We start from the raw sequence: 56824 nt of genomic DNA, 5'->3' as shown, positions 1-56824 counted from the left end.
GTAGAAGCCGACGGATCCGGGCGAGGTCCCGGGCAGCGGCAGGACGTCGATGTGCAGGTCGCCGACGTCGAGGGCACCGCCGCCCTCCACCTCGATCTCCGGGCGGTGTTCCGCGCCGTGGACGCGGCGCCAGGAGCGCATCTCGCGGGGGTGCAGGGCGATGTCCGCCTCGGTCTCCTCGGCGATGGCCAGGGCCGCCGTGATGTGCGGGCTGTAGCCGTTGGTGCAGGCCACGAGGTAGACCTCGCGGTCACCGATGGCCTCCAGGATCGCCTCCGCGTCGTAGGCGGGGTCGATGACGATGACGCCGTCCTTGTCGGCCTCGATGATCCAGGTGTTGCCGACGACGTCGAACTTGTCCTCGCCGAACTCGAAGACGCCGGCCGAGCGCACCCGGGTGATGCCTTCGGAGTCGGGGCCGGTGACGCCGACCTCTTCTTCTTCACCCGCGAAGACGTCGGATTCCTTGGATCCGTCGGATTCGGACTCTTCGGAGTCCGCGTCGGCGTCATCCTTCTCCGCGTCGTCCTCCGCAGTGTCCGCGTCGGTGTCGGTGTCCTCGGAGTCGGACTTCTCGGCTTCGGCCTCGTCGGTCTTGGTGTCGGTGTCCTCCGACTCCTCGTCCTCGACCGCCTCGGTCTTCTCCGCCTTCTCCGTCTTCTCGGAGTCGGACTTCTCGGTCGCGGTCTCCTTCTCCGCGCCCTCGACCTCGGACTCGACCGCGTCGTCGGTCTCCTCCTCGGTACCCTCCGCGACCTCCGTAGCGGAATCGGTGGCCTCCTGGCCTTCCTGCTTCTTCGACTTCCGCTTCCAGAACACGGTGTCAAACCCTTCGTCCAGATATGTGCTGATTCAACGCTGTGACCATTGTCGCGCTCTCGCGCAGTGGTCCGTACCGTACCGAACCCTGCGCATGCGGTGACCGCTCCGCCCGGTGATGGCTCAGCCTTTCAGGAGCGGTGTCCCGGTCGCGGGCGCGATGAGCTCCTCGAACGCCTCCGGAGCCGTGGTCCGGGCACCGAGCCGGTGACCCGTCAGGGAACCGTGGTCGTCACTGGATCCGGTGACCACGGCGCCCAGGTCCCCGGCGATCCCCCGCCACAGCTTGGTCTGCGGCCGGTTGTGCGAGGGATGGTCGGCCTCGATGCCACCGAGCCCGGCCGCCACCATGCGCTCGGCCAGTTCGACCGGGACCGACCCGTTCGTGGCGCCCTCCGAACGGGCCGGGTGAGCCAGGGAACACACCCCGCCCGCCTCCCGGACCAGACGCACCGCGCGAACCGGGTCGATCGCGTACCGGGAGACGTAGGCGGGGCCGCCGGAGCCGATCCACCGGTCGAAGGCGTCCTGCACGTTCTTGGCGGCGCCCGCCTCCACCACGGCACGGGCCAGGTGGGGGCGACCGATCGTGTTGGCGTCGGCGTGTTCGGGGTGCCCGGCGCCGGCGATCTCCAACACCCGTTCCCAGGTCAGGTCCACACCGTTCTCCTGGAGCTTCTCCACCATCTCCTCGGCCCGGGTGGCCCGGTCGTGCCGCACCCGGCGAAGTTCCCCCGCGAGCCCCGGGGACTCGGGATCGAACAGGTAGCAGACCAGGTGGACGCTGGAACCTTGGTAGGCGCAGGACAGCTCCATCCCGGGAACCAGGGTGAACCCGGCGGGCAGATGTCGTGCGGCCTCAGCCCAACCGCCGACCGTGTCGTGATCGGTCAGGGCGAGTACGTCCAGGCCGGCGTCGACCGCGTACGCGATGACCTCGGCGGGGGTATCGGTGCCGTCGGACACCGAGCTGTGTGAATGCAGGTCGATACGTGTCACCGGGCGATTGTACGTAAGTCGCGTGGTCGCCGCGTCGATCGCGGGCTCTCGGTCAGGCCGACGTGTCCCGGCGGGCGAGCATCCGCTCCAGGAACGGGCTCGGCGCTCCGAACGGAAGTTCGAAGGCGCTACCGCCGTCCCGCATATCCCTGAGGTCGCGCAGGGCGTTGATCTCGCCCATGAGGATGCCGGTGTCGGCGGAGGCGAACACCACCCACAACCAGTGGGCGAGCGCCTCACCGGCGTAGACGGCGCGGTCGCGTCCCACATCCAGGTTCCACAACGCCATCTCGTGGCCGTCGAAGCGCACCTTGGCGTCGGGCGGCCCCTTGTCGAACCCGAGGCCCGGGTCGGATCCCTCCAGACCCGCCAGGCGGGCTCCCAACCCGATACCGGGGTCCTCGGCGACGACGACGAGCTCTCCGACCCCGCCGAGCGGGTTCGGCCCGGACAGGGCCACAGCGGTGGCGAGCGCACCGGTGCGTTCGTCCCCGACTTCCGCGAAACCGGTGACCACCCAGCCTCCGGGCAGCGGCCACGGGATCCACACGGGAACCTGGGCGTGCGGGAGGACCGCTTCGAGCGTGGCGATGCCCGGGGTGCGTATCCCTTGGAGCGGCGCCACCGGACCGTGGGCGTCACACTGCCAGGCGCTGGTCCACAACCCCGGGGGTTGTACGACGCGCCCGCATCGTGGACACGAAGGCTCGGGTTTCATGTTCAGGTCATCTACCCGAGTGGGACGCATGGAAAACGCGGGGCGGACGGGACACCGGTGTGTCCCGCCCGCCCCATGCGTGCTCATCGAAGGCGCTCGGCCCCGATCAGCCGTCTCGACGCTTCTTGTTCGCGGTGAGCCGGCCGCGCTCCTTCTGGTCCAGGATGACCTTGCGGATGCGCACGTTCTCGGGGGTCACCTCGACGCACTCGTCCTCGCGGCAGAACTCCAGCGCCTGCTCCAGGGAGAGCATGCGCGGCGGCACCAGACGCACCAGCTCGTCGCCGGTGGCCGAGCGCATGTTGGTGAGCTTCTTCTCCTTGGTGATGTTGACGTCCATGTCGTCGGCGCGCGAGTTCTCGCCGACGATCATGCCCTCGTACACCTCGGTGGTCGGCTCCACGAACAGGACACCGCGCTCCTGCAGGTTGAACATCGCGAAGGGGACGGCCACGCCGGCCCGGTCGGCGACCAGGGAACCGTTGGGACGGGTACGCAGGTCACCGAACCACGGCTCGAACTTCTCGAACACGTGGTGGGCGATGCCGGTGCCTCGGGTCTCGGTGAGGAACTCGGTACGGAAGCCGATGAGGCCGCGGGAAGGCACCAGCCAGTCCATGCGCACCCAGCCGGTGCCGTGGTTGACCATGTTCTCCATGCGGCCCTTACGGACGCTGAGCAGCTGGGTGATCGCACCCATGTAGTCCTCGGGCGCGTCCACGGTCAGGCGCTCGACGGGCTCGTGCAGCTTGCCGTCGACGGTCCTGGTGACCACCTGCGGCTTGCCGACGGTGAGCTCGTAGCCCTCGCGACGCATCTGCTCGACCAGGATGGCCAGCGCCAGCTCGCCACGGCCCTGCACCTCCCAGGTGTCGGGACGCTCGGTGGGCAGGACCCGCAGGGAGACGTTGCCGACGAGCTCCTTCTCCAGGCGGTCCTTGACCAGGCGCGCGGTGACCTTGGCGCCCTTGACCCTGCCGACCAGCGGCGAGGTGTTGGTGCCGATGGTCATGGAGATGGCGGGCTCGTCCACCTTGATCAGCGGCAACGCCACCGGGTTCTCCAGGTCGGCGAGGGTCTCGCCGATCATGATGTCCTCGATACCGGCGATGGCGGCGATGTCACCGGGACCGGCCTTCTCCGCGGGCTTGCGCTCCAGCCCCTCGGTCATGAGCAGCTCGGTGATCTTCACCTGCCGAACGCTGCCATCGGTGCGGATCCACGCGACCTGCTGGCCCTTGCGGAGCTCTCCCTGCTGGACGCGGACCAGGGCCAGCCGGCCGAGGAACGGGGAAGCGTCGAGGTTGGTGACGTGGGCCTGCAGCGGCGCGCCCGGAACGTACTCGGGCGCCGGGATGGTGTCCAGGATGGTGCTGAACAGCGGCACCATGGTGTCGTTGTCGGGCATCTCGCCGTTGCCCGGACGCGCCTGCGAGGCCTTGCCGTCACGCGCGCAGGTGTAGACGATCGGGAACTCGATCTGCGACTCGTCGGCGTCGAGGTCCATGAACAGCTCGTAGGCGTCGTCCACGACCTCGGCGATCCGGCTGTCGGGCCGGTCCACCTTGTTGATCACGAGGATGACGGGGAGTTTGGCCTGGAGGGCCTTGCGGAGCACGAAGCGGGTCTGCGGGAGGGGGCCCTCACTCGCGTCGACCAGCAGGACGACACCGTCGACCATCGACAGACCGCGCTCGACCTCACCACCGAAGTCGGCGTGACCGGGGGTGTCGATGATGTTGATGACCACGTCCTCGCCCTCGGGCGTGGTGTAGTGCACCGCGGTGTTCTTCGCGAGAATGGTGATGCCCTTCTCGCGCTCCAGGTCATCGGAGTCCATGACCCGTTCGTCGACGGCCTGGTTCTCGCGGAAGACACCCGCCTGCCAGAGCATCGAGTCGACGAGGGTCGTCTTCCCGTGGTCGACGTGGGCCACGATGGCCACGTTGCGCAGGTCGGTACGGCGGGCGGAGCCCTCCAAGGGCGTGGCACTGGACATGCTTGAGACTCGTTTTCCTGTACTGGGTAGAGACCGCAGGGTGCCACGGCCCATCGCCAGTTTATGTGGTCATAGTGGTCTGAGCGGGAAACGTACAGGTCGCACCGGTTATCTTCGTCACCGCGAAAGGCCCGGGAGCAGAGGACACATAGCCCTTCACACCTGCGTTCGCGGCCTCGACGGGCGACGATTCCTGTACTTCGTACGCGGAGGTCAAGCGGGTTGTGCGTCCGCTTTCAGGAGCCTCCCGAGGGACTCCAGGAAAGGGCGGTCGGCGGGTAGCCAATCGAGTTCGCGCAACCGCGTCGGATCGACCCAATCCAGGGCGAGGTGTTCCAGGGGGCGGGGTTCGCCGGCCAGGAGTTCGGCCCTGAGCAATCGCAGCACCGTGGGGCGGCCCAGGCGTTCGGAGATCGCCGGGAGAGGGACGTCGGGGCCGATCGGGTCGCCGGCCCTGATGATGACGTCGAGTTCCTCCCGGCACTCGCGAACGACGGCCTCGGAGGGGGTCTCCCCCGGTTCGGTCTTGCCGCCGGGGAACTCCCAGCGGCCACGGGTGGCGGCGGGTGCGGCCCGTTGGGCGGCCAGGACCCTGCCGTCACGGATGACGGCGGCGCCCACCACGATCAGTTCGTTTCGCACAGCTCCCCAGCCTAGGGGAACGCGGCGAGCGCGCCATCCCCTTTTCGGGGGCCCGGGTGTTCAGGCGGCCGAGTCGAAGTCGGTGGTGCGACGTAGCCGGTGTGCCAGTGAGGTGTACCGACGGCCCGAGGAGGCGTTGCGGACCGCCTGGGCCAGGGCACGGCGGGAACCCACCAGCACCACCAGCCTCTTGGCACGGGTGATTCCGGTGTAGAGCAGGTTGCGCTGGAGCATCATCCACGCGCTGGTGGTGACGGGGACGACCACGGCCGGGTACTCGCTGCCCTGGGAGCGGTGCACGGTGATGGCGTAGGCGTGCGCGAGCTCGTCGAGTTCGGCGAAGTCGTAGGTGATCTCCTCATCCTCGTCGGTGCGCACCGTCATCTCCTGGGCGACGGAGTCCAGACCGGAGACCACGCCGAGGGTGCCGTTGAAGACGCCGTTGCGTCCCTTCTCGTAGTTGTTGCGAATCTGGGTGACCTTGTCGCCGACCCGGAAGATCCGGCCACCGAAGCGACGTTCCGGCACCCGGTCCCCGGAAGGGGTGAGCGCCTGTTGAAGGGCGGTGTTGAGGTTGGTGGCCCCGGCCGGGCCACCCTTCATGGGGGCGAGGACCTGGACGTCGCGGAGCGGGTCCAGCCCGAACCGGCGAGGGATGCGGCGTGCCACCACGTCGACGGTCATCTCCGCGGCGGAATCGGCGTCCTCGCAGGGAAAGAGGAAGAAGTCGTCCATCCCCTGGAAGTGCGGTGGTTCACCTTGGTTGACCCGGTGCGCGTTGGTGACCACGCCGGACTGCTGGGCCTGGCGGAACACGTGGGTCAGGCGCACGTTGGGGATCGGTGACCCCTCCTCCAGCAGGTCCCGCAGGACCTGGCCGGCTCCGACCGAGGGCAGCTGGTCCACATCACCGACGAACAGCAGGTGCGCCCCGGGTGGGACCGCCTTGACCAGCTTGTTCGCCAGGATCAGGTCCAGCATCGAGGCCTCGTCCACCACGAGCATGTCGCAGTCGAGGGGGTTGTCGCGGTCGTGCGCCGCCTCTCCGCCGGGGCGCAGCTCCAGCAGACGGTGCACGGTGGCGGCCTCGTGGCCGGTGAGTTCGGTGAGGCGCTTGGCGGCGCGCCCAGTGGGGGCCGCCAGGATGACCTTGGCGTGCTTGGCCATCGCCATGGTGACGATGGAGGAGACGGTGAAGGACTTGCCGCAACCGGGGCCGCCGGTGAGCACGCACACCTTTCGGGAGAGCGCCTCCTTGACCGCTTCGCGCTGGGCTTCGGCGAGGGAGGCGCCGGTGCGCCGGTCGAGCCAGTCCAGCGCCACCGGCCAGTCCACGTCGGTGAAGGCGGGCATGCGCTCCTCCGGGCCCTCCAACAGGACGCGCAGCCCGGAGGCCAGACCCATCTCGGCACGGTGGAAGGGCAGCAGGTAGACGGCTCGGACGGGTTCGCCCTCCGGCCCCGGCACGGTCTCGCGGGCCACCCCCTCCTCGGCGACCAGCTGGGCCACACACTCGATGACCAGGCCGGACTCCACCTGGAGGATCTTCACCGCGGCGGAGATGAGCCGTTCCTCGGGCAGGAAGCAGTGCCCGTCGTTGCTCGACTCGGAGAGGGTGAACTGGATGCCGGCCATGACCCGTTCGGGGCTGTCGTGCGGGATGCCGACGGCCTGGGCGATGGTGTCGGCGGTCTTGAAGCCGATCCCCCACACGTCGGAGGCGAGCCGGTAGGGCTCTTTCTGCACCACGTCGATGGAGGAGTCGCCGTACTTCTTGTAGATGCGCACGGCCAGGGAGGTGGTGACTTCCACACCCTGCAGGAAGACCATGACCTCCTTGATGGCCTTCTGTTCCTCCCAGGCGTCGGCGATGAGCCCGGTGCGTTTGGGGCCCAGCCCCGGCACCTCGATGAGCCGTTTCGGTTCCTCCTCGATGACGTCGAGGGCGTCGGTGCCGAAGTGCTCGACGATGCGTTCGGCCATCTTCGGGCCGATGCCCTTGATCAACCCGGAACCCAGGTAGCGGCGGATGCCCTGCACGGTGGCGGGCAGCACGGTGGTGTAGTCGTCGACGTGGAACTGGCGGCCGTACTGCGGGTGGGAGCCCCAACGGCCACGGAGCCGCAGCGCCTCGCCCGGTTGGACCCCGAGCAGGGAGCCGACCACGGTGAGCAGGTCATTGCCGCCCCGACCGGTGTCGACCTTGGCGACGGTGTAGCCGTTCTCCTCGTTGGCGTAGGTGACGCGTTCCAGGACCCCCTGGACCACCGCCTGACCGCCGGAGGAGGACCGGGATGGTTCCGACACCGGGCGCTCCCTCCTTCCTCAGTGTTGGGCGTCGATCGTCGGGGATTCCTCACCCAGGACCGCGAGCACCCGGTCCCGGTCGGCCCGCCGCAGGCCTCGGGCGACCGACCGGTAGGAGTGTTCGAGCATCTCCAGGAGCTCGTCGCCCGGGACGGTGCCGTCCAGCCGCACCGAGTTCCAGTGTCGTTTGCTCATGTGCCAACCGGGGGTGACGGCCGGGAACTCGGCACGCAGTTCCAGAGCGAGTTCCGGGTCGCACTTGAGGTTGACCACCGCCGGGTCCGTGGGGTTCAGCAGCGCGAACATCCTCTGCCGGGAGACCTTGTAGACGAGGAGTCCCGAGCCGAAGGGTTCGCTCTCGTCGGACTCGGGGAACCACAGGGCCGCGTCGATGAACTGCTCCGGTGTCATGCGTCCCCCCTTTCACCTTGTCGACTTCGAGCCTGCCAGATGTCGACGACGGTCGGGAGTGCCGTCTGGGAATCTGTGGACGACGCGCGCCGTTCCCGGGCAAGCCGACGTACGGCGTCAGTCGCGGTCGAGGTCGGCGAGCTCGGCCACGCGCAGGGCCATCTCCTGAGCACGTACCAGTGCGTCGAGTTCGGGGTCCCCCGCCTCCGCCCCGACGGCCTCCACCGCGATGCCGTCCAGTTCCCTGGCAGCGCGAAGATCGCGTTCCTCCGCCTCGGCGGCACGGATCAGGTCGGCGTACCGTTCCAGCAGCCGGATCCGCTCCTCGACCCGAGCGACGTCCCTGGCGAGTGTGTTCGCGGCACGTTCGGCGGCCTCTCTGCCGCGTCCACCATCAGTGGGGGCCACCTCCATGCGCCCTCTCAGCCCGGACTGGCGTCGGAGGGCGGTGGCCAGAGCCCACTCGGTCCCGCCGAGCACCACGCGGTCCCGGATCGGGTCGCGCAGCACCTCGTCGCGCAGTCGGGAACCCAGCACCGTGTCCACCGCCCGCTGGGCGCGGACCAGGAGCAGGGCCGACGGTTCGTCGAGCACCCCGGGGACGACGTACCGGCCTCGGGCCTCGTCGACGATCCGTCCCGGGCCCCCTTCCACCGCCTCCTCGCTCCGGCGTCGCGTGTACAGGGCGGAGCCGCCTACGGAGAGGACGGCGAAGACACCGACCGACACGGCGAGCAGTGTGGACATGCCGGGCAGCGCCACTCTCAAGAGCACACACCAGAGCAGTGCGTACAGCACCAGCAGGAGGGGGCGGTAGCGGCCCCGGTGCGAAACATCAGGGGCGGCGTCGCCGTCGGTACGGACGCCCTCCAAGGCCAGGGCCAGACGGCGCGCGCCCTCCGCGCCGAGTTCGGGGTCGATCGAGGCGCGACCGGAGGGGCGCGTTCCGGGCGTCTCCTCCGCCACGCGGTCCCGAACCTCCATGGCGCGCACGGTGAGGACCGGCGTTCCCCGGGAGTCCTCGGCGATCATCCCCCAACGGATCAGGTCGGCCTCGGTGCTGGGAGCGCCCGGTCCGGGACGCCAGGCGTCCATGGTGCCCGGGACGAGCGTGGCCTCGCGCAGCGAACGGATCATCGCGGGGGTCAGGTGGACGGTGGAACCGTCGAAGAGCACGAGCTTCAAGGTGGGGGATCCTCACGGCCCTCAAGGAACGACGGTGGGCCGAGGTGGCGGTGCGCCCACCCCTCCCGCCACTGGTGGCCGACCTCAGAGCAGCCCGAAGAAGGCGCGTCCCTCCTTGGAGAACATGTTGGTCAGCATCCAGACGGTGAAGCCCAGCGGCACCAGCATGAGGAATTCACCGTGGAGGAGTCCCCACCCGAGGATGAGCCCGGCCAGCCCCTGGAAGACCACGGTGCCCCAGTAGACGCCGACGGTGCGGCGGCGCAGGCGGAGGCCCAGCAGCAGCGAGAGACCACCGTAGAGCCCGGTGATCACCGCCATCACGGCCATCATCGAACGCATCATGGCCGCGTCGATGTTCATCTCGACGCCCTCGGCGGCCATGTACGCGGCCTGCTGGTCGAGGGCCTCGGTCATCGCCTCCTCCGGCGCGGCCAGCCCCATGAGGAAGAGCAGGGCCAGCAGCAGACCGGGCACACCCCCGATGAACATCAGCGTGCGGGTGGTGATGACCTTCCGGGGCATCGGGGCATCGGGCCGCAGCGCCTCGAAGTGGGCGTTGAAGTCCGGCATCCCGGGCTGCGGCGGGACCCCGCCCTGCTTCGGGTCGTACGGGTCCTGGCCAGAGGAAAACACGGACGCCCTCCGAGGGAAGTGATCGAGACCGACTTTCCCTCCATGGTAGAGGGGCGACGTCCCTGGAACCACGAGCACGGTGGCGATACACGACCATCGGGACCGAAAAGTGTCACCCACGGCGACCGGAAGCCGTCCACGGTGACCCAGGGCGAGCCGCCGGCGTCGAGAACCTTCAGACGCACAGGAGATTCTGCAAATCGTAACCCTGGCGTCCGTGCCTCCACACCCTGTCCCCTTTATGGTGAACGAACTCCGACCCCTGCCCTCGCACGACGGCACCCCCGCCCCCGAAGGAGTCACACAAGCCATGTCCAGACTCGTGCGCGCATCCGGCGCACTGCTCCTGACCGGCGCACTGGTGGTGCCCTTCGCACCCGCCGCCGGCGCCTCCGTGCCCATGGACACCCCCGATGGCGCGGACTTCACCCTCACCCTCCTGCACGGCAACGACCCCGAGTCGGCCCTGCTGAACGCCCCCGCCGACCCCGAATACGGCGGGGCCGCGCGTTTCACCACGCTCCTGCGGGACCTGCGGGCGAGTGAGAGCGCGGGTGAGGCGGCCGAGGACGGCGAGGCCGAGAACCGCGGCGTGGTCACCGTCAACTCCGGTGACATGTACCTGCCCGGCCCGGAGTTCGCGGCCTCACAAGAGGACGGCGCGCCCTTCTACGACGCGATCGCCGCCTCCCACGCCGAGTACGACGCGGTCTCCATGGGCAACCACGAGTTCGACTTCGGCCCGGACCTGTACGCCGACTTCATCGGCGGGCTCCCCGAGTCGACCCCCGTGGTCGCCGCGAACGTGGACGTGTCCGCCGAACCCGCCCTCGCCGCGCACGAGGAAACGGGCCGGATCGCGCCGAGCACCGTGGTCGACGTCGAGGGCGAGCAGGTCGGTATCGTCGGCGCCCTCTACCCGGACCTGGCCACCATCACCAGCTCGCGCGACGTGGTGGTCGACGAGGTCGTCGCCCCGGTCCAGGCCGAGGTCGACCGGCTCTCCGGCGACGACATCGACAAGATCATCATGATCTCCCACCTGCAGAACATCACCTTCGAGGAACAGGTCGCACAGGAGCTGACCGGCATCGACGCCATCGTCGCCGGTGGCGGCCACGAGGTGATGGCCAACGAGGGCGACGCCCTGGTCCCGGACGACGAGGTCACCGTCCACCCCGGTACCGGTGAGCCGCTCTCCTACCCGCTGATGGCGGAGAACCCCGAGGGCGCCGAGGTCCCGATCGTCACCGCGGGTTCCAACTACAAGTACGTGGGGCGCCTGGTCATCAACTTCGACGCCGACGGCGACGTGGTCTCCCTCGGCGACCGTTCCGGCCCGGTGGTGGTCGACGGTTCCGTGGAACCACACGCCGAGGTCGACGCCCAGGTCACCAAGCCGGTGTCCGAGTACGTCGACGAGCTCGCCGAGACCGAGGTCGCCCAGAGCGAGGTCGCTCTCGAAGGCCGCCAGGACCCGGGCGTGCGCACTCAGGAGACCAACCTCGGCAACCTGATGGCGGACTCCCTCATCGACACCGGCGCCCGCAACGCCGACGAGTACGGGGTCCCCGAGCCGCAGATCGGTATCCAGAACGGCGGCGGCATCCGCAACGCCTCACTGATCCCCGCCGGGACGATCAGCGCGTTGGACACCTACTCCATCGCCCCGTTCGCCAACCAGGTCGCGGTGGTGCCGGACGTGCCTCGCTCCCAGGTCAAGGAGCTGCTGGAGCACGGTGTATCCGCCGCACCCGCCGCCAACGGCGGGTTCACGCAGGTCGGCGGGGTCAACTTCGCCTACGACCCCGAACTGACCGCGCAGGAGGTGAACGAGGACGGAGAGGTGCTCACCGAGGGCGATCGGGTGCGCAACGCGATCCTGCACGACGGCACCGTGCTCGTCGAGGACGGCGAGGTCGTCGACGGCGACCCCATCACCATCGCCACCAACGACTTCTCCGCCCGCGGTGGCGACATGTACCCGTTCCGCGGCGCCGAGTTCGCCGTGGTCGGCTCCACGTACCAGGGCGCCCTGGAGCTGTTCGTGGCCGACACCCTGGCGGGCGAGATCACCGAAGAGGACTATCCCGAGGGCGGCTCCGGTCGGATCCTGGTCGGCGACGAGGCCACCGTTCCGCCGGGCGGCGGCGATGACGACGGTGACGAGGACGAGGATGAGAGGGAGGAAGGCGACAACGATGGTCCGTCCCCCTCTCCGAGCCCGTCCGACGACCCGAGCGAAGGCGCCGGTGACGGTGGTGGCGGCGCCGACGGTGACAGGAAGGACGACAAGGGTTCCCTGCCGCTCACCGGTGGCGCCCTGACCGGCCTGATCATCGCGGCGTTGGTGGCGGTGGGCGCCGGTGGCGGTGCGCTCTACCTCAGCCGGAATCGCGCTTCGGGCCCAGGCACCGGGGAGATCGACACCTGACCCCTCCCGGCATGACACGGCGCGGCCCGCTCGGAACATGTTCCGGGCGGGCCGCACCGCTTCGTGGTCGTCCGTCTCTCACCGGCGGATTCAGCGGCGGGGCAGGACTTCGACGGGTCGCCGGGGCTCGGTGACCCGGAAGACGGTGTCGGTGACGGTGGCGTTGACGTGGACGTCCTGGTCGCCGGTCTCGTCGTCAGCAGCCGACGATGCCCTCGACGTCGTCGGCCATCGCACTGCGGTCGGACTCCTCCATACCGCCGTGCTCGAACCAGATGAGCACGATGTGGCAGGCATCGCGGAAGTCCACCGCGGTGTCGGAGCCTTCCGACTCCTCTTGGCCCTGCAAACCCAGGACCACGGTGGTGGCGATGAGGGAGTTCTCGTAGGAGATGACCCGTACGAGGTTGGTCTCCACCGCCATGGTGCAGAGGAAGAGATCGTCCTCCTCCTCGGAGACGCACAGATCGTCGCTGACGTCCAGCCCGGCGGTGAGGTCGTCGTGGTCTTCGCGCAGTTCCGTCACCACCTCCTCGGCCGTCATGTCCCAGAGTGCGGAGTCGGTGGTGTCGCCGGGCTCCTCCGTCGGTTCCTCGGTGGGCTCCGGGGTGGGACTCGGTTCGGGGGTGGGCGTGACCGACGGCTCCGGGTCGCTCTCCTCCGCGGTCGGGGCGGGTTCGGGTGCCTCGTCGGCGACGACCCGGTCGGTGAGCATCCCGGCGAGCGCGAGCGTGCCACCCAGGGTCGAGGCCCCGGCCAGGACCGCGATGACGGTGAGCACCGAGAGCAGGCCGGCTCCATAGCGTCCGCGAGGCCCGTGCGGCCCTTGATAGCCGAATTGTCCCTGGTGTGGGAAATTCCCCCCGCCTCGGGGGGATTCGGGGTCGGGGTTCACTGCCGGACTCCTCTGTGTTCGCGAAAGCACGGAGGGGCCGCGTCGCACCCTCCTGGGCAATCTTCCCAGTTTCACCAAGAACGCGCAAAGAAAAGACCAGTGATGGACACTTGCACCATTTGACCGTTATGTGATTAGCGTATTTTCAACCAACCTTGGGGCATCCGGCGCGCATAATAGGGAAATGCTCCACCCTGGTCCTACGATCGGCACCATGACCTGCGTTTTGCTGGCCGAAGACGATGTCTCGATCTCCGAGCCTCTCGCCCGCGCACTACGTCGCGAGGGCTACACGGTGGACGTGACCGTCAACGGCGTCGAGACACTCGACCGCGCCCGTGCCGGAGACATCGACCTCATGGTCCTGGATCTCGGTCTGCCCGAAATGGACGGCCTAGAGGTGGCACGTCGGCTCCGCGCCGAAGGCCACGGAACGCCCATCCTGATCCTGACCGCCCGAGCCGACGAAGTCGACACCGTCGTCGGACTCGACGCCGGGGCCGACGACTACGTCACCAAGCCCTTCCGACTCGCCGAACTCCTCGCACGCGTGCGGGCCCTACTGCGTCGCGGCGGCGCCGAGGTGCCCGTCGTGCACGGAGTCCGCATCGACAACGACTCCCGCCGCGCTTGGCTCGGCGACCGTGAACTCCAGCTCACCACCAAGGAATTCGACCTGCTTCGCGTCCTGGTTCGTGATGCCGGCAAGGTGGTGACCAGAGAACAGATAATGCGTGAGGTGTGGGACACCAACTGGTGGGGGTCGACCAAAACCCTCGACATGCACATATCGTGGCTGCGTCGTAAACTCGGCGACGACGCCAACCAACCGTCCTACATCACGACCGTGAGGGGCGTCGGCTTCCGATTCGAACGAGACTGACAGGGTCTTGGGTTCGACACGCTCCTCGGTCGGCCTCGCCTGGGTCGGACGGACGTGAGGTGACATGCGCAGGCGGATGGTTTTCTCCACCCTGGTGGTGACCGTCATCGCCGTCATGCTGCTCGGACTGCCCTTGGGCGCGCTCACCTACAAGCTGGTGCACGATGAGAGCGCCCGCCAGCTTGAGGGCGAGGCGGAGCTGATCGGCTTCGAGAGCGACGCCATGCTCGAACGCGACGATGAGATCGACCTCGCCGAGTTGGACCGGGAGCATCCCGGCCGCTACATCCGGATCACCGACGAGACCGGTGACACGGTGCTGACCGCGGGCAATCCGGAGCTCGACCCGACGTCCGTCGATTCTCCCGGCCTGATCCGGGCGGCGGCGACCACCGAGTTCGGCACCACCGTCGAGGTGTGGTCCGATTCGGAAGCTCTACAGGAGAGCGTGATCCGGGCCTGGCTCGGGATCGCGTCGCTGTCCCTGTTGGCCATCGGGGTCGCCGTCGGGCTGTCCATGTTCCAGGCGCGCAGACTCACGCTGCCCCTGGTCGACCTGGCCGCCACCGCCGAACGGCTCGGCTCGGGGGTCACCACTCCGTGGGGCCACCGCTACGGCATCCCGGAGGCGGACCGCGTCGCCGAGGTACTGGACCGCAGCGCCGAACGCATCGCGGGGCTCATCGCCACCGAACGCCACTTCGCGACCGACGCCTCGCACCAGCTGCGCACGCCGTTGACGGCGCTCACCATGCGGTTGGAGGAGATCATCGCCGAGGCGAACAACGCGGGCGTGGTGCGAGAAGAGGGCGAGGCGGCCCTCGCCCAGGCCGAACGGCTCACCGAGACCGTCGAGAGCCTGCTCGGCCGGGCCCGCAAGAGCCAGAATCCGGAGGTCGAGGCGGTCGGGCTCGATCCGGTACTCGACCGCCTCCAGGGCGAGTGGTCGCCGGTGTTCCAGCGGGAGAACCGCAGGCTCCTGGTGACCGGCGACTCCGGGCTGACGACCATGACCGTTCCCAGTGACCTCGCGCAGATCCTCGCGACCCTGGTGGAGAACGCCTACAAGCACGGTGCGGGGACGGTGACCATTCGCCGCCTCGACACCGGACAGTCGGTCCGGATAGAGGTCAGCGACGAGGGTGAGGGCGTCCCCGAGCACCTGTCCGGGCGCATCTTCGAACGCGAGGTCAGCGGAGGCGGCGGTACCGGTCTGGGACTGGCCCTGGCCCGGCACATCGCCGAGTCCGAGGGCGCCCGCATCGAACTGGTGCAGACCAAGCCGACCACCTTCGCGCTGTTCCTGCCCGCCGGCGCCGGCGGCCTGTCGAAGATGACCGGCCCGGTCTAGCCGGCCACTGCTTCCTTCAACCTCCCGCGACGGCGGCGTCGGTGGGGGCGGGGTCGGGGACCCGGCCGCCGACCACCAGGTCGCTCCACAGGGAACGCACCCGTCCCAGGCCGTAGACCGAGGTGATCTCGGCCCGGGCCCGCTCGCTCTCCGCGGCGAACCCGCCCTGGGAAACAGTGCCGTGGATGGCCTCGGCCATCGCGACCGCGTCGTCGTGGATCCAGTGCGGGTCGTAGATGGTGTCCGCTCCCGGCCATGGAAGCAGCGCGGGGACTCCCCCGGAGGCCGCGCACTCGGCGGGCGCCAGGTGGAACGACTCGTCGTCGCTGGTGGAGAGCACGAACCCGATCCGACGCAGCCAGGTGGCCACGTCCGGGCCGAACCCGTCGAAGATCACGCCACTGGCGAGTCGTTCGTCGCGCTGGATCCGCCGGTACACCTTCTCGAAGTAGGCGCGCTCCTCCGGGCGGTTCCAGATCCACCAGTAGTCCCACGGCTGCTTGGTCTTGACCGACAGCGTGTAGCGGGGATCCATGCGGCGCAGCTCCGACAGCACGTCCAGACCACGGTCCAGTCGCTTACGGGAGGGTGCGATACCGATCATGCCCAGTGAGTACTCGGCGCCGGCCAGCTTGGGCCGGTCGAGCTGACGGTCGTCCACCCAGTTGGGCAGGACCACCACCTTGTCGTGGGGCCACCCGGTGATCTCGCGGGTCAGGTCGGCGTAGTGGGGGCTGACGCACACCACCGCGTCGACCTTGGACACGTCCAGTCGGCGCGGCCACTCCGCGTACAACTCGAAGCGGTGCAGGCGGACGATGAGGCGCTGGTCGGGGCGCTTCCACTTGGCGTAGAACAGCGCGTTGGGTCCGCACCATTCACAGATGACCACGTCCGCCCAGGCGGCGAGCTCCCGGGATCGATACTGGTCGTGGGTGCTCAGCCCCTCCCACTCGTCGATGCGCACGTCCAGACCCGGCAGGGAGTCCAGATACTCGGCGAGGCGGGTGAAGAACTTGAGGTCGTGCCCGGCGATGACCACCTTGAGCGGCCGTTCGGGGTCGGTGCCCTCCGGGGACGCCGGCAGCGCCTCGGCCAGGTAGCCGCGCAGGCGTTCGGAGGCCCGCTCCAGGGAATGGTCGGCCGCCGCCGAACGGCAGCGCTCCGCGGCGTCGGCGTACACGGCCCGATCGTGGTAGGCGCGGGCGATGGCCGTGACCACCGAAGCGGAGTCCTCGCCGGCGAAGAGCGGGTAGTCGACGCCGAGCAACGCCTCGTGCATGGGTGTGCGGTTGAGGACCACCGGCAGGCCGAGCGCCCCCAGTTCCAGGACCTTGGTGGACAGCTCCAGGCTGGCGTCCATGTCGGGGTCGCGCCAGGACAAGCCGAAGTCGCACTCCGCGGACTGACGCAGCGCGTCGGCGCGGGCCATACCGCCGCGCCAGTCGACGTTCGGGGTGCTCTCCAGGGCCTTGCGCATGCGTTTGGCCCACTCGGCGGGTTCGGCGTGGATCTTGTCGCCGATCATCACCAGTTCCGCGTCCACGCCCAGGCGGTTGAGCTCCTCGGGCAGGCCGGTCATCTCCAGCGTGTTCCAGCGCGGGGCGAACTTGCCGGTGTAGGCGAGTCGGGCGCGGGCGTGCACCTGGCCGGCCGCGGCGACGTCCGCGGGCACCACGACCACGGGCGGGAAGAGTACCGAGCGTCCGCAGGCGGCGGGCACGGTCGACTCCAGGAACGCGCGCAGTTCCTCGGTCTGGCAGAGCACGAACCGGGAGGCCAACGCGATCTCGGTGAGCTCGGCGGTGGCGGTGGCGGTGATCTCGTCGACGCTGTGCGGGAAGTCGGTGAGGTAGGTCCACAGGCGTCCGGTCAGGGACTCCTCCTGGGCGGCCAGTCCCGCCAGGCGGCGGCCCCGCACGACCACCAGGTCGAAGGGCTTGCGCCCGTGCAGGCGGCCCATGAGCTCCACGGCCTGCTCCGGGGTGAGCCCGCGGGGGCCCAGGTCGGAGAGCATGCGGTCCTCGTAGGGGCGGACCAGCCTGATCCCGTCGGCCTTCTCTAGGGGCGCGGTGAGCCGGTCGGTGCGCACCGGCGCCTTCAACAGCACGGTGACCTCACAGCCTGCGGCGGCCAGGGCCTGGGCCATCGACTGCGCCCAGATCGCCGAACCGTCGATGATGTTCAGGTCCACGTCGCCGTACAAGAGTGCGCGCGGAGGAGCTGTGCTCACGTTCTTCCCTTCGGATGCTGATGTGGCTAACGCTGTGCGGGTGTCACCCGAGGGCGCCGGTGGACGCGTCGGCGTGGGTCGGGTCCTCGCCACCGCTGTCGGTCCCGGTGCCGTGGTCGGGCCCCAAGGCCAGGAGTCGGGCGCCGCGCCGGTTCCACTCCCGAGGGCCCCAAGCGCGCCGTAGCAGCTCGGTCCGTGCCAGTTCGGGGTCGATGCCGGTGACGTACACGTACTGCCCGGTGCCGGTGGCGCGATCGAAGAACCCGAGTTCACCGGTTCCGGTGACCGTGGGGTCGGCTTCCGCGGCGCTCTCGTACGGGGTCCCGACCGCGTCGGCGCCGGAGCATTCGGCGGCGCAGGCGAGGTCGACCAGGCGGTTGCGTCCGGTCGGCCCGGTCCACATGAACGCCCAGGGCGTGGTGGCGCGTTCGGCCAGGTCCGCCCACTGCCGGAGGGTGAGCCCACCGGGGGCGGTGTCATTTTCGTCTCGGGTGAGATCGGCCGGGGTGTCCGGGGCGCCGAAGTGCACCGTGCGGACGGTGACGCCCTCCGAGCGCAGACGCCGCAGGCCGGGCAGCCGGGCGGCGGTGTCGGGGACGACGACCTCGGTCGGGCGCAGGCGGGAGGTGAGCAGGTCCTCGGCGAGCCGGTCGGCCTGCTCCTCGCCGTCCGGGTCGGCGAGGACGGCCACGCCGCGCCCGCTGAGCGGTAGGTCGACGCCCGGGACGGCCGTCGTGAGGTCGAGACCGTCCAAGAGCGCGGCCAGGCGGACCGGGGTGGCGTCGTCGAGGAACACCTGGCGGAGCATGGTGCGGACCTCGCGTTGGGTGGGACCCAGGGCGCGCAGTCGGGGGACGCTGACGGTGAGGTCCTCACCTCCCGGTACGGGTACGGCCGGGTGGGCGACCACACGGGTGCCGCAGGCCCAGGCCCGACGGCGAAGTCCCGCCTCGCCGGGGGTGTTCTCCGGGATCACGGCGACGTTGGCGGCGCGGAAGGCGTCCGCCAGGTCGGGCGAGTCCACGTCGATCACGCCCACCCCGAGTTCGAGTAGGACGTCGGGGACGGCGGTGCCGGCACCGGTGCGGACGTAGACGGCCTCCGGGCCGAGGGCGAGCTCGGCGGCGACCGGGTTGAACAAGTGCAGGGGTACACCGGCGTCGCCCTTGTGGACGCGGTCGAACCCGAGGCGGCGCAGGGCCGGCGGCGCGGGTGCGTCGTCGAGCAGGACCGTGGGGATGCCACGGGAGGCCGCGGACTCCATGACCCAGTGCAGGGCGCGGGTGCGGTCGACCGCGGCGGGGTCGCCCACGTGCGCCCAGGGCGACCCGGGGGCGGCGGCCGAGGCCGACACCAGGAGCAGGTCCACGTCCACGGCGTCCATCACGATCTGGGCGTCGTGCGGGCGCAGGGTGACCGAACGCAGGTAGGGGTCGATCGCGGTCTGGACGGCGGGACCCACGACGGTGGCGGCGACCAGTTGATCGGCGGTGCCGCCGCTCAGACCGGTGAGGAGTCGGGCCTCTTGGCGGTCGGCGTCGAAGGAGCGGACGGGTTCGGTCCGACGACGTTGGGCGTGGTTGGTGCTGCCGCTGTGCCGCCAGAGCCGGTAGAGGTCCCGGGGCAACCGCACCAGGGAGCGCGCGGGTCGCTTGGCCGCGGCGGTGAGCGCCCGGCCCACCTGGAGCGAGGTCGATCCCTCCAAGGCGGCGAGGCGGACCTGCGCCTCCTGGAGCTGGGCCTCACGTTCGGCCAGGGCTTGCCGAAGCTGTTCGGTCTGGCTCTGTTCACGCCGTTTCACGGTCTGCCACCTTGTACTCGGGTCTGGCGGTTCCACGGTCCCCCGTGCCTGCGGCGTCCGGGGTCGGCGGGTGTGCGGTCCGACGTGTGCCGGGGCGGGTACGAAGGCCCAGGGTCAGCCGGGCGGCCGGTCCCCCGGGGCGCCGGGTGGCGCCTCCGCACGGCGGGCTCATCGGTGTCGTCACCTCGACCACCTGGTCAGGACGGAGGCGATGCGTTCACCGGAACGACCATCCCACAGCGGCGGGGTGTCACCGAGCCGTTCGTCGATTCGACCGTCGAGGGCCTTGTCCAGGGTGGCGACCAGGTCGGCCTCGGTGACGAGCTGGTTGGTCCCGTGCGTGATGGTGACCGGCCGCTCGGTGTTGGGGCGCAGCGTCAGGCAGGGGACACCGAGGATCGTGGTCTCCTCCTGGACCCCGCCGGAGTCGGTGACCACGGCCGCGGCGCCGCGAGTGAGTGCGACGAAGTCGAGGTAGCCGAGCGGTTCGAGCAGACGCACGCGCGGGTGGTCGCCGAGGCCGGCTCGGTCGAAGGCCGCCTTGCCTCGCGGGTGCACGGGCATGACGACGTCGGCGAGTTCGGCGACCTCGTGCAGCCGCTCGGTGAGACGGGCGACGTTGTCGGGGTCGTCGACGTTGGCGGGCCGGTGCAGGGTGGCCGCCACGTAGCGCTCGGGAAGGTCGAGACGGGCGCGCAGAGCGTCGGCGTCGAACCGGTCGAGGTTGCCGAGGAGGGTGTCGATCATCGGGTTGCCGACGAGGTGGACCCGGTCCGGGGACACGCCCTCGGCGGCGAGATGGCCGATGGCCTCCGGGCTGGTCGCGAAGCACAGGTCGCTGAGCTGGTCGGTGACCCGGCGGTTGATCTCCTCGGGCATGGTGTTGTCGAAGGAGCGCAGGCCCGCTTCGACGTGTGCGACCGGGACACCGAGCTTGGCGGCGACCAGGGCGGCGGCGACGGTGGAGTTGACGTCGCCGTAGACCACCACCATGCCGGGGGTGTTCTCGGTGAACTCGCGTTCCAGTCCGACCATGAGGGCGGCGGTCTGGGCGGCGTGCGACCCCGAACCGACCCCGAGGTCGACGTCGGGGGTGGGCAGGCCGAGGTCACGGAAGAAGACCGCGGACATGCGGTCGTCGTAGTGCTGGCCGGTGTGCACGACCCGCTGGTGCGCGCCTCTGGCGCGCAGGGCGGAGACCACGGGTGCGGCCTTGACGAAGTTGGGGCGGGCGCCGACCACGTGCGCGATCGCGGTGTCCTGACTACCTGGGGGGGCGCTCGTTGCCACTGATGCTTCCTTCGCTTCTCGCGTTGATGGGGCCGGGGTTCGTTCCCCGGGCCCCGGGTGTGTGCGGGGTGGTTCGGTCGGGTCGACGGGCTTCCTTGTCCGGCCCGTCCCGTCGGCTTCGCCGTGGTGTCACCACTTGGTCACGTCCACGTGGTTGTGTGACTGACCGTGCAAGACACCCGGACTCCCGAACCCCGACCGCCGCGTCCACGTACCTTGTGGCCGCGTGCGGTGACCTTCACCGCGACCTTGGCCTGGCGTCACCTGCGGTCCGAACCCGCCCGGTTGCCGTTGTTGGCCGCCAGACTGATGCCCGGTCCGCTGCGCGGGTCGGCACGTGCCGTGGCCGCCCGTTCCGGCGCCCTTCCGCGCGCCTACGCCCTGTGGGATCAGGGCCGGCGCGAGGAGGCCCGTGAGGTGCTGCTGACCGCGTCCCGGCGCACATCCCCTGGTGGGGTGGGGCGCCTGGTGTCGGCGGCGCTGGCCGCCGGGGACGCGGACACCGCTCGTACGCTGGTCGAACGAATGCCGCCGGGGCGGCATCGCGACGCCGCCGAGTACCGGACGGCCCTGGCCACGGGACGCGCTGTTCCCGAGTCGTTGTCCGTTGCCCCTGACCGTCACGGGATCACGTTAACCCGCGGTGCGCCAACGCGGCCTGACGACACGGTGAACGCTCGGCGACCGGCGGCGACGGAATCGGGACCGCGTGTTCTGCACCTGGTCACCAACGCGCTTCCGCACACCAACGCCGGGTACACCCAGCGCACGCACCGCATCGCGGTGGCCCAGCGTGAGGCGGGCATGGACGTGCACGTGGTCTCCCGTGCCGGCTACCCGCTCACCAAGGGGGTACCGGACCCGCGCACCCTGGTGGAGGTCGACGGAATCTCCTACCACCGGCTCCTGCCGTGGAAGGCCCCCGCCGACCACGACCAGGAATTCCAGGTGGGCCTGCGGATGGCGTCCACGTTGGTGGAGGCGTTGCGCCCGGACGTGCTGCACGCGGCGAGCAACCACCACAACGCCCGGTTGGCCCTGGAACTGGGACGCCGGTACGGCCTGCCCGTCGTCTACGAGGTGCGGGGCTTCCTGGAGGAGTCCTGGCTCTCGCGAGACCCCTCCCGCAGCGTGGACGACGCCTTTTACCAGGCCGAACGCGCATCGGAAACCGAGTGCATGCTCGCCGCCGACCTGGTGGTGACGCTCGGAGAGGCGATGCGCGCCGACATCGAGGCCCGCGGGGTGCCCCGTGAGCGCCTATTGGTGGTGCCCAACGCCGTGGATGTCTCCTTCCTGGAGCCACTGCCCTCGGGTGGGGAGGTCCGCAAGGACCTGGGCATCGACCCGGAGGAGTTCGTGGTGGGCACCACCACCAGCTGTTTCGGATACGAGGGGCTGGACGTACTGCTGGACGCGGTGTCGCTGCTGCGCGAACACGGCGAGCCGGTCCACGCCCTCATCGTCGGTGACGGACCGGAACTGCCCGCACTGCGGGACCGGGTCGAACGGTCGGGGCTGAACGAAGCGGTGCACTTCACCGGACGCGTCCCCGCCGACCGGGTGCGGCACCACCACGCCGCACTGGACGTGTTCGTAGTGCCTCGCAGGGACGAGCGGGTGTGCCGTCTGGTGACGCCATTGAAGCCCGTGGAGGCTATGGCCGGTGGACTTCCCGTGGTTGCCAGTGATCTTCCTGCTCTTAGGGAGATTGTGGAACAAGGAGTGACAGGAGAGTTAATTCCGGCGGGCGATTCGGCACGTCTAGCTGATGTGCTCACCAATCTCGCTTACAGTCGGCGAAAGCGGATCTCCTACGGCCGAGCAGGTCAGGAGCGCGTCGGAGCCGACCGAACATGGGCCGGGGCCGTATACCGCTATAACCAGGCGTATCGGGTTCTTATTGGGAAAATGTCCGAACCAGGCCAGAACCCGTAGTCGTGGACAACGCGTGCCTACACTCAGACGTCCAGCACTCTGAATGGCAGTCCTCGAACATTTGCGCCCGTTCACGAAATGAATGCGAGTGTGACCACGAAGTGGATGCCGCAGCCTCCAACCCGGCCAATGTCCCCGAGCAGAGCACCGGATCGGCCGATCTCGTCGTCCTCGGTCTCGGCTACGTCGGTCTGCCCCTGGCAGCCGCAGCCGCGTCCGCCGGCGTGAAGGTCACCGGTCTCGATGTCAACGCCCAAATGGTCGACGACCTCAACCAAGGCGTCTCACACATCGACGACCTGTCGTCGGACGACGTCGGCGCCATGCTGGACCAGGGGTTCAGCGCGACCACGGACTCAGCGTGCCTGGCGACGGCGCGCACCATCGTCATCTGTGTCCCCACACCGCTGTCCCCCGAGGGCGGCCCGGACCTGGGCGCGGTCACCTCGGCCTCCAAGGCCATCGCCGCCCAGCTGTCACCGGGGACCCTGGTGATCCTGGAGTCCACCACCTACCCGGGCACGACCGACGAGGTCGTACGTCCGTTCCTGGAGGAGTCCGGCCTCGTGGCCGGGGCCGATTTCCACCTGGCCTTCTCCCCCGAGCGCATCGACCCGGGCAACCCGACGTTCGGCGTGACCAACACGCCCAAGGTCGTGGGCGGTCTCACCGAGGAATGCGGCGAGGCCGCCGCGGAGTTCTACGGCCGGTTCGTGCACACGGTGGTCCGGGCCCGCGGCACCCGTGAGGCCGAGATGGCCAAGCTGCTGGAGAACACCTACCGGCACGTCAACATCGCCCTGGTCAACGAGATGGCCATCTTCTGCCAGGAGCTGGGCGTGGATCTGTGGGACTCCATCGCCGCCGCGGCGACCAAGCCGTTCGGCTTCCAGGCCTTCTATCCCGGCCCGGGTGTGGGCGGTCACTGCATCCCCATCGACCCGAACTACCTCTCCTACAAGGTCAAGACCCTCGGCTACCCGTTCCGGTTCGTCGAGCTGGCCCAGGAGATCAACAGCCGCATGCCGGCCTACGTCATGCAGCGCGCCCAAGAGTTGCTGAACGACTCCGGGCTGGCGCTGTCCCGCTCCAAGGTGCTGCTTCTGGGAGTGACGTACAAAGCCGACATCGCGGACCAGCGCGAGTCGCCGGCCCGCCCGGTGGCGCGCAAGCTCGCCGCGAAGGGCGCTACGCTGACCTACCACGACCCGCACGTGGAGTCCTGGCAGGTGGACGGGGTGGACATCCCACGCTCCACCGACTTGGAACAGGCCATGGCCGATGCGGACCTGACCATCCTGCTCACCGACCACAGCGACTACCGCCCCAAGCTGCTGGACGAGTACGCGCGACTGCTGCTCGACACCCGCGGGGTGCTGCGCCGGGCGGACGCCGACGAGACCGTGACCACCGGACCCGAGGTACCGGCTCAGACTCGCCGCAAAGTTCAGCGGGAGGGCCTCCAGGTCCTGTGACCGGCCCGGCCCCCAAGGCACGCCGTTCGGACGTTCCACTGCGTTCAGCGGCGTGCCTTCGTGCGTTCACCAACGACCGACCGAAGGTTCACCGGAAGCACGCCGAGTGTCCATCCGACTGTCCTCAGCGTGTTTCTCCTGGTGAATACCGTGTCGTACAGCGGTTCCCGCCCAGTAACGGCGGATCATCGCTGTAGTCGGAGCCAACCGGTGACACACGTAGGTGATCTTCATGCACGCACTCGTGGCGACGATTGTGCACCATCCCGAGGACGCCAGGATTCTGCACCGTCAGATCCGGGCACTCGTCGAGGCCGGGCACACCGTCACCTACGTCGCCCCCTTCCGGGAGTGCGGGGTGACGCCATGGGACCAGATTCGCTCGGTGGACGTACCTCGCTCCCAAGGGCGCGATCGTCTGTCCTCCCTGCGGGCTGCCCGCGCCGCCCTGACCAGGCTGGCACCCGAGGCCGACGTCCTGCTCTTCCACGACCCCGAGCTCCTGCTCGCGCTGCCCTCGAAGCGGCCGCCGGTCACCGTGTGGGACGTACACGAGGACACCCCGGCTGCGCTGCTCACCAAGCCGTGGGTGCCGAGGCCCCTGCGCCGTCCGCTCGGTCGGGTCGTGCGCGGTTTCGAACGTGGCGCCGAACGACGTCTGCGTCTGATGTTGGCCGAGGAGGGCTACCGTTCTCGGTTCCGCGGCGACCACCCGGTCGTTCCGAACACCACGTACGTCCCGGACACCCCACTGCGACCCGCGGGTGACGACCGTGTCGTCTACCTGGGGCACGTCTCCATGGCGCGCGGTGCCCGCGAGATGGTCCAGATGGGTCGGCGGCTGCGCGACCACGGGGTACGCCTGGAAGTGATCGGCAACGCCGACGCGGAGGTCCGTCCCTTGCTGCGCGAGGCACACCAGGAGGACGCCCTGCACTGGTACGGGTTCGTGCCCAACGACCGGGCCCTGCGGATGGCGTCCGGCGCCCTGGCCGGGATCAGCCTGCTGCACGACACCGACAACTACCGGCACTCGCTGCCGACCAAGGTCGTGGAGTACATGGCGCACGGTCTACCAGTGGTGACCAGCCCGAACCCGATGGCCGAGGCACTGGTCAGCCGGCGACCGGAGGGACGCTCGGGACTGGTGGTCCCGTTCAACGACGGGGAGGCGGCCGCCCAGGCCGTGCTGAAGCTGCGCGAGAACGAGGAGCTGCGTCGGGACCTGGCGAGCACGGGTCACCGGATCGCCCGGACCTCGTACCACTGGCCGGTCCAGGCCCGAGTGTTCGTCAAGCAGTTGGAGGAGTGGGTGACCCAGGCCGACGGCCCGGTACGGCCCCGGCGGAGCCCGGAATCTCCCCCGGCGCCGCTCCCCGACCTGCCCGCTCCCCCGAGGGTCCCGGTCACCCCGGGTCAGGTTCCACCGCAGCGGGATCGCCCGCGCAGCGCGATAAGTGAATGAACTCACAAATAATATAATTCAGAAATATCTTCCTGGTAAACAAGGTTGTGCTTCGTGTCCGCCACAGACGGGCTTCCCTGCCCACGAAGAAGCACAGCCGAGGTTTCGAATATGACTGACACGCTGGTCCTCGACAAGAACGCACAGGACCTCCTGTTCCACAGCGCGCGCACCGCCAACTCCTTCACCGACGAACCGGTGACCGACGAACAGCTGCGAGCGATCTACGACCTGGTCAAGTTCGGTCCCACGGCGATGAACAACCAGCCGCTGCGGGTCACCGTGGTGCGTTCCCCCGAGGCCCGCGAACGCCTCGTCCAGCACATGGCCGGCAACAACGCCCCCAAGACCTCCACCGCCCCGCTGGCGCTGATCCTGTCCGCAGACAGCGACTTCCACGAACACTTCCCGACGACCTTCCCCGTCGCCCCGGACGCCCGTGAAAACTTCGCCGGCATGCCGGTCGAGGCCCGCGAGTCCATGGCCTCGCAGAACGCCCTCCTGCAGGTCGCCTACCTGATCATCGGCGTTCGCGCCGCGGGGCTGGCCGCCGGCCCGATGACCGGTTTCGACGCCGATGGCATCCGCAAGGAGTTCTTCGGTGAGGACTCCACCCAGCAGCCGATCGTCGTGATGAACATCGGCAAGCCCGGCCCGGACGCCTGGTTCGACCGGCTCCCGCGCCTGGAGTACGAGCAGGCCGTCACCGAGGTCTGATCCCGGAGACCACGAAGGGGGCGGGTGCCGTTCGGCACCCGCCCCCTTCTACTCAGAGGAGATTCACCTGAAGGATCAGGATCTCTTCGAGATGGTCCACCACCATGAAGACGATGAATCCGGACCCGCTGCCCAGTGGTAGCTGACGTAGACCTCCGACTCGGTGTGTCGGCTTACCGACACCTTCGGCGTCCCTGCCCAAGAAGACGAGTTCGGTCGCGATCCGTTCGATCTCCGCTATGGCTCCGATCGGAAGGCCATCCGAAAGTTCCGGCGGATGGAACTCCCAGGTCCATTCGCTCAACGCTCCAGGTCCTCGGCCACCTCGGCGAGTAGACGGGAGATTTCAGAGAGTGCCTCTCTCATATCGGGATGCCCCTCGGCCACCTTGCGTTCGAGATCGGCCAACAGCTTCGCGCGTGCCGGGTATCGCTGGATCTCGATACGCTGCAGCCAGATCCGGCAGAAGACCTGGAGAGGGCCGATCTTCTCGCTCTTCTCGGCTTCGGTGCTCGCTTCGAGGTGGTGTCCGTCGAACTCGGGCAGCCATGAGGGCATGATCCGGCCCACAGCCGCGCGTAGAGAGGCCGAGTTGGCATCGGGGCGTGGGATCAGCGGTCCCTCGATGAGATCGGCGTACTGTTCGGACACGGATACCGCCCCGCTCTCGTCTGGGAACGTGCCTACCTCATGAATCTACCCTGTGCACAGGCGAGGGTTCGGGTTATCCACAGACTCGGGATCAGCTTCGGTCACACCGATCGGGACACACCACAAGAGCGTCGTCCGGGTCCTTCCGGACCCTGGCTTCGCCCCGAAGCGCGAGCAGCGGTGGGTTCAGGAACCGGTGGGCCTTTGGGGCTCCTGGGGGCCGCCGTACGGGCCGGGGCCCTGGGGTCCCTGCGGACCGGGGCCGGGGGCTCCGGGATACTGGCCGGGCCACTGCTGGGGCGGCGGATACTGCCCCGGGTGGCCCTGGTGCGGCGGATACTGCCCGGGGTGGCCCTGGGGCGGCGACGGCCCGTAGCCGTACTGACCCCGTGACCCCAGGGAACGCAGGCCACGGATCGTGACGACTATGGCCACGATGACCACGGCGACGACCACCACGACGAGCAACAAGAGTAGGAGCATGGTCAGTCCGCTGAAGGCGATCACGTGGCTGTCTCCCGGGTAGAGGCGGGTTCAGATGATCGGCGGGCGACCGGCACGGGTCATCCGCCAAGCGGTCTTCCAGCTGATCGGGGTGCGGGGACCGGCGTCCTCGCGCCAACCCTCGCGGAAACCGCCGAACCACGACTTCAGCGCGCTCTTGTCACGCTCCCGGAGCACCGTCAGACCCACCCAGGTACCGAGGTAGGCGAACGCCAGCGGCCAGGGCAGATTGCGTCGGGCCAGCCACACCCGATTGCGGGCGTTGAGCCGATAGAAGTTCTCGTGCCGGGTCGGCGCCACCGCGGGGTGGTACATCACGGCGTCGGCGTCGTACTCGATGCCGTACCCGGCGTCCATGATCCGCCAGGCCAGGTCGGTCTCCTCATGGGCGTAGAAGAAGTCGCCCGGCAGACCGCCGCCCTGATCGAAGGCGGTGCGGCGGATGGCGCACGCCCCGCCCAGGAACGTGGTGACCTCACTGGACTTGCGGGAGTCACCGACCCGCAGTCGAGGCACGTGTCTGCGCTGGTCGGGGCCGCCGTCGGGGTCGGCGATCCGGAACGACAGGGCGCCCAGGGACGGCTCGGAGCCGAACCGGTCGCGCACGTGTTCGGCCAGATCCATGGACCGGTACCAGCCGTCATCGTCCAGGAACAGGATCACGTCACCCGTGGTCGCCTTCACCCCGTGGTTACGTCCCTCGGGAATGCCCACGTTCTCCGGCAGGTTCACCGTGACCACGCCCTCGGGCAGGTCGGGGAGGTCGGCGCCGTTGCTCACGACGACGACCTCGACGTCGGCACCCTGCTGCTCGAACACGCTGGTGATGGCCCGGCGCAGTTCGGCGGGTCGTGTGCCCATGGTCAGCAGGACACAGGACAGGGTGGGCTTTCCGGGCACCTGGGAACCGCTCCGTTCCTGCGCTCGGGATTCCCGCGCCCTGGACAGACCCGGGCCGGCGGGTTCGGCAGGACCTCCGGGGTCCTGTGCTGGTGGGATCACGGGAGTGGCCATGATTGCGAACCGTTCAGTGGATGACGTGCGGCTGACAGGTGGACACATGCCAACGTTCGCAGAAACAGACTAACGAAAGAATAAAGATGAAGTGTACGGAGCCGTGGACGGGGTAGCGTCCACGGCCCCGGAGTGACGTCATAACGTCATCGACGCGTTATTCGAGGCGTCGGGAGGCGAGCACGCTCACGAAGTGCGCGAAGCTCATCAGCACCGCCACCGCGGCGCAGGCAACGACCAGGATCCTGGTGGCCGTCAGGTCTCCGAGGAAGAAGTCGACCACGGCCACCACCACCACGATCAAGGACAGCTCCACGGCCTGGATCAGGCGGTGGACCTTGAGCGCGGAGGCCAGGCGTCGCGCCAGGCTCAGCCCGGACGACTTCGGCCGCATGGCCTCCTCGGTGATCTTCTCCGGAAGACCCGCCTTGGCGCGGGCCACCACCACGTTGTCGGTCTCGGCCTTGATCAGCACGACACCGAGCGCGGCGGTCATCCCGAGGATGACCCAGCCCCCGGATTCGAACCCTCCCTGGGCACGGATGCCCAGGCCCACGAGCAGCGCGACCTCGGACACGTAGTGGCCGATGCGGTCCAGGTAGATCCCGGCGACGCTGGTCCGACCCGTGTAGCGGGCCACCTCACCGTCGGAGCAGTCCAACAACAGATAGATCTGCACCATGACGGCGGCGAGGATCGCCGACCACAGCCCACCGAACGCGACGACGACGCCCGCGAGCACCCCGAACACCATCATCAGGTAGGTGATGGGGTTCGGCGGTACCCGCAGGCGCACGAAGAACGTGGTCAGGTACGGGGAGATGTCCCTCATGTAGAGACGCCCCGCCCAGTGCTCCTCGTTCACCCGCTCCTTGATCCCCACGGGCTGGCCGCCCGCGCGGACCTCAGCGACCGACGGCTTCGACATAGTCCGCGACACTCCGCCCGATCTCGTCCTCGGAGAGGTTCAGGTGTTCCAGGATCGTGAACCTGCCCGGGCGGGTGCCCGGAGCGTGCACCACGGCCCTCGCGAACTCGTCCTCGGAGAGACCGACGTCGGAGGGCACGATGGGCAGCTGATGACGGAGCAGGCAGGAGCGGATCTCATCCAGTCGCTCGGCCGGCCAACCCAGGTGCTTCACCCGCAGGTAGGAGGCGAAGAGCGTCCCCAGACCGGCGAGTTCACCATGGTTGCCCTTGCCCGGGTAGAGCTGGGTGACCGCGTGCAGGATCTCGTGGCAGGCGCCACTGGCCGGACGGCTGGAACCGGCGACCGACATGGCCATACCGGACAGCACCAGCCCCTCGGCCAGGACCTTGAGGAACCCGTCGGACTCGATGGAGTCGGGACGGTGCAGGATCGCTTCGGCCGCGACGCGGGCGAAGGTGACCGCCATGCCGTCGACCGGCTCGTTGTTCTCCCTCCCGGCGAGCTCCCAGTCCTCGATCGCGGAGATGTTGCTGACCACGTCACCGACACCGGAACGCACCAGGCGCGCGGGGGCGGCCTGGACGTAGTCGACGTCGATGACCACCGCGATGGGCATGGTCACGCCGATGGACGGCTTGCCGCCCTCGTGCTCCAGGGAGCTGACGGGGGAGGCGATGCCGTCGTGGGCCAGGTTCGTGGCCACGGCCACCATCGGGATGCCCGCCATGGTCGCGGCGAACTTGGTGACATCGATGGTCTTGCCACCACCGATGCCGGCCACGGCCTCGTAGGCTCCCGAGCGCAGCTTCTGGCCGAGGGCGGTCGCCGCGTCGACGGTGCCCTCCTCGACCTGGAAGACCTCGCAATGGGGCAGGTCCAGGTCGGCGGCGATCTGTGCGCCCTGACCCGGTCCCACCGCCACGGCAATGCGTCCCTCGGTGGCGATGCGGCGGTCGGCCAGCACCGTTCCGAGCGAGGAGACGGCCCCTCGGCGCACGTCGATCGCCAGAGGGGAGGGAAGCATTCGAGCTAGTAGCGGCACGCGATCTCCCTCGCCTTGGCCAGGTCGTCGTGGTCGTCGACCTCGACCCAGTCCACCTTGCCGATGGGGGCGACGGCGATCTTCTCGCCGCGGCGGACCAGCTCCTGGTAACCGTCCTCGTAGTACAGCTGCGGGTCGCGCTCCCAGGTGGCCTTCAGCGCGTCGGCCAGGCGGGAGTCGAGCGAGCTCTCGATGAGGGTGGCGCCGATGTACTCGCCCGCGGCGGTGGCGGGGTCCATCAGCTTGGTGATGTTCTGGAGGTGACCGTCTTCGTCGAGGGTCACCTTCATCTCTTCTTCGGCGAGGGTTTTCACGTTGTCCACCGCGAGGAGGAGTTCCGGTCCCCTGGCGGCGAGTAGCGTTTCCTCGATGCTCACCGGGTGCACGGTGTCACCGTTGACCAGGAGGACGCCCTCGGAGAAGAACTCACGTGCGGTCCACAGGGAGTAGGCGTTGTTCCACTCCTCGGCCTTGTCGTTGTAGCTGAGGGTGAGCTTGACGCCGTGGCGCTCTTCCAGAGCGGCCTTACGCTCCTCGACGGCCTCGGCCCGGTAGCCCACGACGATGACGACGTCGGTGAGACCGGCGGCCGCCAGGTTGCGCAGCGAGATGTCCATGATGGTCGTCTCGCCGTCGACGGGCACCAAGGCCTTGGGCAGGGTGTCGGTGTAAGGACGCAGACGCCGCCCCGCGCCTGCGGCGAGAACCATTCCGAGCATGAGGGCGAGTTCCTCCTTAGGTCGAGGAGGCGCTCACGCCTCCTCGTTCGTTCCGGTGGCCGTTCGGCCCCCGTCTCCGTTGGGGGAGATCGGGTGATCTCCCCACTGCTCCTCTCCGCCGAGGATGTCGGCGGAACCGGTGCGCGTCTCGGCCACCGTGGTGGCGCTCCAAGTGCGCACGGCTTCCCGCACCTGTAGGACCACCAGGTATCCGGCGAGTATGCCGTAGGCGGGTGTGAGGGCGGACAGCGCTCCCCCGGCCGCGATGACGAGCATCCTGCCGTCCCATCCGAGCGCGGCGTTCCGCGTCACGGACGGTCGGTTCACCCCGACCGCGGGTCGTGCGACATCGTCGCGGTGGTGACAGACGACCGCCACCAAGACTACGAACACCAGGGGACCGGGTACGCCGGACGCGAGCCCCAGCGTTGCCAGGTAGCCGTATTCGGTGACCCGTAGGATCGGTGGCACGAACCGGTCGAACCGCCCATTATGGGGGTGGCCGGCGGCCAAACCGGACAGTAGCAGGGCAGCGACCGGTGCGCACAGGGTAATGCCTGTCAGCTGACCCTTGTCCGCCAAGAGCAGGACCGCCACGATGATGGCACCGGTTACGGCCGTGAACAGCGGTGGTGCGATGCCCGGGACCATCCTGCCCAGAAACCTGCCCATGTGACCGTCATCACGAAGAAAACGCAGGTCGAGAACGATCGGGTCCAAAAGGTCATACCCCCGGGCATTCCGCGTGCCCACCGGACGATCGTCCGTCGACCGCCACGACGTCGGCCCACCGCCCGTCGATCTTTCTTCCTCCGCCCCTTCCCCCGACGGCACCGTCTCCGAAGCCTCCCCGCTCACCGACGCACCTCGGAGGTCGGGGCGACGAGTTCACCGGTGATGGCGATGACGCAGCCCACGATGAGGCTGACGAAGGCGAGCCGGGCGTCCCCGACCGTGGCCGCCACGGCGATGACCACGAAGCGCGTGGGTTGTTCGAAGGCCATGATCCGGCGGGCCGACAGGGTCAGGGAGAATGACGCGGGAACGGCGCCCCCGGCCTCCCCCGTGTCCGGTATCCCGGCGGCCCGAGCGACCTCGGCCGCATGGTCCGCCCCCGCGGGCCGCCCCGACGCCGCGCCCTCCGACCGTTCACCGTCCCGAGGCCTGGGGACCGAAGCCCCCTGGAGGCCCTCAGGACGCCGCTGGCCGGGAAGGACGAGCGGAGGCTGCGTCCACCTCGCGGGCGGAGCCGCGCGAGCCACCAGAAGCGCGTCACGCAGGGCGAGGGCGATGAGCGCGCCGGCCGCCCACCCCCAGGCGCCGGCGTGGCCGGCCGCTGCCGCGCCGAAGGCCAGCCCGACGTAGACCACGTACTCCCGGAACTGCGCGGCCATGGACACGGTCCACAGGGTGAGGACGTCCCGACGGTGGGACCGCATGCGTGAGCGGACCGTGTCGCAGAACAGGACCAGCCCGAGGAACAGCGAACCGATGATCGCTCCGGTGGGGTCGGCCCGGCTGAACCAGACGGCCGCGATGGCCGCGACCACGACACCGACGCGGGTCACCCCCGAACGGGTGACGTACCTGCGTTCGAACATCCGCGCGGTCGCCCGCACCACGATTCCCTCGGCCATGTCCGCGCTCCCCTTGGGTTCAACTGAGAGTCACGGTCGCCTACCCTCTGTGCGCAATCCATCACCGACACGCTCAAGGGCGCCGATACGCCCCTTTGTCCCGCAGCACGACGTTTCAGACAGCACCGGACAGGAGCAGACAAGGGCGGACAGGAAAAAGCGCACCTCCGGAACGATCCGTGGTGCGCTCTTCCTCTGGGGGTTCTCGTTCGAGTCCGGTCAGGCGGCCTGTCCGCCGTCCTTACCGTCACCGCCCTTGCCTTCGTCACCCTTGTCCGGGTCGGCCTTGGCCGCCTCGGCTTCGGTGGCACCGGCGGCAGGAGCGTTCTCCACGGTCTCGGCCTTCGCGGCCGCGTCCTCGGCGCGCTTCTTCTTCGCCGCGTCCTTCTTCTTACGCTCCTCGATCTCCACCCTGGTGTCCTCGTTGTAGGCGGCCAGGGCGGTGTCGATGTCGGCGTCCAGGGCGAGCGAGCCGTTCTTGATGTACAGCCCGCGGTTGCAGAAGCGGCGCAGGTCCCTCTCGTTGTGCGAGACCAGGACCATGGTGCGCTCATTGGCGAGCATGCGGTCGATGGCCTCGTAACTCTTGCGTTTGAAGGCCTTGTCACCCACCGCGAGCACCTCGTCGACCAGCATGATCGGGTGCTCCAGCTGCGAGATGAGCGCGAAGCCCAGCCGCACCTTCATACCGCTGGAGTAGTGCCGGATCGGGGTGTCGATGAACTTCGGCTTGATCTCCGCGAAGTCGACGATCTCGTCGAAGCGTTCGTCGATCTCCTTCTCGGACATGCCGTGCAACGAACCGACCAGGTACACGTTCTCCCGGCCGGTCAGGTTGTCGTTGAAGCCGGCCCGCAGCTCCAGAAGGGGCGCCACCTTGCCGTGCACGCTCACCTTGCCCTCGTCGGGGAGGAGGACCCCGGCGATCATCTTGAGCAGGGTGGACTTGCCGGTGCCGTTCTTGCCGACGATGCCCACGCAGTCGCCCTTGGCGACCTCGAATGAAACGTCCCTCAAAGGCCAGAAGTCGTCGCCCTCGGCGTTGGGGTCGCGCTTTTTGCCGTGAATGAACATCTCACGCAGGCTGCGCTTGCGCCGACGGTTCACCGCGAACTTCACACCGAGACCCTTGGCCTCGATGACCGGACCACCGGCGACCGCGGCCTCATAGGTGGACGCCATCACAACTCCTTCAGAACGGACATCTCCAGACGGCGGAACGTCCAGTATCCGATGATCAGCATCAGAATCGAACCGACCACCGCAGAGGTCAACGCGAGAAGACTCGGCGTTAGTTCCTCGAACCCGGAGAACCACACCGTTCGGTGCATCTGGAAGATACCCATCAACGGGTTGAGCTCGTAGAGCGTCTTGGCCCAGCCCGGGACCCCGTCCGAGTAGAGGACCATGCTCGCCGGGAACAGGATCGCCGATCCGTAGAACAGAAGCCGGGTCAGGATACGTGTCAGGCGTTCCACGTCACGGAGCAACACGTTCACCGAGGACAGGAACAGGGTCACGCCCAGCCCGAACATGAAGGTCAGCACGACGGCCAGGGGCAGCCAGAGGAGCATGCCCTCCCAGCTGAAGCGACCACCGAGTGCGAACACGAAGATCAGCAGGACCGGCCAGGTGAGCACGTACTCGACGAACTTGGTCCCCACCGTCGCCATCGGGAAGATCTCCCGAGGCACCTTCATGGTGGTGATCAGCTTCGAGTGCGTGAGCATCGCGCGCGGCGCCTCACTGAGGATGGCACCGAAGGTCGTCCAGGGCAGGATGCCCGCGACGAGGAAGAGGATGTAGCCGCCCGGTGTGCCCTCCGGGATGCCTCGGTCCGCTTGGAGCACAAGGCCGAAGACGAAGTAGTACACCAACGTCAGGGCGAGGGGTTCCAACATCGTCCAGGCGTATCCCAGCACGGATTGCTGGTACTTGACCTTCAGGTCGCGCCGGACCAGGAGGCCGACGACCTTCCGGTGCTCCCAGACGGACAGCGTCCTTGACGCCACCGCCACCTCCAAGGTTCGAGATCGTCCGGTCACGATGTGCCGGACTGTCGCGTCTATGAACACGCCTGCGCGCACCGGCCTTCGGCACGGCCCCGCCCGCACCCGGACCGGAACGGGGGCTGTCCGGAAGGTCGGGGGATGTCACGGACCACGCCCGGCTCCACGTCCGAATCGATGGGGGGAGGGACCGATCACGCTCGACAGGCGTCCATAGGTTACCGCTGCATCGGACAGACCGTGTCAACCACGTGCCGTTCACCCCGGAACCGACCTCGTCTCCCAGCGTCGACTAGGGTCTGGCATCGACATCCCGCCTCAGGAAGGTTGGCAAGCATGTCCGCAGGTCCACGGGTGATCGCGGCGGTTCTGGCAGGTGGGGTCGGTGCGCGTATGGGCGCACCGGCTCCCAAGCAGCTCCTGCCGTTGGATGGTCGGCCCATCATCGAACATTCGATCGCGGCGTTCGAGGCCAGTCCGGACGTGGACGAGATCGTCGTGCTGATGGTGGACGAGTACGTGGGCCGGGTCGAGGATCTGGTCGCCGGGGCCGGGTTCACGAAGGTGTCCAAGGTGCTCCCGGGCGGGGCCACTCGGACGGACACGTCCTACGCGGCGCTGGCGGCGATGTCGACGGCCTCCCACGACGACCTGGCCCTGCTTCACGACGCGGCCCGCCCCCTGGTCCGTCCGGCGACCATCGCGGCGTGCGTGGCCGCGTTGGACGAGGCGGGGGCCGTCGGTGTGGCGGTGCCCAGTGCCGACACCGTGGTGCGGGTGACCACGGGGCGATCCGGCGGCGAAGTGATCGAACAGACCCCGGACCGTTCGACCCTGCGCCGGATGCAGACGCCTCAGGGGTTCCGGTTGGGGGTGGCGCGGCGCGCCTACGAACTGGCGATGGCCGACCCGGAACTGGTGGCCACCGACGACTGCGGGGTGGTGCTGCGGTACCTGCCCGAGGAGGAGGTACGGATCGTGCCGGGTGAGGAGAGCAACATCAAGGTGACCAACCCCGGCGACGTGGAGGTCGCCGAGACGTTGCTGCGCAGGATGCGCGCGCACGCCGGGCCGGCGGAGCGGCTGGTCCCGGGGGTGGCGCCGTGAGCGGGGTCTTCGAGGCGACCGAGGTGATCGGTCACCGGGGCGCCGGCCGAGGCGTCGTGGAGGGGGCTCGGGAGAACACCGTGGCCTCGTTCGAACTGGCGGCCCGCACCGGCGTGGACTGGATCGAGATCGACGTGCGTCGTACGCGGGACGACGCTCTGGTGCTCTACCACAACGCCGCGCTGGACGACGGGCGCGCCGTCGTCGACCTCACTCTGCAGGAGTGCGCGGAGGCCGGGTTGGTGGGCCTTGAGGAAGGTCTCAGCGCCATACCGGACCACATCGGTCTGGACGTGGACGTCAAGACCGTGATGGAGGACGCGGTGGACGCGCCGGCGCGGCGGACCGTGTCGTTGCTGCTGCCGCACCTGCGCCACGAGGCGGAGCGCCGCCGAACCTTCGTCTGCTCGTTCGACCCCGGTCTGCTCTTGGCCGTGCGTGAGGGGGCGCCCGGGGTTCCGACGGCGTGGATGCCGTACGTGCGCAACCCCGCGGACTCGGCGATCCCCGGCGCCGTGGGCCTGGGGTGCCCGATCGTGGCGGTGGACGCCCGCGCCCTGGGTCTGAGCGACGAGGAGCCCCGGCCGGGGCGGCGCACGCTGGAGTACACGGTCGAGACCGCGCACCGCGCCGGGCTGGAGATCATGTCCTGGTGCCCGGACCCCGTGGACGCGGCGCGCTTCGCCGCGGCGGGCATGGACGCGGTGGTGGTGGACGACGTGCCGGGCGCGGTGGCCGCCCTCAAGGGATCGCGCGCCTGACGCTCAGATCCGGTCGAGGAGTTCGGCCTTCTTGGTGCCGAACTCCTCGTCGGTGAGCAGGCCCTTGGCGTGCAGGTCGCCGAGGCGTTCGATCTGCTCGAAGATCCACGAGGTGTCGGTCGGCCGTCCGGGCTCCGGTGTGCTCTCCGGCACTTCGGCGGGAGTCTCCAGGACCGCGGGCCCGTCCTCACCGATCTCGACGGAGACGTCGCCCTCCGACGTTTCCTCTCCCCTGCTTCCCGGGAGGTTCAGGGTGATCCGGGGCCCGCGCAGGGCGTCGACCGCGCTCCGGGCCGTCCGTTTCCACCACTCGGGGTCGTCGAAGCCCAACGGCGGAGCCTCCTCCGCTCCACCGTCACCGGCGGCGATGGCGGCCCGGGCCGCGCCTTCGCGCGCCCACAGGTGGGCGGTGACCGTGGCGGCGAGCAGGAAGGCCTGGTGGATCTCGTTGCCCTCCTGCCCCGCGCGCAGCACGTTGAGGTCGGTCTTGGGTTTGGCGTCCACGGATCGTCCCCGGTTCAGCACGCGGACGAAGCCCCAGCCCCAGTCGTCGACCGGCGCCCACTCCATGCCGTCGATCTCGGCCAGGTCGAACTCGCGGCGCTGTTTCTTCCTCTTGTAGCCACCGGCGTAGCCGCCCGACCACACCAGGGAGAGTCGATCGCCCTCGAAGCGGGCGATCCCTTCGGAGGTGAGCACGTGCAAGGGCTGAGGCGGAACCAGGGAAAGCACGGCGCGAGCCTCGGGTTCGCCGGCTCGCCCGGCGGCGAAGCGGAGCTGGTCGGCCAGGTACTCGGCGACCAGTTCGCTCTTGGCGGGGCCGGTCAGCCGGAAGGGCTGGAACTTCTCGTCGAGCATGGCGCCGACGGCGGAGTAGGGGTCCATGCGGTCATGTAGCCGCAAGTTGAGGATCCAGCCCTTCTTCCGCCCGGTCCCCGGGCGGAAGTCCACGTCTCGGACGAGCCCGACCGGCACTTCGAGGGTGCCCAGGAGTTTGAACAGCTGACTCTTGAACCAACCCTTGGTCTCGAAGCGGATGCGGACAGTCTCACTGTCGAACACCCACACGGCCTGTTCTCCGCGCAACTCGTCCATGGCTCCCTCTCCGGTTCTCCTCTTCTTCTTGCTAGCAGAACCGGAGCCTCGATGGGAGCCCGCTTTTCGGGTCCTCGGTCAGGTCTGGGAGGCCTGGGCCGTTCGCGAGTCGGCGCCCAACTTGGACGGACTGGTGATGAAGCCGACGCCCCACGACATGTGCATGGTGGCGAGCGCGAGTGGGATGAGCGGCCACGACGACGCCGGTCGGCCCCGGGTGAGCGGCACCGACGCGGCGGTGATCAAGGCCAGGTAGGCGGCGGGGATCAGCCACAGCGGCCAGAACAGGAAACCGCCGACGAGTCCGACGACGATCCCGGCCACGGCCACGGGCGGTGCCAGGTAGCGCAGGTTGATGGTGCCCTTGTGCTGGCGGGCGACCACACGCCGCCAGCGGCCGTAGTGGAAGTACTGCTTGGCGAGCAGCTTGACGTTGCGGCGCGGACGGTAGGAGACCCGCATACGCGGCTGGAACCAGACGGTGCCGCCGGTGCTTCGGATGCGGTGGTTCATCTCCCAGTCCTGCGCCCGCAGGAACGCCTCGTCGTACCCACCGACGCGCTCCAGCGCGGAGCGGCGGAACACACCGAGGTAGACGGTGTCGGCGGGGCCGCCCTCGCCACCGGTGTGGAAGCGTGCGTTGCCGACCCCGACCTTGGAGGTCATGGCGGCGGCCACGGCACTCTCCCAGGGGGTGGTGCCCTCGGCGGCCATGATGCCGCCGACGTTGTCGGCGCCGGTCTCCTGGAGGGTCTCCACCGCCACCCGGAGGTAGTCGGAGGGCATCATCGCGTGGCCGTCGATGCGCGCGACGATGTCGCTGGAGGAGGCGCCGATGGCGGCGTTGAGGCCGGCCGGGGTCTTGCCGGTGGGGTTGTCCACCACCTTGACACGGGGGTCCGCCGCCGCGAGGTCGTCGGCGACCTCACGGGTTCGGTCCGTGGAGGGACCGACCCCCAGAACGACCTCTAGCTCACCCGGGTACTCCTGGGCGAGGACGTGTTCCACCGCGGCGGCGAGGTGGCGCTCTTCGTTCAGAACGGGCATGACGACGGAGACAGGCGGCCAGGACACGGGCACTTCCCTGGGTCAAGACGTGTCGGAAACGCGTACGGAGAGAGGGTGTACGCGCCGTCAACCGTACTGCACCCGGCTCACCCGCTGGACGGTCCGCTATCCGTCGTCACGCCCTACCGGGTCACTGGTTCTTGACCGGCAGCCCGTCCGAGTCCTTGAAGTTGCCGACGATGATCGTGATGAGGTCGATCAGGGCCCAGACACCGAGACCACTGCAGGTGAAGATCATCAGGATGGCGGTCCCGGGCTTGCCCGTGTAGAAGCGGTGGGCGCCCAGACCGCCGAGGAAGATGCTCAGCAGCAGGGTCGTGAGCCAACTCTTGGGGGAGATCGGCTCAGCCTGGGGGTAGGGGTGCATTGTTCGACTCCTGTGGTCGAGAGGAGGGATGGGAAACGGTCCGGGAGGAAAAACCGGGGGGAGGCTCGCGGAGGCCGGGGGTCGTGATCGACGCACCGAAGGTTCCACGAAGCGCCCCCTCTCGGGGACGAAGCACATGACGCAGGGGGGACCGAGATGGTTTACACGAAACGACAGAACCAATCGGCCCGTTTCGGTTTCGAAACATAGGGGAGCAACACGCCGGGGGCCGACATCTCGCGCTCTTCGGCAGATCGGGTGACAACCTAGATCGCAAGGACACCGTTGAACGGGTGGGACGGGGATGCCGATGAGCGACGACAACGCCGGACGGCACGGATCAACGGGCGAGTTCCGACGTGAGCGCTCGTCTCCCGTGCCCCCCGACCGTTCGACGCGGTCCGGGCGGATCACCGTGCCGAGCACGACGGTCCGGCGCCGCCGCAACGGCCTGCTCGTGATGAGCGTCCTGTCGGTGCTGGTCCTGCTGGCCTCCGGCACCTCGTGGGCGATCACCGGGTGGATGTCGGGTTCGCTGAACCGTTTCGACGTATTCAGCGGAATGGCCGACGACGATCGACCCGAGGAAACCGGTGGCCTGACCTTCCTCGTCATCGGTTCCGACAGCCGCGAGGAGATGAACTCAGAGGATCAGAACGCGCTCAGCGTCGGTTCCACCCCCGGTCAGCGCTCCGACACGATCATGCTGGTGCGTCTCAACCACGAGCGCGACCACGTCACGGTGGTGGGCATCCCCCGCGACCTGTGGGTGGACATCCCCGGCGAGGGCGAGGACAAGGTCAACGCCGCCTACGCCTTCGGTGGCCCACAGCTGGCGGTACAGACCGTGGAGTCGACGACGGGGGTGCGCATCGACCACTACGTCGAGGTGGACTTCAACGGGTTCGTGGACGTGGTGGACGCCCTGGACGGCATCGAGGTGTGCCTGCCCGAGGCCATCGACGACCCCAAGGCGAAGCTGAACATGGAGGCGGGCACCCACCAGGTGGACGGGGCCGACGCCCTGGCCTTCGCCCGGACCCGGGCCACCGCCCGGGGCGACCTGGACCGGATCGACCGCCAGCAACAGGTGTTGTCGGCCATGTTCGACAAGGCGCTGAGCAATCAGACCCTTTCGGACCCGGGCAAGCTCACCGCGTTCCTGGACAGCTCCCTGTCCTCGGTGACCGTGGACGAGGGGATGAACACCAGCGCCATCAACGACCTGGCGTACCAGATGCGCGAAATGGACCTGAGCAACGTGACGTTCGCGCAGGTACCGATCTCGGACATGGACCACTGGACACCGCGCGGTGACGTCGCCCTGCTGTGGGACGAGCCCGCGGCACGGGAGATGTTCGCCGACATCAACGCCGACCGCCCGTTGAAGGAACCCGAAGCGCAGGAGCCGGCCGAGGAGAACGCCGAGCCCGTACCCGGCGACGTCCGGGTCCGCGTGTTCAACGGCACCGCCACCCCGGGCCTGGGCGCCCAGATGGACAACCAGCTCGCCGAGGCCGGGTTCGACGTCACCGACGAGGCCGAGAACTGGAGCGACCGGAGCGTGCCGAAGACGGAGATTCGGTACGGCCCGCAGGACGAGGAGCTCGCCGCGTACATGGCGGAGATGCTGCCGGGTTCGGAGGCGGTCGAGGACGGGACCCTGGAGGGCGACCTCCAGGTCGTGATCGGTTTCAACCACACGACGTTCAAACCACCGGCGCCGGTGGAGAGCGCCGCGGTGGCGGAGGAGTCGGAGGAACCGGCCGCGGAGGACGGGCCGGCCACCACTACCGCCCAGGACAACATCTGCGCATAGCCTTGCGAGGAGGAGAGGGACGGCGAAAGTCCCTCGGGGAAGGGGAAGTTCTTGCTCCGCCACCTGGTCGGACTGCTCGCCGGAATCGCCTTGGCCCCCGTCATGTGGATCGGGATCGCCTGGTCGGCCGACCTGTTCCCTCGCATCACCCAGGGTGAAGTGGACGTCACTTCGGTGTTGTCGGTGGTGGTTCTGTGCCTGGTGGGCGCCGTGGGCGCCTATCTGGTCGCTTCCCGCCGGTCTCCCCTGGTGGCCGGGACGTCCGGGGCTCTCCTGACCGCTCTGTGCATGTGGCCGATCTTCTCCCCCCAGACGCTGACCTCCGCCCTCTCCTGGCTCAACGACCAGAGCTTCATGTACCCGAGCGGGGCCGGGCTCGGGGTGGCCCTGCCACTGGGCGTGCTGCTGTTGGGCTCGGCGACCCTGCCCACCCGCTGGCGCGCGGCCGAGGATCTCGGCCCCGTCCCCGGTGGGCGGGTGATGGCGAGCGCGAGTCGCGACCGGTACCGTTCGGCGCCGGTCGAAGAGGTCGAGCCCCCGCCGGGTGAGGTCCCGGCGGGCGAGGACACGGAGCAGCGGTGGAACGACGGCGGACCCGTCGGCGACACCGTCCCCGATGTTCCCCCGCCCGCCTCCCCCGTGCGTCGCCAGGACGATCCGAGCAAGACCACGACGCCGTTCCGTCGCGGGGAGAGCGGTGCCGTGTGGACCCCGCTGGAGGACGACCCCGGCGCCACCCGGACCTTCGACGACCGGGACCGTTGAGCCGAACGTCCCACGTCACGGGGCACGATGTCCCGTCATCGGTCCCCTCGTTCCGACGTCCCACCGCTCACCGGTAATCTGTGCGCCTGACTGTTCACGTGTAGTTGGGTAAGGTGCCATGCCCCTACGCGTAGGGTGATGCCGCCCCGGCACCATCGTCGGCCGAACCATGTCCGTTTTCCGCCCCCGTGCGGGATGTCACCCGCCGAGAGCGGGAACAACCAGTACGAGACGCGAGCGGAAGCAAGGAAGGAACACCCAGTGGTCGAAGCGGAACGTATGCGGGTCTGCGTCATCGGGACCGGCTACCTCGGCGCCACGACGGCCGCCTGCCTGGCCGAGATGGGCTTCGAGGTCCTGGGCCTGGACGTCGACGAAGCGAAGATCGATATGCTCCGTTCCGGTCGGGTCCCCTTCTTCGAGCCCGGCCTCGAAGAGTTGCTGGCGGCCAATCTTCGGACCGGCCGGCTGCACTTCACCACGAGTTTCACCGAAGCCGCCGAGTTCGCCGACCTGCACCTGATCTGTGTGGGCACGCCGCAGCGCGACGATTCCGGCGCCGCCGACCTGAGCTACGTCAACTCGGCGGTGAACAGCCTCGCCCCGCACCTGACGCGCCCGACCGTGATCGTTGGACGCTCCACGGTCCCGGTGGGCACCGCCGCGACCCTGGCGGCTCGTCTCGCCGCGCTGGCGCCGGTGGGCGAGGAGGCCGAGCTCGGTTGGAGCCCGGAGTTCCTCCGCGAGGGATTCGGGGTGGAGGACACCCTGCGTCCCAACCGCATCGTGATCGGCACCGAGTCCCCCCGGGTCGAGAAGGCCGTCCGCACCCTGTGGCAGCAGCAGGTGGACGACGGCACCCCGTTCCTGGTCACCGACCTCCAGACCGCCGAACTCGTCAAGGTGTCGGCCAACGCCTTCCTCGCCACGAAGATCTCCTTCATCAACGCGATGGCGGAGGTGTCCGAGGTCGCGGGAGCCGACGTCATCCAGCTCGCCGAGGCGCTGTCCTACGACGACCGCATCGGCGGCAAGTTCCTCGGCCCCGGCCTGGGTTTCGGTGGTGGATGTCTGCCCAAGGACATTCGCGCCTTCATGGCCCGCGCCGACGAGCTGGGTGTGGAGCCCGCGTTGTCGTTCCTGCGCGAGGTGGACGCGATCAACCAGCGCCGTCGGGCGCGCACCACCGACATCGCCCGCCAGCTGATCGGCGGGAACTTCGCCGGCCGCACCGTGGCGGTGCTGGGCGCGGCGTTCAAGCCGAACTCGGACGACATCCGTGACTCGCCGGCCTTGGACGTGGCCTCGACCATCGCTTCGCTGGGCGCGCACGTGACCGTGTACGACCCGCAGGCGCTGGAGCGGGCCCGTGAGGCGTTCCCGGAGCTGAACTACGCCGACTCCATGCTGGGCGCCGCGCGCGACGCGGACGTGGTCCTGCTGCTCACCGAGTGGTCGGAGTTCAAAGAGGCCAACCCCGACGAGATGGGCGAGGTCGTGTCCCAGAAGCGGATCGTGGACGGGCGCAACGCGCTGGACCCCACGTACTGGCGCGCTTCCGGCTGGACCTACCGGGCGTTGGGTCGCCAGTAGGCATCATTCGTACGTCGAACGGCCGTCCCGGGTTCGGGGCGGCCGTTCGCGCGTTCAGACCGACAGCAGGAGACCGAAGAGTTCGGTGGCCACCGCGCCCGCGACCAGCGTCATGCCGTAGGCCATGAGGGATCGGCCATGCCGCTTGCGGGGTGCCCGGTGCCGGCCACGAGGGAGTACCGACGGAAGGACGTCGTCGACGTGGTCTGGTTCGGCTCCGGTGCGGGTTTCGGCGTGGGCTTCGGCCTGAGCCCTTTCCCTGCGCTCCTTCGCCACGAGCATCCAATGCGGGAGCTGACCGTGTTCGATCCGGCGAGCGACACGGGGGTTGCCGGCCATCTGCGGCAACAGCCGCCGTTCGCGTTCCTGGAAGGTCTCCGGGGGTCGCGGGTGGGAGAAACGGTGGCCGTGCGGGGCCGCGAGTACGGTGCGCACCCTGGTCTCGGTCATGGTCATGGTCATGACACATCCGCCTTCGCGAACTCGGCCCAGACCGCCGTGCCCAGGTCGGCGCAGAAGGGGAACGGAACGACCGGGTGGACGCCCCAGTTCGTGGCGAGGGCGTCGACCATGAGCAGGCCCCGGCCGCGTTCGGCGCTGAGCCACTGCTCCTCGGTGCGGGCCGTCGGGATCATCGGCGAGGACTCGCGGGCCCCGTCGTCCACGACGACCAGGCGGAGCACGTTCGGGATCGGGTGGAAGAGGGCGCGCACGACGTGGCCGTCCGGGTCTCCGGAGCGGGTGTGCTCGACGGCGTTGGCCATGAGTTCGCTCGCGCAGAGGACGAGAGTGTCGATGAGGTCGGCGTCGAACCCGGTCAGATCAGCGCGCAGGTCCCCTCGGGCGGTGGACATCTGGGACAGGTCGCCCGGATAGATACGAGATCGCCGGCGGATGAGGTCGGTGTGCGGCACAATGGCCATGTCGACAGTTCACTTTCACTTGTGTCGGCCTGCTCTGGGGGTGTTCGCGCACCCGCCAGAGCTTTTTCGTGGGTGTTCAGGCGGTATTCGAAGGGCCGGGCTCTTCCGGTTCGATGCCCGGGTGGCGGGCGGCGAGCCGGCGCAGCAGTTCCGTTCGGGTGAAGGCGGTGACCCGTTCGAAGCGATCGCCTTCGCCTTGCCAGTCGAACGGCCGGTAGGCCACGTACTTCTCGTTCGGCGGTCGGCCTTCCACGGTCATCGCCCAATGGCGATGGAGGAGGTCGCAGAGAGCCCGTTCCGGTATCGGAAGTTCGTCTTGGGGGAGGACGATGCTGTCGGAGTGGTCGGCGATCGCCTGGTCGAGCAGGTGAATGGCCGGTTCCAGGTCTGCGCCCTGACGCACGATGCGCAGCGCCTCTCGGACCATGGGGAGGCGGTGTCGAAGCGTGTGGGAGTGCCACCGGTTCAGCCGACCGGGGTCGGCACCGGTGGGTGGACGAAGGGCGTCTTCCACGGCGGACAACAGGTCTGTGGCCTCGGAGCCGAGCATCAGGACCCCGCTTTCAGGGGGTGAGGGATGACCTGCTGTCCGCGAAGGAGCGCCAAGGGGGCGACGTCCACCGGCCGACGCGGCCCCGGGACACGAGGAGGTTCATCTCCGTTCGGCATTCGGGCCCGGAAGACACACCCCCGCACCCGCGCCGCCCGCCGAGGTCGACACTGGCTCCCTCTCCAGAACCTGTGTCGTTCCTCAGGCAAGGTGGGCTCAGGCCCCACACCATAGGCGTCAGTCGTCGCTTGCACTTAAGGAGCCCCCGCCTCGTTGACTTCAGATGAACTCATCATCATGTGAAATCAACAGAATCACAAGCGGTTTCAAGAAAACGATGAAGCTCAGCGAAGCACTAGACTGCGTACATGCCGACTCGCCCCCGAACCGTCCACAGCCCCACAGTGCGCCTACGCCGTCTGGCGGCTGAGATGCATCGAGCACGAGTAACCGCTGGATACTCACAGCTGGGCGATGCTGCCAAGGCTCTCGGCTGGTCGGCCCCCAAGCTGAGCAGGATCGAGGACGCCAAAACCCGGTACATCAAACCCGACGACATCGATCTCATGTGCGACCTGTATGGGATCGGTACAGCGGAAGCCCGCGTAGCCCTGCATTCTTTGGCTGAGCAAGGACGCGAGCGAGGATGGTGGGCTGAGTACAAGGACGTGTTCGGTGACAACGTCCTCCCCGACTTCGAGGCTGAGGCTTCACTGGTTCGCACCTATGAAGGACTCGTGATTCCCGGCCTGCTCCAAACCGCCGAGTACACAGCTGAGGTCTTCAAAGGTGGCCAAGCACATACCGACAACGCCGTCGAGAGACATGTCTCCGCCAGACTTGAGCGACAGCAAATTCTGCACCGTCAGCGGCCACCGCACTACTCAGCTGTAGTAGACGAAGCAGCTCTGCGCAGACGAACACTCGCTCCTGGCGTGATGCGCGAACAGTTGCAGCACTTGCTGAACATGGCCACCCGGCACAACATCGACCTCCAAGTACTCCCCTTCGATGCCGGGCCACATGCAGCAACCACGGGAAGCTTTGTCATCATGGACTTCACATCCGACATAGACCCTTCGATCGTGTACACAGAGACGGCGATCGGACACGTGATCAGCGAGGGGTCGGCAGTCGCCCAGTTCGTGACCATGTTCGGACACGTTCAAGCCGCCGCTCTCCGCGCATCTGAGTCGGTGAGTTTTATCAGACATCTCATTACACAAGAGAGTGACCTCGAATGAAGCAGAGCAACACAACGTCCCTGGGTTTTCACAAGAGTAGCTACAGCGCGAACTCTGCCAACTGCGTCGAGGTCGCGGACCTTCCCGGGGTCTCTGCCGTTCGCGACACCCAGAACCGCGAGCATGGACACCTGATGTTCGTTCAGCGCGAGTGGGCTGGGCTGATCGCCTCAGTACGCACAACCGGCTAGCAGGATCAAAGGGGACAACACATGCCGGAAACCCCCCACTTCAACTTTCACAAGTCGTCGTACAGCGGGGCCAACAACAACTGCGTTGAGGTCCGGGAACGGTCGAAGGCAGTGGACATCCGCGATACCCAGCACCGAGCAGAGGGGTATTTGGCGTTCACCTCCCGGGAGTGGATGGCTCTACTCTCCACAACGGCCCGAGCCTAAAGGATGCCCACCTAACATGGACCGATCGATTCTGGATGACCTGTTCCGCAAGTCCTCCTACAGCCATCCTCAAGGCCACAACTGTGTCGAGGTCGCGGACCTCCCCGGGGTTTCTGCCGTCCGCGACACCCAGCACCGCGAAGAAGGGCATCTGACGTTCCCCTCACAAGAGTGGGCAGCTCTACTCTCCACAGCGTCCCACCAGTAACAGCAACCGCGAAGGTCCCCGGGAACGACCGGGGGCCCGGCGGCCTCCACAGGCTTCGGCTTCAGCCACTCGGCCAAGCGCGAATCCGCTCCCGGGCCGCAGCACCGAACAGGGCCACCTCCTCGTACATCGCGAAGAGGTCCCGGTACGTCTTCACATCCTGAGGGCCCCGGAAGGCGAGACGTCCGGTGAAGGTCTCCTCCTCGTCACAGGCCGACTCGACGAGCGGACACAGCTCCCGGCCTCGACTCGAACACTGGTTCGCGCTAGCGCAAACTCCGCAGCGTGACGCCGCCCTTGAGGAACAGGCTTTCCTCGCCGATAGAGAAATCCCCCGGCCCTGCCCACATACGACGCCGATGAGTACTGAGCCTCCGCTACGACAGCTGGACACAGATGTCGATGCGCGGCGGTCGCCCCGACCGGAGAACACCATCTGTGGTCGGACCGATCGAACGGCCCCGGCATTCCGCTGGACCGCGTACCCGGAGCCCGTTAGTCGGACTTCCACCGGGTGAGGACCCCGCCGTGATTGACTACTCAGGGTTTATAGATAAAACCCCTGAGTAGTGATCGATCGAACGGAGTCCGATGTCCCTCTTCCGCGTGGTGGCGGCCACGAGCCTGGCCCTGGTGTTCGGCGCCTCCCCCGCCCTGGCCGGCGAATCCCTTCCCACACCACCCCTCACCTCGACCGGCGAGTGCCCCGTACTGAACCCGCCGCCCAGCGAAGAGGAGCTGGAGCAGTACCTGTGCGGCGACCCGAGGCTGGGACCGGCCGAGCTTCCCACCGACGGACCCGTGGGCGAACTGGTCGAGGGCTACGACCGGTTCGGTGACCTCTCCCCCGCCGAGTTCCTGGACCGGTGGGCCACCGAGGACGGCTGGGACTACCCCGAGCACGACGGCTTCGTCGTGGAGGACGGCAGCCCGCTGAAGGAACTCCAGGAACTGCCCGAAGGGTGGATGCTGGACCGCTTCGGCTCCCCCTGGGGTTCCTTCCTCGCCCCGGCCGGCGCGGCCTTCTCCGAGCGGGCCCTCCCGCCGGACTCCCTCAACACCTGGCCAGACGGGGCCGAGCACAACTACAACTGCTACGAGGTCATCCTGCCGGTCGACGCCTGGGTGGGCCCGATCGCCCCGCACTTCGAACAGCCCGGCGGCGGTGAACAACTCCTCGTGCCGGCCGAGGAGATCCCCGAGGCCGAGGGTGAGGGCTACGTGTCCGTCCATGACCTCCTGGAATGGGACTACCTCGACCAGCGGCCCGCAGAGGAGTGCGTCTTCCCCGAGGAGTACGCGGCCTAGGAAGCGACCCTGGCGACCTCGGGTTCGGCGTCGGGGTGCTCGGGGGCCTCGACGCCCGCGGGCAGTCGGCGCAGCGCGACCAGGGTCGCCACGGCCAGCACCGCCAGCACGACCGCGCCGGTGAGCGCCGCGGTGTTGAGGCCCTGGGTGTAGGCGTCGAAGGCGGCCTCCAACAGAGCCCCCGCCTCGGCCTCGGGCAGGTGGGGCGCCGTGGCCACCGCGCCGGTCACGGTCTCCCCCGCCGGACCCTCGACCCCGCTCATCGCCGAACGGTAGATGCCGGTGGCGACGGTACCGAGGGCCGCGATGCTCAGAGCGGCGCCGAACTCGGCGCTGGTCTCCGACACTCCGGCGGCGGCACCGGCGCGTTCGGGCGGCGCGGTGGCCAGCACCAGGGTGTTGGCCAGGGTTCCCACCACGCCGGCGCCCATGCTGATCAGCCCGTAGGCCCCGATGAACAGCGGCAGCGGCGTGTCCGGGTCCACCAGGGCCACCATGGCGAACCCGAGGGCCCCCACCGCCAACCCGGTCGCCATGAGCGGCGCGGGTCGCGTTCGAGGCGCCAGCAGACTCCCGAGAACCGCGCCCAAGGCGGTGGTGGCGAAGGTGGGCAGCGCCCACAGCGCCGCGTGCAGCGGGCTGAGCCCGTGCACGCTCTGGAGGAACGTGAACGTCAGCAGCCCCATCCCGGCGGCGGCGAAGGACACCGCCGCGTTGCCACCGACCGCCGCGCTGAAGGCGGGCCGGGCGAACAGCGTCACGTCGATGAGCGGGTGCGCGACGCGTCGCTGCCGCACCACGAACAGGACGAGGAAGGCCGCGCCGAGCACCAGGGCCGCACCACCTTGGACCTCGACCCCGTATTCGACGAAGCGCTTGGCCGCGTAGACCAGGCCCAGCACCGCCACCAGGGACAGCAACGCACCGATCAGGTCGAACCGGGCGCCTCGGGGATCACGTGACTCCGGCACCAGGAAGGGCGCGGTCACCAGGAGCAGGGCCATGAGCGGCAGGTTGATGAGGAACACCGAGCCCCAGGCGAAGAACTCCAGCAGCACCCCACCGAAGATGGGCCCGGCGACGGCGCCACCGATGAAGGCGATGGTCCAGGCGCCCACGGCGGTGGCCCGCTGCTTCGGGTCGGTGAACATGCCGCGGATCAAGGAGAGCGTGGAGGGGGCCAGGGTGGCTCCGGCCAGGCCGAGCAGGGCGCGGCCCGCGATGAAGAGTTCACTGCCCGGCGCGAAGGCGAGCAGGGCGGAGGCGATACCGAAGAGCAGGGCTCCGGAGAGGAGCAGCCTTCGGCGCCCGATCCGGTCCCCGAGCGAACCCATGGTGACCAGGAGGCCGGCCAGGACGAAGCCGTAGACGTCCATCATCCACAGCCACTGGGTGGCGGTGGGGCGGAGGTCCTGGGCGATGGCGGGCGCGGCGACGAAGAGCACCGACAGGTCCATGGCGACCAGCAGTGCGGGAACGAGCAGGACGGCCAATCCGACCCAGGTCCGAGCGGTGGCGCGTGGTGGTGTGCGGTTCGTACTCATGCCTCAGATCGTACGTACGTCAAAATCAGCCGTCAATATGTACGTACGTCAAAAATGCTACGATGCGCAGATGAGCCAACGTGAGGACCTGCTGGTCGGCGCCAAGAAGTGCCTGATCGAAAAGGGTTACAGCAAGACCACAGCCCGCGACATCGCCGCCGCTTCAGGCGCCCACCTGGCCTCCATCGGCTACCACTTCGGGTCCAAGGACAACCTGATGAACACCGCCCTGCTGGAGGCCAGCAGCGAATGGGGCGACGCCTTCGAGGCGGCCATCCGTGACGCCGGGCCCACCACCGCGGAGAACCGGACCCGCCTGCTGCTCACCTCCCTGTTCGGCACCCTCCCCGAGCACCGAGACCTGATGGTGGCGAGCATCCAGGCCTTCTCGCACTCCCAGTTCGACGAAGGTCTGCGCGTCACTCTGGCCGAGGGGATCATCGGGGGCCGCCGAGAACTCGCCGCCCTGATCCTCGGGGTCGACTCCGAGGAGATCGACGACGGCACCGTCGCGGGGCTGGGGTCGATGGTCTACAACCTCGTCACCGGTTACGTGCTCCAGTACCTGGTCGACCCCGACTCGCTGCCCACCGTCGAGCAGGCCATGGACGGAATCCGCGCCCTCCTACCCCGAGAGGGCTGACCGCACCGCGATGTCCACCGCGTAGGCCAAGGAGATTCCGAACCCTGGCGGGTCCGAGTGGGCGATTATCGGATCGTGTACGCGATCCACGACGGACGACTGGTGGTACTCGTCCTGAGCGTGGCGCACCGCAGCGAGATCTACCGAGATCTGTAGACCTCGCCGACCTCCGACACCACGCGTCGGCCCCGATGCCCGCACGGAGCACCGGGGCCGGAGAAACCCCCGCTACATGCTGAAGCCCATGGGCTTTCCGCCCTCGGCCACCTCACGACGCAGCCGCTCGCCCTTGGCGTGCGCCTGGGTCTTCAGCTCCTCCTGGAAACGAGCCATGCGCTCGGCCAGCTTCGGGTCGTGCGCGGCCAACTGCCGCACCGCCAACAGCCCCGCGTTGCGGGCCGCGCCCACCGCCACGGTCGCCACCGGCACCCCGGCGGGCATCTGCACGATGGACAACAGCGAGTCCATCCCGTCCAGGTACTTCAGCGGTACCGGCACACCGATCACCGGCAGCGTGGTCACCGACGCCAGCATGCCCGGCAGGTGCGCCGCGCCTCCGGCTCCGGCGATGATGGCCTTCAGCCCGCGCCCGGCGGCCTCGGTGCCGTAGGAGATCATCTCGTGCGGCATGCGGTGCGCCGAGACCACATCGGCCTCGAAGGGCACGTCGAACTCGCGCAGGGCCTCGGCCGCCTCACGCATCACCGGCCAGTCCGAGTCCGACCCCATCACGATGCCCACCAAGGGCTTGTTCTCGGTCACTGCTGGTCTCCTCGCAGGTAGTCGGCGGCGTCGCGGGCGCGCTCCAGCAGATCGCGGTAGTCGTCGCCCATCACGGTGACGTGCCCGATCTTGCGGCCCGGACGCACGTCCTTGCCGTAGAAGTGCACCTTCACCTCGGGGTCCTTGGCCATGACGTGCAGGTAGCGGCGGTAGATCTCGGGATCCTCGCCGCCCAGCAGGTTGGCCATGACGGTGTAGGGGGCGTTGGTGCGCGGCGACCCCAGGGGCAGGTCGAGGACGGCGCGCAGGTGTTGTTCGAACTGGGAGGTGCGGGCGCCCTCGATGCTCCAGTGGCCGGAGTTGTGCGGGCGCATCGCCAGTTCGTTGACGACCACGCCGTCGGCGGTCTCGAACAGCTCCACGGCGAGCACGCCGGTGACGTCCAGGGCCTGCGCGATCTCGATGCCCAGTTCCTGGGCGCGGGTGGCCTTGTCCTCGTCCAGCCCCGGGGCCGGTGCGATCACCTCGTGGCAGATCCCGCCGCGCTGCACGGTCTCCACGACCGGGTAGACCGCGACCTGACCGTACGGGGAACGTGCCACCTGCACGGCGAGTTCACGGGAGAAGTCGACCTTCTCCTCCACCAACAGCGGCACCTCCTCGGCGGCGGCGCGCTCCACGACCTCGCGGGCCTCGTCGGGGCCGGCCACGATCCACACGCCCTTGCCGTCGTAGCCACCGCGCGCGGCCTTGAGCACGACCGGCCAACCGGTCCCCTCGGCGAAGGAGGTGACGTGTTCCAGGGTGGTCACCGCCCGCCAACGCGGTGAGGGGGCGCCCAGTTCGGCCATGCGGGTACGCATGCGCAGTTTGTCCTGGGCGAAGCGCAGGGCGTCACGGCTCGGACGCAGCAGGCCGCCGGCCTCCTCCACGGCACGCAGGACCGGCTCGGGCACGTGTTCGTGGTCGAAGGTGACGACGTCGTGCGCCTTGGCGAACGCCAGGACGTCGTCGAGCCCACGTTCGTCACCGAGAGTGACGTCACCGCAGACCAGGGCCGCGCTGTCGGTACGGCTCGCCGCCAGGACCGAGAAGTCCACTCCGAGGCCGATACCGGCCTGGTGCGTCATCCGGGAGAGTTGGCCTCCGCCCACCATTCCCACGCGGGGGATGATGCGGTTACGCTCGCTCACAGTTCCTCAACTCAATGCTCGTCAACCGCGGATGCGGGGCGATCCCACCAATGGTGGAACCTGGCCGTTCGGCTCGGAACCCGCGGCCGGGGTCTTCATCACAGCCCCGGCTAGAGTCTAGGGCGTGCGGATGGGCCACCCGAGGGCCGCTCCCCCGCGCGGCGTGACACCCCAAGGACTGGAGGCGCAGCTCGTGCGCGAGTTCCTCGCCCGGCACCCTCGCGTCGCCAGGTTGGCCGTCGAGGTGGGCAAGTTCGGCTCGGTGGGCGCCCTGGCCTACGTGGTGCAGTTGACCGTCACCAACCTGATGTGGGGCATGACCGACCTGCCCCTGCTCGTCGGCCAGGTCATCGGCACCTCCTGCGCGATCGCGGTCGCGTTCGTCGGCAACCGCTTCTGGACCTTCAGCGATCGGGCCCGCACCGGCTACGGCCGAGAGACCTTCCTGTTCCTGGTGATGAACGGGGTGGGCATGCTCATCCAGGTGGGTTGCCTGGGCTTCGCCGTGTACGTGATGGGCCTTGAGGGGCAACTGGCGAGCAACATCGCCGGCAACGTCGTGGGGGTGGGCCTGGGAACGCTGTTCCGGTTCTTCTCCTACCGGACGTGGGTGTTCCCGCCGGTTCCCGACCCCGAACCCGACCCCGCCCCTGAACAGCGATGACCTCGCTCGCGGCGCAAGCGCCTTGATGGGCGCTGCGGGCAGGATCATCGGCTAGGAACGGATCGCACTGCGGTCGCTCACCCCGAAGCGGGGGGCGCAGAGCACCACCACGAACGCGTACAACCCCACCTGGACCGTGGTGACGGCGAGGGTCAACGGGGTGTCGACGCCCATCGGGAGCCCCGCGCCGATGACGACGCCGGTGCCCACCTCCGAGAGCCGCCCCTCCAGTGCGCAGCGGGTGAACTGGAACAGGCTGTTGATCAGATGCAGCCCGATCGCCGCCTCCAGGCCACCGGTGCGCCAGGTCAGCCAGGACATCCCCAGCCCGAACACCATCAGGGACGCCGTGGTCCAGAAGTGGCCCGGGTGGGTGGCGACGTACAGGGCGGCGAACAGGGTCCCGCCGGCGAGGATGGCCGGCCACGGCGAACGCATCACCCTGGAGAACGCCGTCCGTCCTTCGGAAGAGCCCAGCGAACCGACGAGCTGCATGACGAGCCCGCGCAGGGTGAACTCCTCGGCCGCCGACTGCAACGGCACCAGAAGGACGATGACCGCCATGGCCGCGAGCAGGACCTGGATTCCCTCGCTGGTGCCGGCGGGTTCGGCCTCCACGGCCGCCGCGCCGGCGGAGGCGGCGGGCAGCATCGGCACCAGGACCGCGCACACCAGTGCCAGGGCCAGGGCGATCAGTACGCAACAGCCCAACCAGCGCCAACGCATGCGACCGGTCACCGAGATGAGCGAACCGGTCCGGCGCCACTGCGCCACACGGGTCACGAAGAACGCCAGGGGTATCAGCAGTGCTATCGACGCCAAGCCGAAGGCGAGCCCCGCGATCTCGCCCAGGTTGGCCGATTCCAGCGCCAGACCACTGCCACCGAGGATGGCGACGATGGTCATCACGACCACGACACCGACCCACAGGAAGAACGACAGGACCGCGAAGACCGCGATCGCCACGAGCGGCACCCACCACCGGAAGAACCGGGTGCGGGCCAGCCTGTGGTATGACTCACCCTCGGGGATCTCCGAGCGGGCGAACTCGTTCGTACGCACTGGACGCGGAGGTGGCCAAGCCCACACCGAGGGGTCCGGAGTCAGAGCCGGATGCCCTCCGGGCGGCGTCTGCCTCGTACCTCCGGGAGGCGAGGCCCAGGTCTGTTCCCGGGGTTGTTCGAGACCGCTGGAAGCCCGCCCCTCCGACCCCTCGGGCGCGGCGGGCCAGGACGAACCAGGCGGTGGCGGCACATTTCCCATCGTGCGCCGAGACTACTATCCGGGCGTGTATCGCCCGCGTTAAGTCCACGCCGTTATCGCCTGGTCACCATACGAATCGACCGGAATGCCGTCCCCGATCGCGCCGGAATAGCGGGACGCCGTCCATCTGTTGAACCGAGTGGACCTGGGAGCCACACCACAGGCCTACCATCCCGTCCCGCTGACCTACGATTGGGCACATGTCCTCCACACCAACCACCGATCAGGTACACGCAGCCCTGGCCACGGTGCAAGACCCGGAGATCCACCGTCCCATCACCGACCTCGGCATGGTCAAGAGCGTCGACATCGCCGACGACGGTGCCGTGCACGTCGGTATCTATCTCACGGTGGCCGGCTGCCCGATGAAGGGGCGCATCGAGAAGGACGTGACGGGAGCGGTGACCAAGGTCGCCGGCGTCACCTCCGTCAAGGTCGAACTCGACGTCATGAACGACGAGCAGCGCAAGGAACTCCAGACCAAGCTGCGGGGTGGTCAGGCGGAGAAGGAGATCCCCTTCGCCAAGCCCAGCTCGCTCACCAAGGTCTACGCCGTCGCCTCCGGCAAGGGCGGCGTCGGTAAGTCCTCCGTTACGGTCAACCTGGCCGCGGCGCTCGCCGCCCAGGGCCACAAGGTCGGTGTGGTCGACGCCGACATCTACGGTCACTCCGTGCCACGCATGCTGGGCGCGTCGGACTTCCCGACCAAGGTCGAGGACATGATCCTCCCGCCCACGGCGCACGACATCAAGGTCATCTCGGTGGGCATGTTCACCGAGGGCAACACGCCGGTCGTGTGGCGCGGACCCATGCTGCACCGCGCCCTGCAGCAGTTCCTGTCCGATGTCTTCTGGGGCGACCTGGACGTCCTTCTGATGGACCTGCCCCCGGGCACCGGTGACATCGCCATCTCCGTCGCCCAGATGCTGCCCTCCGCCGAGCTGCTCGTGGTCACCACCCCGCAGCAGGCCGCGGCCGAGGTCGCCGAGCGCGCCGGCGCCATCACCGCGCAGACGCACCAGCGCATCGCCGGCGTGATCGAGAACATGTCGTACTACCAGCCCGACCCGGACGCCGAGCCGGTGTACCTGTTCGGTCAGGGCGGTGGCCAGCAGGTCGCCGACACCCTCACCAAGACCCTCGGCGCGGAGATCCCGCTGCTGGGTCAGGTGCCGCTGGACACCCGCCTGCGCGAGGGCAGCGACGAGGGCAAGCCCTTGGTCCTGACCACTCCCGAGGCCGAGGCCAGCAAGGTGCTCACGAAGGTCGCCGAGGGCCTGGTCGCCAAGCCGCGTGGGCTCGCGGGAATGCAGCTGGGCATCTCCCCCGCCGGTCGCTAGGGTTCGTCGCCCGCACGACTGGAGGACGCACGTACGGCCCTTGGGTCACCCGACCCGGGGGCCGTCGTGCTGTCCGGGGCCCGCCGGTCGCCCGCCTTCGAAAACGGACGCCCCCACCATCGGAGATGGCGAGGGCGTCGTCCCGTGTCCGGAACCGTTCGGGTCACGTGTGACTACTCGTCGGGGCCCAGGGTGACCGTCACGGTCTCCCGATCCCCGCCGCGCTCGTACTCCACCTCGACCTCGTCACCCGGGGTCTTGTCGCGCACCATCGCCTGTAGTTCACCGCCGGAGTTGACCCGGCGCCCGTCGAAGGACACGATCACGTCCCCTGGTTCGAGACCGGCCTGGTCGGCCGCGCCACCGGACTCGACGGCGTCCGATCCGTCCGCGATCACCGCGCCCACGACCGTGCTCTCGTGGTCGTAGGTGACCCCGAGTTCGGCGTAGGCCGTGGACTCCTCGCCGTGGTCGACCATCCGCGCGATGACCGTCTCCGCCTCGGTGGAGGGGATCGCGAAGCCCAGACCGATACTGCCCACCGGCTGATCGCCGAGCGGCCCGCCGCCCATGCTGTAGATCATCGAGTTCACCCCGATGACCCGGCCCTGCATGTCGACCAGCGGCCCACCGGAGTTGCCGGGGTTGATGGCCGCGTCCGTCTGGAGCGCGAAGAACTGGGTGTCGCCGCCGTCCGGACTCACCGGCCGGTCCAGCGCGCTGATGATGCCTTGGGTGACGGTGCCCGCCAGCCCCAACGGAGCACCGATCGCGATGACCTCGTCACCGACGATGGCCTCGTCGGAGTCCCCGAACGCCAACGCGTCGACCTCGCTGGGTTCCTCCAGCTCCAGGACCGCCAGGTCGGAGCTGGGATCCGAACCCACCACATCGGCGCCGCTACTGCTGCCGTCGCTGTACTCGATGATGATCCCGTCGGCCTCCAGCTCCGAGGAGACGTGGTCATTGGTGACCACGTAGTCGCCCTCGATGACGAACCCCGAGCCACCACCGCCGATCCTCGGGTCTTCGCTGCGCAGCGACACCACGCTGGGGCTGACCCGCTGGGCCACGCCCGCCACCGAGTCGGGGGCGCGCTCCGGCGCCTCGGGCGGGGGTTCGTTGATGTCCGGCCCCTGCCCTTCGGGGTCCTCGGACGAGGACGAGCCTCCGGAGGAGGTGACGAACGTGCCGATCACCCCGCCCGCGCCGCCCGCGATCAGGGCGACCACGAGCATGCCGCTCAACGCCATCCACGCGGGGATCCCGCGCTTGGGTCTCGGGGGGTCGGCGGGCTGATAGGCCTGCTGTGGTGTGCCCGGGGGGACCGCGAAGTGGCCGGTTCCCGGGGCGCCCTGGTGGTGTCCCGTGGCCTGTCCCGGCCTCTGCCCGGGCGCTTGCCCCGGCCAAGGACCCGGTCTCTGCCCCGACCCTGGGAAGGGACCGGGGTTCTGACCGGGGTTCTGGAAGGACCCGACGTGACCGGTGGGGCCGCCCGGGGGCGATTGACCTCCGGGGGCGCCGGGGCCGGTCGGAGGCGGGA

55 protein-coding genes and 1 pseudogene (1 of these 56 cut by a window edge) are annotated in these 56824 nt (G+C 68.8%); 21 read left to right on the top strand and 35 right to left on the bottom strand.

The window, feature by feature from the left end; genetic code table 11:
• The 9 genes from BQ8420_RS21150 to BQ8420_RS21110 form a co-directional block, all read right to left on the bottom strand.
• A protein-coding gene (locus BQ8420_RS21150) for an MBL fold metallo-hydrolase (protein ID WP_087100893.1) crosses the window boundary here: on the bottom strand, window positions 1-819 show its 5' portion. The gene continues 210 nt to the left of window position 1, outside the view; the window shows 819 of its 1029 coding nt (coding positions 1-819); it begins with the start codon at window positions 817-819; its stop codon lies off the left edge, out of view.
• Between the two features lie 123 nt (window positions 820-942).
• Complete coding sequence (locus BQ8420_RS21145) at window positions 943-1818, bottom strand: PHP domain-containing protein (protein WP_087100892.1); 876 nt, start codon at window positions 1816-1818, stop codon at window positions 943-945.
• Window positions 1819-1870: 52 nt separating this feature from the next.
• Window positions 1871-2536: a DUF6758 family protein gene (locus tag BQ8420_RS21140; RefSeq protein ID WP_200816030.1), complete on the bottom strand. Its 666-nt coding sequence runs from the start codon at window positions 2534-2536 to the stop codon at window positions 1871-1873.
• A 106-nt stretch (window positions 2537-2642) separates the two neighbouring features.
• The gene (typA, locus tag BQ8420_RS21135; RefSeq protein ID WP_087100891.1) at window positions 2643-4535 is read right to left on the bottom strand and encodes a translational GTPase TypA; all 1893 of its coding nucleotides are present in this window, start codon (window positions 4533-4535) and stop codon (window positions 2643-2645) included.
• A 213-nt stretch (window positions 4536-4748) separates the two neighbouring features.
• Entirely contained in the window at window positions 4749-5177 is a 429-nt protein-coding gene (locus BQ8420_RS21130; RefSeq protein WP_087100890.1) for a (deoxy)nucleoside triphosphate pyrophosphohydrolase, read from the bottom strand.
• Between the two features lie 60 nt (window positions 5178-5237).
• A complete protein-coding gene (locus BQ8420_RS21125) occupies window positions 5238-7445 on the bottom strand; it encodes an ATP-dependent RecD-like DNA helicase (protein ID WP_087101007.1) in 2208 nt (735 codons plus the stop codon).
• A gap of 57 nt (window positions 7446-7502) precedes the next feature.
• On the bottom strand, window positions 7503-7895 hold the full coding sequence (locus BQ8420_RS21120; protein ID WP_087100889.1) for an MmcQ/YjbR family DNA-binding protein: 393 nt from the start codon (window positions 7893-7895) through the stop codon (window positions 7503-7505).
• 117 nt (window positions 7896-8012) lie between these two features.
• Complete coding sequence (locus BQ8420_RS21115; protein ID WP_087100888.1) at window positions 8013-9080, bottom strand: hypothetical protein; 1068 nt, start codon at window positions 9078-9080, stop codon at window positions 8013-8015.
• Window positions 9081-9164: 84 nt separating this feature from the next.
• Window positions 9165-9716 (bottom strand): hypothetical protein, encoded by a 552-nt coding sequence (locus BQ8420_RS21110; protein WP_087100887.1) that lies wholly within the window; start codon window positions 9714-9716, stop codon window positions 9165-9167.
• A 310-nt stretch (window positions 9717-10026) separates the two neighbouring features.
• Between BQ8420_RS21110 and BQ8420_RS21105 the strand changes: the two genes are divergently transcribed.
• The gene (locus BQ8420_RS21105; RefSeq protein ID WP_087100886.1) at window positions 10027-12150 is read left to right on the top strand and encodes a bifunctional UDP-sugar hydrolase/5'-nucleotidase; all 2124 of its coding nucleotides are present in this window, start codon (window positions 10027-10029) and stop codon (window positions 12148-12150) included.
• A 196-nt stretch (window positions 12151-12346) separates the two neighbouring features.
• On the opposite strand, the gene BQ8420_RS21100 is transcribed toward BQ8420_RS21105, so the two are convergent.
• The gene (locus tag BQ8420_RS21100; RefSeq protein ID WP_087100885.1) at window positions 12347-12931 is read right to left on the bottom strand and encodes a hypothetical protein; all 585 of its coding nucleotides are present in this window, start codon (window positions 12929-12931) and stop codon (window positions 12347-12349) included.
• Between the two features lie 328 nt (window positions 12932-13259).
• On the opposite strand from BQ8420_RS21100, the gene BQ8420_RS21095 reads away from it, so the two are divergent.
• Both BQ8420_RS21095 and BQ8420_RS21090 read left to right on the top strand, forming a co-directional pair.
• Window positions 13260-13928, top strand: a complete 669-nt coding sequence (locus BQ8420_RS21095; protein ID WP_014911258.1) for a response regulator transcription factor — start codon at window positions 13260-13262, stop codon at window positions 13926-13928.
• Window positions 13929-13992: 64 nt separating this feature from the next.
• Window positions 13993-15279 carry a HAMP domain-containing sensor histidine kinase gene (locus BQ8420_RS21090; RefSeq protein WP_087100884.1) on the top strand — a complete coding sequence of 429 codons (1287 nt, stop codon included), beginning with the start codon at window positions 13993-13995 and terminating at the stop codon, window positions 15277-15279.
• Between the two features lie 16 nt (window positions 15280-15295).
• On the opposite strand, the gene BQ8420_RS21085 is transcribed toward BQ8420_RS21090, so the two are convergent.
• The 3 genes from BQ8420_RS21085 to wecB form a co-directional block, all read right to left on the bottom strand.
• Window positions 15296-17485, bottom strand: coding sequence for a glycosyltransferase (locus BQ8420_RS21085; RefSeq protein WP_087100883.1), 2190 nt, complete (start codon window positions 17483-17485; stop codon window positions 15296-15298).
• A gap of 70 nt (window positions 17486-17555) precedes the next feature.
• Window positions 17556-19313, bottom strand: coding sequence for a hypothetical protein (locus BQ8420_RS21080; RefSeq protein ID WP_087100882.1), 1758 nt, complete (start codon window positions 19311-19313; stop codon window positions 17556-17558).
• 180 nt (window positions 19314-19493) lie between these two features.
• Entirely contained in the window at window positions 19494-20603 is a 1110-nt protein-coding gene (gene wecB, locus BQ8420_RS21075) for a non-hydrolyzing UDP-N-acetylglucosamine 2-epimerase (RefSeq protein ID WP_087100881.1), read from the bottom strand.
• 231 nt (window positions 20604-20834) lie between these two features.
• On the opposite strand from wecB, the gene BQ8420_RS21070 reads away from it, so the two are divergent.
• The 4 genes from BQ8420_RS21070 (at window position 20835) to BQ8420_RS21055 (ending at window position 26198) form a co-directional block, all read left to right on the top strand.
• A complete protein-coding gene (locus BQ8420_RS21070; RefSeq protein WP_235006398.1) occupies window positions 20835-22541 on the top strand; it encodes a glycosyltransferase family 4 protein in 1707 nt (568 codons plus the stop codon).
• A gap of 101 nt (window positions 22542-22642) precedes the next feature.
• Entirely contained in the window at window positions 22643-24016 is a 1374-nt protein-coding gene (locus BQ8420_RS21065; protein WP_087100879.1) for a nucleotide sugar dehydrogenase, read from the top strand.
• A gap of 232 nt (window positions 24017-24248) precedes the next feature.
• The gene (locus tag BQ8420_RS21060; protein WP_200816029.1) at window positions 24249-25481 is read left to right on the top strand and encodes a glycosyltransferase; all 1233 of its coding nucleotides are present in this window, start codon (window positions 24249-24251) and stop codon (window positions 25479-25481) included.
• A gap of 111 nt (window positions 25482-25592) precedes the next feature.
• Window positions 25593-26198 (top strand): malonic semialdehyde reductase, encoded by a 606-nt coding sequence (locus BQ8420_RS21055; RefSeq protein WP_087100877.1) that lies wholly within the window; start codon window positions 25593-25595, stop codon window positions 26196-26198.
• A gap of 52 nt (window positions 26199-26250) precedes the next feature.
• Here the strand turns inward: BQ8420_RS21055 and BQ8420_RS21050 are convergent, their stop codons facing one another.
• The 11 genes from BQ8420_RS21050 to BQ8420_RS21000 all read right to left on the bottom strand — a co-directional run bounded on the left by BQ8420_RS21050 (window position 26251) and on the right by BQ8420_RS21000 (window position 34720).
• The gene (locus BQ8420_RS21050) at window positions 26251-26502 is read right to left on the bottom strand and encodes a hypothetical protein (protein WP_087100876.1); all 252 of its coding nucleotides are present in this window, start codon (window positions 26500-26502) and stop codon (window positions 26251-26253) included.
• Window positions 26499-26849 (bottom strand): hypothetical protein, encoded by a 351-nt coding sequence (locus tag BQ8420_RS21045; RefSeq protein WP_087100875.1) that lies wholly within the window; start codon window positions 26847-26849, stop codon window positions 26499-26501. The genes BQ8420_RS21050 and BQ8420_RS21045 overlap by 4 nt, the downstream gene beginning before the upstream one ends.
• Window positions 26850-27035: 186 nt before the next feature.
• Window positions 27036-27356: a hypothetical protein gene (locus BQ8420_RS32025; protein WP_087100874.1), complete on the bottom strand. Its 321-nt coding sequence runs from the start codon at window positions 27354-27356 to the stop codon at window positions 27036-27038.
• A gap of 27 nt (window positions 27357-27383) precedes the next feature.
• Window positions 27384-28214, bottom strand: coding sequence for a glycosyltransferase family 2 protein (locus tag BQ8420_RS21035; RefSeq protein WP_200816037.1), 831 nt, complete (start codon window positions 28212-28214; stop codon window positions 27384-27386).
• 310 nt (window positions 28215-28524) lie between these two features.
• On the bottom strand, window positions 28525-29295 hold the full coding sequence (locus BQ8420_RS21030; protein ID WP_087100872.1) for a CDP-alcohol phosphatidyltransferase family protein: 771 nt from the start codon (window positions 29293-29295) through the stop codon (window positions 28525-28527).
• The gene (locus BQ8420_RS21025) at window positions 29273-30322 is read right to left on the bottom strand and encodes an iron-containing alcohol dehydrogenase family protein (protein ID WP_087100871.1); all 1050 of its coding nucleotides are present in this window, start codon (window positions 30320-30322) and stop codon (window positions 29273-29275) included. The genes BQ8420_RS21030 and BQ8420_RS21025 overlap by 23 nt, the downstream gene beginning before the upstream one ends.
• Before the next feature lie 5 nt (window positions 30323-30327).
• Entirely contained in the window at window positions 30328-31059 is a 732-nt protein-coding gene (locus BQ8420_RS21020) for a sugar phosphate nucleotidyltransferase (protein WP_087100870.1), read from the bottom strand.
• Between the two features lie 33 nt (window positions 31060-31092).
• Complete coding sequence (locus BQ8420_RS21015; RefSeq protein WP_087100869.1) at window positions 31093-31779, bottom strand: DUF5941 domain-containing protein; 687 nt, start codon at window positions 31777-31779, stop codon at window positions 31093-31095.
• A gap of 134 nt (window positions 31780-31913) precedes the next feature.
• A complete protein-coding gene (locus BQ8420_RS21010) occupies window positions 31914-32696 on the bottom strand; it encodes a hypothetical protein (protein WP_087100868.1) in 783 nt (260 codons plus the stop codon).
• A 219-nt stretch (window positions 32697-32915) separates the two neighbouring features.
• Complete coding sequence (locus BQ8420_RS21005; protein WP_087100867.1) at window positions 32916-33878, bottom strand: ABC transporter ATP-binding protein; 963 nt, start codon at window positions 33876-33878, stop codon at window positions 32916-32918.
• Window positions 33878-34720, bottom strand: a complete 843-nt coding sequence (locus BQ8420_RS21000) for an ABC transporter permease (protein WP_087100866.1) — start codon at window positions 34718-34720, stop codon at window positions 33878-33880. The genes BQ8420_RS21005 and BQ8420_RS21000 overlap by 1 nt, the downstream gene beginning before the upstream one ends.
• 321 nt (window positions 34721-35041) lie before the next feature.
• Between BQ8420_RS21000 and BQ8420_RS20995 the strand changes: the two genes are divergently transcribed.
• Window positions 35042-35812: a 2-C-methyl-D-erythritol 4-phosphate cytidylyltransferase gene (locus BQ8420_RS20995; protein WP_087100865.1), complete on the top strand. Its 771-nt coding sequence runs from the start codon at window positions 35042-35044 to the stop codon at window positions 35810-35812.
• Window positions 35809-36573, top strand: coding sequence for a glycerophosphodiester phosphodiesterase (locus tag BQ8420_RS20990; RefSeq protein ID WP_087100864.1), 765 nt, complete (start codon window positions 35809-35811; stop codon window positions 36571-36573). Before BQ8420_RS20995 ends, BQ8420_RS20990 begins: the two co-directional genes overlap by 4 nt.
• Window positions 36574-36576: 3 nt before the next feature.
• Here the strand turns inward: BQ8420_RS20990 and BQ8420_RS20985 are convergent, their stop codons facing one another.
• The 3 genes from BQ8420_RS20985 to BQ8420_RS20975 all read right to left on the bottom strand — a co-directional run bounded on the left by BQ8420_RS20985 (window position 36577) and on the right by BQ8420_RS20975 (window position 39103).
• Entirely contained in the window at window positions 36577-37668 is a 1092-nt protein-coding gene (locus BQ8420_RS20985; protein WP_087100863.1) for a DUF4429 domain-containing protein, read from the bottom strand.
• A 78-nt stretch (window positions 37669-37746) separates the two neighbouring features.
• Window positions 37747-38742, bottom strand: a complete 996-nt coding sequence (locus BQ8420_RS20980; RefSeq protein WP_087100862.1) for a glycosyltransferase family 2 protein — start codon at window positions 38740-38742, stop codon at window positions 37747-37749.
• Between the two features lie 124 nt (window positions 38743-38866).
• Window positions 38867-39103 (bottom strand): TM2 domain-containing protein, encoded by a 237-nt coding sequence (locus BQ8420_RS20975; RefSeq protein ID WP_087100861.1) that lies wholly within the window; start codon window positions 39101-39103, stop codon window positions 38867-38869.
• Between the two features lie 310 nt (window positions 39104-39413).
• Here BQ8420_RS20975 and BQ8420_RS20970 point away from each other — a divergent pair, with 310 nt between their 5' ends.
• The 3 genes from BQ8420_RS20970 (at window position 39414) to BQ8420_RS20960 (ending at window position 43280) form a co-directional block, all read left to right on the top strand.
• Complete coding sequence (locus BQ8420_RS20970; RefSeq protein WP_087101006.1) at window positions 39414-40922, top strand: LCP family protein; 1509 nt, start codon at window positions 39414-39416, stop codon at window positions 40920-40922.
• A gap of 51 nt (window positions 40923-40973) precedes the next feature.
• Window positions 40974-41687, top strand: a complete 714-nt coding sequence (locus BQ8420_RS20965; RefSeq protein ID WP_087100860.1) for a YIP1 family protein — start codon at window positions 40974-40976, stop codon at window positions 41685-41687.
• Window positions 41688-41948: 261 nt separating this feature from the next.
• Complete coding sequence (locus tag BQ8420_RS20960) at window positions 41949-43280, top strand: UDP-glucose/GDP-mannose dehydrogenase family protein (protein WP_087100859.1); 1332 nt, start codon at window positions 41949-41951, stop codon at window positions 43278-43280.
• Window positions 43281-43334: 54 nt separating this feature from the next.
• On the opposite strand, the gene BQ8420_RS20955 is transcribed toward BQ8420_RS20960, so the two are convergent.
• From BQ8420_RS20955 to BQ8420_RS20945, 3 genes are all read right to left on the bottom strand, one after another.
• Entirely contained in the window at window positions 43335-43742 is a 408-nt protein-coding gene (locus tag BQ8420_RS20955) for a hypothetical protein (protein WP_235006396.1), read from the bottom strand.
• A complete protein-coding gene (locus tag BQ8420_RS20950) occupies window positions 43739-44203 on the bottom strand; it encodes an ATP-binding protein (protein ID WP_369825525.1) in 465 nt (154 codons plus the stop codon). The genes BQ8420_RS20955 and BQ8420_RS20950 overlap by 4 nt, the downstream gene beginning before the upstream one ends.
• A 76-nt stretch (window positions 44204-44279) precedes the next feature.
• The gene (locus BQ8420_RS20945; RefSeq protein ID WP_087100858.1) at window positions 44280-44753 is read right to left on the bottom strand and encodes a hypothetical protein; all 474 of its coding nucleotides are present in this window, start codon (window positions 44751-44753) and stop codon (window positions 44280-44282) included.
• Between the two features lie 368 nt (window positions 44754-45121).
• Here BQ8420_RS20945 and BQ8420_RS20940 point away from each other — a divergent pair, with 368 nt between their 5' ends.
• The 5 genes from BQ8420_RS20940 (at window position 45122) to BQ8420_RS20915 (ending at window position 47911) form a co-directional block, all read left to right on the top strand.
• Window positions 45122-45997 carry a helix-turn-helix transcriptional regulator gene (locus tag BQ8420_RS20940; RefSeq protein WP_255404894.1) on the top strand — a complete coding sequence of 292 codons (876 nt, stop codon included), beginning with the start codon at window positions 45122-45124 and terminating at the stop codon, window positions 45995-45997.
• Window positions 45994-46188 (top strand): DUF397 domain-containing protein, encoded by a 195-nt coding sequence (locus BQ8420_RS20935; protein WP_087100857.1) that lies wholly within the window; start codon window positions 45994-45996, stop codon window positions 46186-46188. Before BQ8420_RS20940 ends, BQ8420_RS20935 begins: the two co-directional genes overlap by 4 nt.
• Before the next feature lie 21 nt (window positions 46189-46209).
• Complete coding sequence (locus tag BQ8420_RS20930) at window positions 46210-46395, top strand: DUF397 domain-containing protein (protein ID WP_087100856.1); 186 nt, start codon at window positions 46210-46212, stop codon at window positions 46393-46395.
• 16 nt (window positions 46396-46411) lie between these two features.
• Window positions 46412-46603 carry a DUF397 domain-containing protein gene (locus BQ8420_RS20925; protein ID WP_087100855.1) on the top strand — a complete coding sequence of 64 codons (192 nt, stop codon included), beginning with the start codon at window positions 46412-46414 and terminating at the stop codon, window positions 46601-46603.
• 591 nt (window positions 46604-47194) lie between these two features.
• Complete coding sequence (locus tag BQ8420_RS20915) at window positions 47195-47911, top strand: TNT domain-containing protein (protein WP_087100854.1); 717 nt, start codon at window positions 47195-47197, stop codon at window positions 47909-47911.
• Here BQ8420_RS20915 and BQ8420_RS20910 read toward each other — a convergent pair.
• Window positions 47908-49455, bottom strand: a complete 1548-nt coding sequence (locus BQ8420_RS20910) for an MFS transporter (RefSeq protein WP_087100853.1) — start codon at window positions 49453-49455, stop codon at window positions 47908-47910. The two genes, BQ8420_RS20915 and BQ8420_RS20910, sit on opposite strands and share 4 nt — an antisense overlap.
• Window positions 49456-49525: 70 nt before the next feature.
• Between BQ8420_RS20910 and BQ8420_RS20905 the strand changes: the two genes are divergently transcribed.
• Both BQ8420_RS20905 and BQ8420_RS20900 read left to right on the top strand, forming a co-directional pair.
• The gene (locus tag BQ8420_RS20905; protein WP_087100852.1) at window positions 49526-50098 is read left to right on the top strand and encodes a TetR/AcrR family transcriptional regulator; all 573 of its coding nucleotides are present in this window, start codon (window positions 49526-49528) and stop codon (window positions 50096-50098) included.
• Between the two features lie 51 nt (window positions 50099-50149).
• Window positions 50150-50254: pseudogene (locus BQ8420_RS20900) on the top strand (type II toxin-antitoxin system RelE/ParE family toxin); the annotation flags it as partial.
• A 72-nt stretch (window positions 50255-50326) separates the two neighbouring features.
• On the opposite strand, the gene purE reads toward BQ8420_RS20900, so the two are convergent.
• Both purE and BQ8420_RS20890 read right to left on the bottom strand, forming a co-directional pair.
• The gene (purE, locus tag BQ8420_RS20895) at window positions 50327-50860 is read right to left on the bottom strand and encodes a 5-(carboxyamino)imidazole ribonucleotide mutase (protein ID WP_200816027.1); all 534 of its coding nucleotides are present in this window, start codon (window positions 50858-50860) and stop codon (window positions 50327-50329) included.
• Window positions 50857-52014, bottom strand: coding sequence for a 5-(carboxyamino)imidazole ribonucleotide synthase (locus tag BQ8420_RS20890; RefSeq protein ID WP_087100850.1), 1158 nt, complete (start codon window positions 52012-52014; stop codon window positions 50857-50859). Before BQ8420_RS20890 ends, purE begins: the two co-directional genes overlap by 4 nt.
• Window positions 52015-52207: 193 nt before the next feature.
• Between BQ8420_RS20890 and BQ8420_RS20885 the strand changes: the two genes are divergently transcribed.
• Window positions 52208-52678 (top strand): GtrA family protein, encoded by a 471-nt coding sequence (locus tag BQ8420_RS20885; protein ID WP_087100849.1) that lies wholly within the window; start codon window positions 52208-52210, stop codon window positions 52676-52678.
• A 51-nt stretch (window positions 52679-52729) separates the two neighbouring features.
• On the opposite strand, the gene BQ8420_RS20880 is transcribed toward BQ8420_RS20885, so the two are convergent.
• On the bottom strand, window positions 52730-53740 hold the full coding sequence (locus BQ8420_RS20880; protein ID WP_087100848.1) for a CPBP family intramembrane glutamic endopeptidase: 1011 nt from the start codon (window positions 53738-53740) through the stop codon (window positions 52730-52732).
• A 401-nt stretch (window positions 53741-54141) separates the two neighbouring features.
• On the opposite strand from BQ8420_RS20880, the gene BQ8420_RS20875 reads away from it, so the two are divergent.
• Window positions 54142-55281 carry an Mrp/NBP35 family ATP-binding protein gene (locus BQ8420_RS20875; RefSeq protein ID WP_087100847.1) on the top strand — a complete coding sequence of 380 codons (1140 nt, stop codon included), beginning with the start codon at window positions 54142-54144 and terminating at the stop codon, window positions 55279-55281.
• A 173-nt stretch (window positions 55282-55454) separates the two neighbouring features.
• On the opposite strand, the gene BQ8420_RS20870 is transcribed toward BQ8420_RS20875, so the two are convergent.
• Entirely contained in the window at window positions 55455-56519 is a 1065-nt protein-coding gene (locus BQ8420_RS20870) for a S1C family serine protease (protein ID WP_087100846.1), read from the bottom strand.
• Between the last annotated feature and the right edge of the window lie 305 nt (window positions 56520-56824).

It is taken from the genome of Nocardiopsis sp. JB363, assembly GCF_900143625.1.
Classification (GTDB): domain Bacteria; phylum Actinomycetota; class Actinomycetes; order Streptosporangiales; family Streptosporangiaceae; genus Nocardiopsis.
The sequence above is the reverse complement of the archived record's forward strand: the minus strand, read 5'-3'. Positions and strand labels throughout refer to the sequence as shown.

What these genes read in the sequence shown, in the direction of transcription:
- BQ8420_RS21025 (WP_087100871.1), bottom strand. Translation starts at nt 30,322, where the DNA reads ATGCTTCCCTCCCCTCTGGCGATCGACGTGCGCCGAGGGGCCGTCTCC.
- BQ8420_RS21060 (WP_200816029.1), top strand. Translation starts at nt 24,249, where the DNA reads ATGCACGCACTCGTGGCGACGATTGTGCACCATCCCGAGGACGCCAGG.
- BQ8420_RS21010 (WP_087100868.1), bottom strand. Translation starts at nt 32,696, where the DNA reads ATGGCCGAGGGAATCGTGGTGCGGGCGACCGCGCGGATGTTCGAACGC.
- BQ8420_RS21120 (WP_087100889.1), bottom strand. Translation starts at nt 7,895, where the DNA reads ATGACACCGGAGCAGTTCATCGACGCGGCCCTGTGGTTCCCCGAGTCC.
- BQ8420_RS21105 (WP_087100886.1), top strand. Translation starts at nt 10,027, where the DNA reads ATGTCCAGACTCGTGCGCGCATCCGGCGCACTGCTCCTGACCGGCGCA.
- BQ8420_RS20955 (WP_235006396.1), bottom strand. Translation starts at nt 43,742, where the DNA reads ATGACCATGACCATGACCGAGACCAGGGTGCGCACCGTACTCGCGGCC.
- BQ8420_RS20970 (WP_087101006.1), top strand. Translation starts at nt 39,414, where the DNA reads ATGAGCGACGACAACGCCGGACGGCACGGATCAACGGGCGAGTTCCGA.
- BQ8420_RS20995 (WP_087100865.1), top strand. Translation starts at nt 35,042, where the DNA reads ATGTCCGCAGGTCCACGGGTGATCGCGGCGGTTCTGGCAGGTGGGGTC.
- BQ8420_RS21020 (WP_087100870.1), bottom strand. Translation starts at nt 31,059, where the DNA reads ATGCTCGGAATGGTTCTCGCCGCAGGCGCGGGGCGGCGTCTGCGTCCT.
- BQ8420_RS20875 (WP_087100847.1), top strand. Translation starts at nt 54,142, where the DNA reads ATGTCCTCCACACCAACCACCGATCAGGTACACGCAGCCCTGGCCACG.
- BQ8420_RS21140 (WP_200816030.1), bottom strand. Translation starts at nt 2,536, where the DNA reads ATGAAACCCGAGCCTTCGTGTCCACGATGCGGGCGCGTCGTACAACCC.
- BQ8420_RS20935 (WP_087100857.1), top strand. Translation starts at nt 45,994, where the DNA reads ATGAAGCAGAGCAACACAACGTCCCTGGGTTTTCACAAGAGTAGCTAC.
- BQ8420_RS20925 (WP_087100855.1), top strand. Translation starts at nt 46,412, where the DNA reads ATGGACCGATCGATTCTGGATGACCTGTTCCGCAAGTCCTCCTACAGC.
- BQ8420_RS20870 (WP_087100846.1), bottom strand. Translation starts at nt 56,519, where the DNA reads ATGCTCGTGGTCGCCCTGATCGCGGGCGGCGCGGGCGGGGTGATCGGC.
- BQ8420_RS20940 (WP_255404894.1), top strand. Translation starts at nt 45,122, where the DNA reads ATGCCGACTCGCCCCCGAACCGTCCACAGCCCCACAGTGCGCCTACGC.
- BQ8420_RS20950 (WP_369825525.1), bottom strand. Translation starts at nt 44,203, where the DNA reads ATGGCCATTGTGCCGCACACCGACCTCATCCGCCGGCGATCTCGTATC.
- BQ8420_RS21095 (WP_014911258.1), top strand. Translation starts at nt 13,260, where the DNA reads ATGACCTGCGTTTTGCTGGCCGAAGACGATGTCTCGATCTCCGAGCCT.
- BQ8420_RS20945 (WP_087100858.1), bottom strand. Translation starts at nt 44,753, where the DNA reads ATGCTCGGCTCCGAGGCCACAGACCTGTTGTCCGCCGTGGAAGACGCC.
- BQ8420_RS20915 (WP_087100854.1), top strand. Translation starts at nt 47,195, where the DNA reads ATGTCCCTCTTCCGCGTGGTGGCGGCCACGAGCCTGGCCCTGGTGTTC.
- BQ8420_RS21035 (WP_200816037.1), bottom strand. Translation starts at nt 28,214, where the DNA reads ATGGGCACACGACCCGCCGAACTGCGCCGGGCCATCACCAGCGTGTTC.
- BQ8420_RS21005 (WP_087100867.1), bottom strand. Translation starts at nt 33,878, where the DNA reads ATGGCGTCCACCTATGAGGCCGCGGTCGCCGGTGGTCCGGTCATCGAG.
- BQ8420_RS21090 (WP_087100884.1), top strand. Translation starts at nt 13,993, where the DNA reads ATGCGCAGGCGGATGGTTTTCTCCACCCTGGTGGTGACCGTCATCGCC.
- BQ8420_RS21055 (WP_087100877.1), top strand. Translation starts at nt 25,593, where the DNA reads ATGACTGACACGCTGGTCCTCGACAAGAACGCACAGGACCTCCTGTTC.
- BQ8420_RS20930 (WP_087100856.1), top strand. Translation starts at nt 46,210, where the DNA reads ATGCCGGAAACCCCCCACTTCAACTTTCACAAGTCGTCGTACAGCGGG.
- BQ8420_RS20985 (WP_087100863.1), bottom strand. Translation starts at nt 37,668, where the DNA reads ATGGACGAGTTGCGCGGAGAACAGGCCGTGTGGGTGTTCGACAGTGAG.
- BQ8420_RS20905 (WP_087100852.1), top strand. Translation starts at nt 49,526, where the DNA reads ATGAGCCAACGTGAGGACCTGCTGGTCGGCGCCAAGAAGTGCCTGATC.
- BQ8420_RS20975 (WP_087100861.1), bottom strand. Translation starts at nt 39,103, where the DNA reads ATGCACCCCTACCCCCAGGCTGAGCCGATCTCCCCCAAGAGTTGGCTC.
- BQ8420_RS21030 (WP_087100872.1), bottom strand. Translation starts at nt 29,295, where the DNA reads ATGTCGAAGCCGTCGGTCGCTGAGGTCCGCGCGGGCGGCCAGCCCGTG.
- BQ8420_RS20910 (WP_087100853.1), bottom strand. Translation starts at nt 49,455, where the DNA reads ATGAGTACGAACCGCACACCACCACGCGCCACCGCTCGGACCTGGGTC.
- typA (WP_087100891.1), bottom strand. Translation starts at nt 4,535, where the DNA reads ATGTCCAGTGCCACGCCCTTGGAGGGCTCCGCCCGCCGTACCGACCTG.